Source organism: Nonomuraea basaltis, assembly GCF_005893125.1.
GTDB classification, from domain to species: domain Bacteria; phylum Actinomycetota; class Actinomycetes; order Streptosporangiales; family Streptosporangiaceae; genus Nonomuraea; species Nonomuraea basaltis.
Genome location: NZ_VCJS01000020.1, coordinates 55,625 through 104,395 on the forward strand (window position 1 = coordinate 55,625; position 48,771 = coordinate 104,395).

Here is a 48,771-nt window from a genome sequence, read left to right on the forward strand (position 1 = left end):
CGCTTGTCCCAGTACGGCACGGCCGGGTCGGCGTGGTGCGTCACCAGATCCTGGAAGAACCGCAGCGACCGGCCCGCCGAGGCCAGGTCCAGCTCCGCCACGGGACGGCCCGACAGGACCGCCCTGCGGGTGAGCCGGGGCGCGGTCAGCACCGACGCGCCGCCGAACCGGCGCGACATGCCGTCGGTGAGCGTGGTCCAGCTCAGCGCCGACTCCAGCGCGAACGCGCCGCCCACGTACGCGGCGTCCCTGAACTGGGACGCGGTGATCTGCGTGGCCATGGCCTTCAGGTCGGGCCCGGCGTAGGGCGCGATCGCCCACTGCGTGTAGCCGAGGTAGGAGGGGCCGAACATCGCGAACGAGCCGCCGTACCAGGGCTGCTCGCGCAGCCAGGCGACGGTGGCCAGGCCGTCGTCGTGCTCGTCGCCGAGCGGGTCGAGCAGACCGCCCGAGCCGAAGCCGCCCCGGCAGCTCTGGATCACGACGTGGAAGCCCTGCCGGGCGAAGCCTCGTCCGGAGAACAGGCCGAACAGGCCGCGCCGGCCGTAGGGGGAGCGCATCAGGATGACGGGGGCCGGCCCGCCTCCGGCCGGAGCGTAATGGTCGGCCAGCAGCGTCACGCCGTCGGGCATCGGCACTGGAAGATCACGCTGGAGCCGTACGCGTTTCATGTACTAACCAGTAACAGATGCCGCCCGGGGTGCGGTAGCCCGGGGGCACGCGTAAAACTACCCGTCCAGCTGGACGGCGATGTCGCTCACCTGGCGGCCGGAGGGGAACGTTCCAACCAGGTCGGCCATGCCCGTCAGCGCGTTCACCGTGTAGAAGCGGTAGGCGCCTCTGACCTTGAGCGCGGCGTACGGGGTGTTGGCCACCGTCACGCCGTTGCGCAGCCGGCTGTAGACGTCGAACCCGGCGTCGGTGGCGGCGTCCACGCCGAGCTTGCCGGTGGGGGCCAGGTTGCCGGCGTTGGCGGGGGACTGCACGGACACCTGGTCGCCCGTGGTGTCCAGGTCGAACAGGGTCGTCGCGGTGGCCGCGTCCAGGTCGTTGTTGGTGTACCCGGCGGCGGTCACGCCGGTCGCGGTCGTGCCGGCCGTGGCGGGGGGCACGGGCGGGTTGGTGAGCGTGCCGTCGGCGGCGGTCGTGCCCCGGGGCGGGGCGCCGTTCGGGTCGTCCAGGTTGTGCCGCAGGTTCTGGCCGGTGTCGCTGATCACGCGCAGCCGGTTGGCGGCCGGGTTGAAGTCGACGCCGAAGGTCGCGCCCCTGAGCGCGACGCTGAGCTGCGACACCTTGGTGGCCTTCGCGCGGTTGTCCAGCGTGTAGATGCCGCCCTTGTCGCCGACGGCGTACAGCTTGCGGTTCTGCACCCGGTAGTCGATGCCGACGACCTTCCTGTCGCCCTTGAGGCCGCTGATCCTGCCGGCCCGGTCGACGTTGCCTGGGGTGTCCGCCCGGAAGGCCACCAGATCGCCGGCGGTCGTCAGGCCGGCCACGAGCGGGCCGGCGTTGCGGGACTGTGCCTGCGCGGGCGAGGCCAGGACCGCGCCCGCGCCGAGCACGACGACGGCGAGCGCCAGTTGCTTACGCATGGAGAACTCCTTATGTGGGTGTTGCTCTTGCCCCTTTCTTCGCTGATCGGGCCCTTTCGGATGAGGGCCCGCCCCGCGCGGCGGCGGGGCGGGCCGGAGAATGGGTTACGGGGCCGTCCGGTCGGGGCGCTCCGAGATGCGGACGGCGTTGACGATCGTCGAGCCCTCACGGGTGGCGAAGCGCACGTTGAGCTGGCCGTCGGTGACCTTCACCGTGTACTGCCTGGTGACGGCCGTGTACGTGCCCGCCTCCAGCGCCAGGTCGAGCGCCGGGATCGCGAGCTGCCCCTCCACCAGCACGTCGAACACGCGCTTGCCCATCTGCGTGTTCCTGATCTCGGCGAAGTCCAGCTCGACGGTGTACGTCCCGGCCGGCACGCCGTCGAAGCGGTACTCCAGCATGCCCTCGCGGGCGGTCCTGAACAGGGCCTGGTCCTCGGTCCCCGCGATGGTCCTGGACGTGCTCTGCGTCCTCTGCTGGGTGGCGACGTAGCCGTGGGAGCCCTGGACGTACTTCCGGTCGGCCGTCCAGGTGTCCCCGGAGCTGTCGGTCAGGCTCTTGGAGCCGCCGGCGTCGATCGCCACCTGGTGCTTGGGCACCACGACCGTCACCTTGATCTCAATGTCCGGCTGCCGGCCGCTGGCCGACTCGACGAGCAGCCTGCCCTCGCGCACCGTGCCCGGCGCGAGGCCGGCGCTGGACACCGTGACCCGCAGCGTCACCGCCTGCCCCTTGGCCAGCTCGCCCGCAGCCGGCGTCACGCCCGCCCAGGTCTCCCCGGCCACCGTGTACGGGGTCGGCGAGCCGAGGTTCGTCAGCTCCAGCGTCCGCGTGCGCGTGGACTCGCCGGGCATCACCACGGTCAGCTCCCCGGCAGAGGCGCTCACCCGGCCGGTGACCAGCGCCGTGCCGATCCTCGTCACCGTGCCCGGCGCGAGGGTGACGGCCTGCGTGAACGTGCCGTAGTGCGCCTTGGACACCACGACCTCGTAGTCGCCCGCCAGCACCTGCCCGTAGAACGCGCCGTCAGCGCCGGTCGTGAACGTCGCCACGTCCCCGACCTTGACCGTCGCGCCCGCCAGCGGCTCGCCGTCGTTGGCGTCGGTCACCACGCCGGTGACCAGGCCGTGCCGGCCGGCCGTGAAGGTCACGCCCTGCCCGGTGGACAGCGCCGCCTCCTCGTACGAGTACAGCAGCGCGTCGGTGCCGCCCGCGTTCTCGATGCCGACCGTGGCGCTGGTGCCCTGGTCGCGCTCGCTCTCGATGTCCTTGTACCGGAACCCGATCGAGCCGTCCTCGCCCAGCAGCGCCGAGAACGAGATCCGCTGCGAGGTGTCGCTGTAGAAGTTGACGTTGCGCCACTCCACGACGAACACCCGGTGCGGCGCCGTGCCCGTCACCGCGGTGTAGACCCCGCCCTGGGCGTCCACGGTGAGATCGTCCCAGTACGGGTAGACCGCGTTGTTCGGCGTGGTCGTGGTGGGCAGCCGGCCGTTGCTCGCGGTGACGATCCGGTCGGCGGCGAACGTGAGGAACCCGTTCGTGCCGATCCACGCCTTGGCCTGGCCCGCGCCGTAGAACGGGATCGGGAACGGCAGCGTCACTTGGACGGCCTCGTCGTCGCCGGTCAGCGCCAGCTTCTCGGTGCCGGCCACGTACGCCTGCGCGCCGCTCCGGCAGGTGTAGCCGAAGCCGTCGCCGCGCAGCGGCAGCTCGACGTCCTTGACCACGTCGCCGGCCACCGTCACGGCCGAGGTCGCGCCGCTGGAGCAGCGTGACACCGGCGTGATCTTCAGGTCGTAGTTCCCCTGCGGCAGCGTCATGCTGTAGCGGCCGTCCGCGCCGGTGACCGCGCTGACCGGCGTGCCGGCGGCCTCCACCGTCGCGCCGGGCTCGGGCGCGCCCGCCGTGGTGACCGTGCCGGACACCACGCCCGCCGGCTGCTTCGTCATCGGCACGTCCGCGGTCGCGGCCTGCCCGGCGGTGATCGTCACGGCGACGGTGGCCCGGTCGTAGCCGAACCTCGCCGCCGTGATCTCGTAGTCGCCGGCCATCAGGCGCGAGATCGCGTACGTGCCGTCCTCGCCCATGGTGACCGTGCGGCTCATCGGCCCCGACACCGTGACCGTGACTCCCGCGACGGGCGCGCCGGCCGCGGTGACCGTGCCGCTCAGGTCGCCGACCTCCCCTTCCGGCGCGGCGCTGACGGCGGCGTACGCGTCGAGCCGGCCCTCGCCCCAGACGTTGTTGTCGGCCGCGGCGCCGCCGCAGCTGGTGTCGGAGACGTCGGTGGCGGTGCTGTCGAGCAGCGGCCGGGTGGCCGCCACGTCGCCCTGCAGCGCGGGCGCCGCCGACCAGATCAGCGCCACCGCGGCCGCCACGTGCGGCGAGGCCATGGAGGTGCCGCTGAAGCTGCTGTAGGCGTTGCCGGGCGTCGAGGAGCGCACGTTGACGCCGGGCGCGGCGATGTTCGGCTTGATCTCGCCGCCCTCGCCCGCGCCCTTGCTCGACCTGGCGTACAGCGCGTTGTTGACGTCGAAGCCGCCCGCGCTGTAGCTGGTCGTGTACTGGCCGGGCGAGCCGGAGGTGTTGCAGGCCGGGCCCTCGTTGCCGTTGGCGAACGCGGGGAAGATCCCGGCGGCGATCCACGCCTCGACCGTCTCCTTGTACCAGGGGTCGAACCCCTCGCCGCCCCAGGAGTTGTTGACGATGTCCGGCGCCAGGTCCGGGCGCGGGTTCTGCCCCGCCAGGTCGGTGGGCGCCAGGATCCACTGGCCGGCCGCCAGCAGCGACGCGTCGGTGCAGGTGTTGACCTCGCAGCCCTTGGCGGCGATCCACCGGGCGCCCGGCGCGACGCCGATGCCGTTCGCGCCGACCATGGTGCCCATGACATGCGTGCCGTGGCCGTTGTTGTCGCACGGCGCGGACGTCGGGCAGACCCGGGCCGGGTCGAACCAGTTGTAGTCGTGCGTGACCGAGCCGTCCGGGCTCCTGCCCCGGTAGCTCGCGGCCAGCTCGGGATGGTCGAACTGGGCGCCGGTGTCGATGTGGGCGATCACGATGCCCTCGCCCCGGTTGCCGGTCTCGCTCCATACGCGCGGGGCGTTGACGCGGTCGATGTTCCACTCGACGGCGACTTCCGATGTCTCCGAGTCCGCGACGACGACCTTCGCCTCGGCCTCGCCGGGCACCGGCTTGGGCAGCGCGACGGTGCGGACCGGGTCGATGCGCTCGACCTCGGGCAGCTTGGCGATCTCGCCGGCCAGCTTCTCGTCGGCGGTGACCCGCACGGCGTTGACGATCCAGTAGGGGGTGTAGTCGGCCTCGCGGGCGTCGAGCAGCCTGCGCAGGCTCTCCTGCGAGCTTCTGGCGCGCCCGGTCTTGGCCTCGAAGACCAGCTCGGCCTTGGCCTCCTTGGTGGCGGCCCGGCGGGCGCCGCTGAGGTCGGCGGCCCCCTTCATCCGGACCCAGAAGGTGGCCTTGCCGTCCTGGGCTAATCGCGCCCGGACGGTCGTGTCGATCTTGTCGGGATCTGGTGCGGCGTGGGCCGCGGTCTGCGGGACGAGGAGACCGGCGATGACGATGATCCCGGCCAGGATCGCACGCCAGCGGAGGGTGATGGGCACGCGCTCTCCTTCACGACATTGGGGTAGAGGTGATCTTTACGCCTCTGTCGAGAAGGGTGAAGCGATCTTGTCGGGAAAGCAAGAGGTGTCGTAAACCGTAACGTTACGAGCTGAAATGCAATCTGGTCAGCTGAAATGTCGCCACATGGGCCAGGTCGCCGACCAGGGCCGATCCAGGCCCCGGCACAGGTAGACCGGCAGGCCCTGCTCCTCGTTCTCGATGTCCACGCCGTTGTCGATCCTGGCCCGCTCTTCGCAGGAGCCGAAGAGGTCGCGGCCGCGCGGGCCGATGTTCACCAGGATCGCGGTGGTGCCGGTCTCGGGCGGCGGTCCATAGTCCCAGAGCTGGTTGTGTCCCGAGTACACGCGCGGCACCCCGGCCTGGTCCAGCGCGCCGTGCTCGCCGTAGCTGCCCGTCAGGATCACCGTCCTGGCCTGCTCCTCGGGCGGGAGCGACCGCCTGACCCCGTCCACCGCCGCCGTGAATCGCGGCCAGCCGACCGACTCGCGCGCCACCTCGTTGATCGCCGGCACCGGCGTCTCGGCCAGCTCGGCCACCGGGATGAGCGGCAGCCCGATCACGGCCGAGACCGCCGCGCTGAACGCCAGCGCCCAGGCCGCCGGCCGCGCCCGGGCGGCGGCGACCGCCGCCACGCAGCCCGCGGCGAACAGCAGCAGGATCAGCCCCGCCGCGTAGTCGAAGCGCCCGCCGCTGATCAGCGTCAGCGCCGCCGCCACCGGATAGGCCACGGCCAGTGCCCGCACCCGCCGGTCCCGCCACAGCCGCACGAACCCGAACACCGCGATCACCGACACGACCGGCCCGAACAACGTCAGCTGCATCGGCACGAAGAGGACGCGCATCTCGGCGCCGTCGTTCTCGCTGAGTGCCGCCGCCATCGCCAGTTGCGGCCAGTCGTTGGCCACCTGGTAGATGAGGTTCGGCACGGCGATCACCACCGCGAGCAGCGCTCCCGCCCACAGCCACGGGCTCGCCAGCGTCCGCCGCGGCCCCGCGGCCAGCAACCCGGCGGCCAGCCCCAGCACCAGCAGCGCGATCAGGTGCTTGTTGTAGGTGGCCAGCCCGATCACCGCCCCCGCGGCGAGCCACCAGCGCGGCTGCTGCTCGCGCAGCAGCGCCTTCAGGATGAACAAGATGGCCGCCGCCCACAGCGGCAGGTCGAAGCTGAGCGTCAGCATCGAGTGCCCCGCGATCAACGTGAACGCGCCCGTCGCCGTGCCCGCCGCGGCCAGCGTCTGCGCCGCCTTGCCGCCGTCCAGCTCCCGCGCGATCAGCGCCACGAGCACGACCAGGATCGCGACGGCCAGCGCCGGCAGCACCCTGATCCCGGTGACCGTGTCGCCGAACAGCGCTATCCCGGCCCTGGCCAGCATCGGCGTCAGCAGCGGCTGGTCCACGTAGCCCCAGGCGGGCAGCTCTGACAGCACCCGGAAGTACAGCTCGTCACGGTGGTAGCCGTAGCCGGGGCTCAGCGCCAGGAGCACGCCGAACAGCAGGACCGCGATCGCCGTCACCGATCGCCACGCTAAAGGCCGCTCCATGCCCGCCAACCTAGATCGCCGGGCGCTCCTTTGTCACCGCTGTCCGATGGCCGACCTGCTTCATGATCGCCATGAAGTACGCCTTGATGTCGCCTTCGCTCTCGTCGTCGGGATGGGCGCCGAGGTGGTAGACCACGGCGGCGGTCAGCAGCTCCTGCACCACGTCCAGGTCGATGTCGCGCGGGCGGGTCTCGCGGGCAGGTCGCGTTGCGCGATCTTGAAAGGCCGGATAGCCTGTCGGCATGCGAAATCGCGCTGAGCTCCTGTGGTGGCGCCGCTCATAGGCGGCGCGAGTTTCGCATTCCTCATCGGACGGCCGCCCCGGATGGCGGCCTTTCTCGTGTCCGCCCCGGGGTTCGATCATTTGACGTGATAAGGGGCAGCAAGTGGAGACGAGCGGATATACCACCGCCGGGGGCATCGCAGTCGAGCGCGAGGCCCGCGAGACCGACGAGGCGGCGCTCGAAGAGATCGTGACGGCCCTCGGCGAACGGCGCGGCGGCGCCTTCTCCTCGGGCATGGACTACCCCGGGCGCTACAGCCGATGGGCGTTCGGCTACGTCGACCCGTGCCTGGAGCTGGTCGCCAAGGGCCGCACCATCTCGGCGACGGCGCTCAACGAGCGCGGCAGGGTCGTGCTGCCCGCCGTCGCCTCCTGCCTGCTGGCCGCGGGCAAGCCGGTCACCGAGCCCACGGCCGACCGGGTGGAGGTGCACGTACCCGAGTCGGAGGACTTGCTGCCCGAGGAGATGCGCAGCCGCCGGCCCACCGTGTTCACCGCGATCCGCGAGGTCATCGCCGCCTTCCGCGGCGACGACCCGCACCTGGGGCTCTACGGCGCCTTCGGCTACGACCTGGCCTTCCAGTTCGAGCCCATCAGGCAGGAGCTCGTACGCCCCGACGACCAGCGCGACCTCGTGCTCCACCTGCCCGACCGGCTGGTCGTGATCGACCGGCAGCGCGAGACGTGTGTCGAATACCGCTACGAGTTCACCGTGGACGGGGCCACCACCCGCGGCCTGGAGCGGACCGGCGCGAGCACGCCCATCGAGGCCCCCGGCGAGCTGCCGGAGAACCCGGAGAAGGGCGAATACGCCAAGGTCGTGGCCGCCGCCAAGGAGAAGTTCAAGCGCGGCGACCTGTTCGAGGTCGTGCCCGGCCAGGTCTTCCACGCCGCCTGCGCCGACCCCGCGGGCTTCTACCGCGGCCTGCGCCACAGCAACCCGGCGCCGTACGAGTTCATCATCAGCCTCGGCGAGGGCGAGCACCTGGTCGGCGCCTCGCCCGAGATGTACGTCCGGGTGAGCGGCGACCGCGTCGAGACCTGCCCCATCTCCGGCACGATCGCCCGCGGCAGCAACCCGGTCGAGGACGCCGAGGCCATCCGCACCCTCCTGTCGAGCGTCAAGGAGGAGTCGGAGCTCACCATGTGCACCGACGTCGACCGCAACGACAAGTCGCGCATCTGCGTGCCCGGCTCGGTGAAGGTCATCGGACGCCGCCAGATCGAGCTCTACTCCCGCCTGATCCACACCGTGGACCACATCGAGGGCCGCCTGCGCCCCGAGTTCGACGCCCTCGACGCCTTCCTCACTCACATGTGGGCCGTCACGGTCACCGGCGCGCCCAAGACCTGGGCCATGCAGTTCATCGAGGACCACGAGGCCACCACCCGCAGGTGGTACGGCGGCGCCATCGGCTTCATCGGCTTCGACGGCTCCATGAACACCGGCCTCACCCTGCGCACCGCCCAGATCAAGAACGGCGTGGCGATCGTCAGGGCCGGAGCCACACTGCTGTTCGACTCCGACCCCGAGTCCGAGGAGCGCGAGACCGAGCTTAAGGCCAGCGCTCTGCTCGGCGCCCTGGCCTCGGTCAACGAGCCCGGCGCCGTCCCGGTCCCCGAGCCCAGGCCGCAGCCGGGCCTGGGCATGAAGGTGCTGCTCGTCGACCACGAGGACTCCTTCGTCAACACGCTGGCCGACTACTTCCGCCAGGAGGGCGCCGCCGTGGTGACGCTGCGCCACGGCTTCCCCTCGCACATGATCGACGAGATCGGGCCCGACCTCGTGGTGCTCTCACCCGGCCCCGGGTGGCCCACCGACTTCGGCATGTCCGCGCTGCTCGACCAGATCTACACCCGCGACCTGCCGGTCTTCGGCGTCTGCCTGGGCCTGCAGGCCATGGTCGAGCAGGCCGGCGGCACGCTGGAGCTGCTCGACTACCCCGAGCACGGCAAGCGCGGCCAGGTCTCCAGGCTGGGCGACAGCGCGCTGCTCGAGGGGCTGCCCGAGGAGTTCACCGCGGCCCGCTACCATTCGCTGCACGCCAAGAGGCCCGGCGTGGTCGGCTTCACCCCGACCGCACTCACGCCCGATGGCAATGTCATGGCCATCGAGGACGTCGAGCGGCGTCGCTTCGCCGTGCAGTTCCACCCCGAGTCGATCCTGACCCAGGAGGGTGGCGCGGGCGCGAAGGTCATCGCGAACGTCCTCCGCCTCTGCCGCCGGCAGGCCTGATCGACGGCAGGCCGTAGAGAGGCTACTGAACGACGCCGGGCGGGTCGTGCGAACGGTGCGGACGCCGGCAGGCCGTGCGGAGGTCGTGAAGCGCCCGCCGGCTCGTACCGGGGTCGTAACGTCAGGCGGGCCGTGCGGAGGTCGTAAAACGTCGGCGGGGGCATGTGAGGCTCCCCTAGAGTCTCCGCATGCTCTCCGTAGATCTGCCGGGCACGGTGCGTGACGCGCTGCTCTCCCCGCTCGTCGACCACCACTGTCACGGTGTACGGCGAGACGACCTGACGAGGGCGCAGTTCGAGCTGCTCATCAACGAGGGCGGCAGCGCGGCGCCGCCGGGCACCACCCACTTCGACACGCCGCTCGGCCTGGCGCTGCGCCGCTGGTGCGCGCCCCTGCTCGACCTGGAGCCGCACGCCCCGCCCGCCGTCTACCTCGCCCGCCGGGCCGAGCTGGGCGCCGCCGAGGTCAACCGGCGGCTGCTGGCCGCGGCCGGGATGGTGGCGTTCCTGGTCGACACCGCTCCAGCGGACACCTCCTCAGGGGACCTGCTGTCGGCCGCCGAGATGGGCCGCCACGGCAGCGCGGCGGCCGACGAGCTGGTCAGGATCGAGCAGATCGAGCGGAACGTGGCCGAGCTGGCCCAGGTCGCCGTCGACTACCTGGACGGCCTCGGCGAGGAGCTGACCGCCCGGGCCGCGAGGGCTGTCGGGATCAAGACCGTCATGGCCACCCAGTGCGGCCTCGACTTCGACCCGTCCCGGCCGAGCCGGGGCGCGGTGATCGCGGCCGTCAACCGCCGGCTGGACGCGCCGAAGGAGCCGCTGACCGACCCGATCCTGCTGCGTTACCTGCTCTGGAGTGCGATCGACGTGGCCAGGGAGCGCGGGCTGCCCGTGCAGTTCCACACCGGGTTCGGCGGCGGCCCGGGACTCGAGCTGCAGCGTACCGACCCGGCCAGGCTGAGCGCGTTCGCCGGGGTGCTGCAGGCCGCCGGCGTGCCGGTGATCCTGCTGCACTGCTACCCGTTCCACCGTCAGGCCGCGTACCTGGCCGGTCTTTACCCGCACGTCTACGTGGACGTCGGCCTCGCGCTGCCGCACACCGCCGCCGCCTCGGCCAGGGTGATGGACGAGCTGCTGGAGCTGGCGCCGTTCCACAAGCAGCTGTTCAGCTCCGGCTGCCGCGGCGTGGCCGAGAGCTGCCTGCTGGGCGCGCTCTACTACCGGCAGGCGCTGGGCGCGGCGCTCGCGGCCAGGGTCGGCGCGGGGGAGTGGAGCGCGGCGGACGCGGCCCGGGTCGCCCACATGATCGGCTCAGGGAACGCCCGCCGGATCTACCGGTTGTGAATTCCTCCTCACGGAGGAGGTGTGACCTGCGCGTGCTCTGCACGGCCGCGCGCCTGCCTCGGGCGACCTAGACAGGTAGGATCGCCGTCGCGAGGGGCCCGCACACCGCTGCTGACCTGCTCAGGCACCCGCTGCCTGGCCGCCGGGCAGGCGGGGGCGCCGACTCGCGCCGAGCCGCGCGAGCTGGTTTGCTTGGGCCGTCACAACAAACCCAACCCGAGCGGGGGCTCCCTATGGGCACTGTCGAACCCGAGATCAAGTTTCGTAGCGACATGGACGTGGAGCTGGTCAAGTCCGCCGCATCAGATGCCGATGTGCTGTGGGCCGCGCGAGTCTCCACGAAGGGCGAGAGCTCTCTGGCCGAGATCGAAGCCGACCCCCAGGGCTCCAAGGGCCTCATCAACTTCCTGATGCGCGACAGGCACGGCACGCCGTTCGAGCATTCGTCCATGACGTTCTTCATCAGCGCGCCGATCTTCGTCTTCCGCGAATTCATGCGACACCGGACGTTCTCCTACAACGAGGAATCCGGTAGGTATCGCCAGCTGGTTCCGGTTTTCTACGTCCCAGGCCCCGATCGCAAGCTGGTGCAAGAGGGCAAGCCGGGCAAATATGTGTTCAAGGACGGCACCGCTGAGCAGCACAAGCTGGTGACCGAAGCGACTCAGGAGAGCTACCGGCATTCCTACCGCGCTTATCTGGAAATGCTCGAGGCCGGGGTCGCTCGCGAGGTGGCCCGGACCGTGCTTCCGGTCGGCCTTTACTCATCGATGTATGCCACTTGCAACGCCCGCGCCTTGATGAACTTCCTGTCGCTTCGTGTCAAACGCGAGGACTCCACGTTCCCGTCGTTCCCTCAGCGGGAAATCGAGATGGTCGCCGAGAAGATGGAGGCGCTGTGGGCGGGGCTCATGCCGCTGACCCATGCGGCGTTCGAGGCCAATGGGCGCGTCTGTCCTTGACCCGCCTGTCCAACGGTCGCCGCGGTGGGTCTGCGGCGACCGTTGGCGAAAGCAGGGCGTTCAGGCGAGCGCGGGCAGCACGTAGACCTCGGCGCCCGGCGGCAGGGCGCAGTCGAGGCCGCCGAGGCCCCGGGCGTTCTCCCCGCACACGATCATGCTGATGTGCCGGCGGATGCGGCCGTAGTCGTCGCGCAGCCGCTCCTCCAGCAGCGGATGCGTGCGCCGGAGCCTGTCGAGGGCCGAGCCCAGCGTGGGCGGGGAGTCGTGGTCGGCGCCGACGGCGAAGACCTTGACCTCCGTGCGCCCGCTCACCCACCGCCGCAGCGTGCTGGGCAGCACGAACACGACCATCGTCACGGGTTTGGTCGTCAACTAGAGCACCGCCGCGCGCACGGTGAGCACGTCGGGCAGGTGCCGGCCGACCAGCGACCACGTCTCGCCGTCGTCACGCGAGCAGTAGACCTCGCCGTCGCGCGTGCCGAAGAACAGCCCTGCCTCCGACATGCTCATCGCGTCCCGCAGCACCGTCGCGTGCACCGGCTCCTCGGGCAGGCCCTGATCGAACGGCTGCCACGTCGCGCCCGCGTCGTCGCTGCGGTAGACGCGGTAGCGGTGGCCGACGGGCGTGCGGTCCATGTCTGCCGTCAGCGGCAGCACGTAGACCGTGTCGGGCCGGGACGGGTGCACCACGATCGGGAAGCCGAAGTCCGACGGCAGCGAGGAGCCGATGTCGTGCCAGGTGCCGCCGAAGTCGTCGCTGCGGTAGACGCCGAAGTGGTGCTGCAGATAGAGCCGGTCGGGCCGGGTCGGGTGCATGGCGACCTTGTGCACGCACTGCCCGAACTCCGGATATTGCTGTCCCTCGGGCATGAAGGGGGCGCGAATGTTCTGGTTGGACGCCTCCCATGACAGGCCGCCGTCGGCCGAGCGGTAGAAGCCGCCCGTGGAGATCGCGACGCCCATGATCTTGGGGTCTGCCGGGTGGTTGATGATCGTGTGCAGGCACAGGCCGCCGCCGCCCGGCTGCCACTGCGGGCGATGCGGGTGCTCCCAGAGCCCCTCGATGAGCCGGTAGGTGACGCCGCGGTCCTCCGAGCGGAACAGCGCCCCCGGCTCGACGCCCGCCCACACCACGTCGGGCTCGGACGGGGAGGGCACGAGCTGCCACACCCTGGTGAGGGTCGCCTCCGTCTTCTCGGGGAAGGCGATGGGCGGCTGCTCCGCCTCTCCCCAGGTCCGGCCGAGGTCATCCGAATACATGACGGATGGACCGAAATGGCCGTATTCGATGCCCGCCAGGAGCCGGGGTGTGGTGCCGCGGGTGTCGATCGACACCGAGGGCACCGCGACCGTGGAGAACTGGATCGGCTCGATCTCGAACGGGCCGCCGTCCGCCGAGCGGGCGAGGAACAGGCCCTTGCGGGTGCCGATCGCGAGCACTGCGTCACTCATGGCATCCTCCCATGTTCGCTTCCCCGCCAATGGTGCCACGCGGTACCGACAACTTCCGAGGACTGGGAGATTCGCCCCAGGAGGTCCGTCAGGGTCACCGCCGGCCGCCGTCCCGGTCGGTCGCCGTCCCGGCCGGTCGGCGTCCGGGTCGTCACCGTCGCGGTCGGTCGGCGTCCCGGGTCGTGGTCGTCCCGGTCGGTCGCCGTCCGGGTGGTGGTCGTCCTGGCCGGCCGGCGTTCAGGTCGTTCGCGACCGGCATTACCCGAGGGGTAATCGTGACACTTCCCCGCGGCCGATAGGTTGCCGGGCATGGGAGCGCTTGCCGTACGTGAAGAGTCCTTTGGCGAGTTGCTGCGCTCGTGGCGTCAGCGGCGCCGGGTGAGCCAGCTCGACCTGGCCATCGAGGCCGAGGTTTCGGCCCGCCATATCAGCTTTCTGGAGACCGGGCGCTCCCGGCCGAGCCGTGAGATGGTGATGAAGTTGGCCGAGGAGCTCGGGGTGCCGCTGCGGCACCGCAACAGGCTGCTGGTGTCGGCGGGGTTCGCGCCGGTCTATCCCGAACGCGAGGTACGCGCCCCCGAGATGGAGGTCGTCCGCCAGGCGCTGGAAAAGATCCTGGCCGGGCACGAGCCGTACCCGGCGGTCGTGGTGGACGCGGCGTGGAACCTGGTGGCGGCCAACTCGGCGGCCGCCATGTTCATGGACGGCGTCCCGGCCGAGCTGCTGAAGGAGCCGATCAACGTGATGCGGCTGTCGCTGCACCCGCAGGCCATGGGCGGCCGGCTGCTCAACCTGGCCGAGGTACGCGCCCACCTGCTGCACCAGTTGCGCAGGCAGGCCGAGATGTCCGCCGACGGGCGGCTGGCCGAGCTGCACGACGAGCTGGCGTCGTACACATATCCGGGCGTGGACCTGAACGTGGCGCACGTGCCGGGCCCGGCCGACATCCTGGTGCCGCTGCGGATCGCGGCGGGTGACCGGGTGCTGTCGATGTTCACGACGATCGCGACGTTCGGCACGCCGGTGGACGTGACGGTGTCCGAGCTGGCCATCGAGACGTTCTGGCCCAACGACGAGGAGACCGCCGCCGCCTTCCGAGAGCCGGCGCCCGATGGTCAACGCGCTGTGGCGGGCAGGCCGGGCGCCTCCTCGCCGGCCCCGATGGGCGCCTCGATGGAGGCCGCGGCGGGGCCGCCGCCCTTGATCGGGAGGCCTCCCGAGACGGTGTAGGTGCGCATGCTCAACGCGCCGCCCGCGGGCGCCGCCGCGACCGTGAAGGCGGGAAAGGCGTTGCCGCCCGGGACGATCGAGGTGGAGATGTAGTCGCCGGTCATGCGGCCCTGGGCGGTGTTGGCCAGCCACTCCAGCGCCATCGGCCCGTGCAGCTCGGCGGGCGCGGACCAGCTGCGGCCGCCGTTGGCGGAGGAGGTGTAGCCGACCGTGAGCCGGCAGGTGGCAGGGGTGCAGGCGGGGTCGGGGTAGCGGTAGTAGGCGAGCGCGAGCCTGGCCGAGCCGCCCGAGGTGGCGCGGTCGACGCCGAGGCCGGGGATGAAGTGGTCGCCGCCGTCGCTCGTCACCCGCGTGACGTGGCCCCATGCGCTCCCGTCGGCCGACTTGGCCAGCACGATGTCGTTGCCGGCGCAGTAGAGCTGGAAGCGGCAGTCGTGCCAGACGACGTACACGGCGCCGGACGCGTCCGTCTCGGCCGACGGCAGCGGGGAGGCGCGCAGGCCGCCCGCGACCGTGTGCCGCTGCACGGTGGAGACGAGCTCACCGTCGCTCCAGGTGGCGCCGCCGTCGCGGGAGCGGAAGGCGCGGATCTGGTGCTCGTTGCTCAGGTACGGCACCACCACCGCGCCGTCCGGCCGCACCACCGGCTGCCCGCCGAGCCCGGTCGCCGGCGTGCCGGTCACGGCCCAGGTCAGGCCGCCGTCGGACGAGCGGGCCATCTTGATCGCGTTGCCCGTGGCGTGGTCGTCGAACGCGACGTGGCAGCGGCCGTAGAAGGGACTGTCCGGCGCGTTGTCGCAGACGATCCAGCTCTTGTCCAGGTTGCCGCCGCCCGCGACGGCGACCGTCACCGGGGCGTCCCAGGTCCGGCCGCCGTCGGCGGAGCGGCTGGTGAGCACGGCCGCCCCGGCGATCCCGCCCGTGTCGGTGATGCCTAAGGACGAGACGAGCCAGACGTCGTGCCGGGCGTCGTAGGCCACCGACGGGTCGCTGACCCGCTGGTACGGGCCGTCGCCGAACCCGGTGATCCCCGGCAGGGCGCCCTTGGCCCAGGTGGCGCCGTTGTCGGAGGAGGTGGCGAACGCGATGCCGGACGCCCCGCCGTCGAAGAACCTGCCCGCCTGCTGGGCGGTGACGATCGTCGTGCCCCACTGGAAGGTGTCGGGGCCCGCCTGCGTGCCGTGCTGGCTGGTGGCGTTGGCGTACGCGTCGGCCCCGATCTCCGTCAGCGGGACGTCCGCCGCCGCCGGAAGCGGAGTGAGAAGCAGCGACGCGACGACGACGGACGGTACGGTCACGAGCGCGCCGATTCCTCGGCGACTGGCGGGGGATGGCACAGTCGACCTCCACATGGCGTGTCAACTTCCACCTCGCACTGTCCAACCCCCGCTGTCAACCTCCGGATCAGAAGACGGGCCGACGGGCCGTGAAGATCTCCTGCTCGTTGGCCGGGTCGGCGTGCTGCATGGGCGCCGTGCACGCCTTGGGCGGGACGCCCGGCTGCCCGGTGCCCGGGCAGAGGAACAGCGCGGGCTCGCGAGTGTCGGACCAGAGCGGGTACGCGCTGGTCGCGGTGGCCGACACCTGGATGTAGTCGCCGAAGAACAGCCCGCCGAACTGGGTGGGCGGCGGCATGCTCGACGAGGTCACGCGCTGCGTCACGTACCCGGAGCCGGTGCGCGTGGACAACGAGATGTCGGAGAAGCCGGTCGTGGCGGCGTCGCCGTACTGGCGGTCGTAGTACGTGACCACGTACCGGCCGGTCGGGGTGTAGTCGGAGCCGTGCCAGAACTGGTCGGTGGTGCGCTGCCCGGGCCGGTCGGTGGCCGACGGCAGGGTGCGCACGTCGGCGGAGGTGCCGGCGAAGCTCGCGCCGCCGTCGGTGGACTCGGAGACCACGATGTCGTTGTTGCAGGCGCCCTTCACCCCGGTGTAGAGCGGGTTGCCCAGCGGCCCGGTGAAGCCGGCCGGGGTGCAACCGCCGGACTCGCGGGAGTTGCGGCTGATGAACGACCCGTAGGCCACCGTCACCTGCGCCGGGTTCTTCGGGTTGACGTTGACGTAGGGGTAGTTGGCGGCCCGGAAGACCGAGTTGAACGTGGGGCCCTTCTCCGGCACGCAGGAGCGTCCCGGGTCCTGGCCGTTCTGGTAGGTGGCGCAGTCGGGCAGCTCGAAGAAGTCGCCGGCCTTCACCGGCGCCGAGTAGGTGGCGCCGCCGTCGGTGGACTTGGCCAGCAGCATCTGCAGGTGGTTGTCGCCCGCGCCGGCCGGCGTGGTGTTGTGGTTGGCCCACACGACGTAGAGCGCGCCGTCGGGGCCGACCGACGGATGGGAGAACTGGTTGACGTTGCACGAGCCGCGCGGCGTGGGGATGCCGAAGGTGCTGGAGCACAGCGCCGAGTCGCCGCTGACCAGCACCGGGTCGCTGAACGTCTCGCCGTAGTCGGCGGAGTAGGCGCCGAAGATGTACGCCGTCCCATCGGAGTCGAACGTCGTCCACGTCACGTACACGCGGTCCCTGAACGGGCTCGAGACGTAGTGGTCGACGGCCATGAGCTGCTTGTCCAGCAGGAAGTCCCCGGCGCCCGCGAGGTCCGTGTGCTCGGCCACCGGCCGCCCCGGGAAATTGAACGAGGCGCCGCCCGTGCCCGTGGAGCGGAAGACGTACATGGCGCTGGACTGGTCGGGGTCGGTGGTCACGGTGGCGCCGCGCTTGAAGGCCAGGCATGACAGGTACGCGTTGCCGCGGCTGTCCCAGTCCAGCGACGGGTCGCCGCCGGCCTGCCAGTACTGGCGGGGGACGCCGCCGAACGCGGTGCCCCTGGTGAAGCCGTTCGGCACGGTGGAGTCGGCCCAGCTGGCGCCGCCGTCGGCCGAGTACGACACGCCGCAGGTGCCGTCGCCGCGCCGGTAGTCGTTGTAGCCGGCCACGATCTGCTTGGGATTGTTCGGGTTGGCCGCGATCCAGGTCTCGTTCTGGGCCTGCGAGCGCCCGTGCATGTCGGGGTCGGTGATGTTGGCGCAGTTGACGTTGACCTTGACGTTGTCGCCGCGGCGGTCGTCACAGTCGGGTGTGACGGCGGGCTTGAAGCCGGTGAGCCCGCGCCGCGCGGCGCCGGACCGCTCGGCCAGGGCGTCGACGAGCGCGCCCGAGGCCAGGCGCTGCTGCCAGGGCTTGAGGTCCTGGAAGCCGAACCCCTCGGCGGTGGCCGCGGGTCCCGATAACGAGATCGCGGCGAGCACGAGCGTGTTCGCGGCGACCAGGCTGAGGGCATGCCGGAATCGCATCCTGCCTCCAAAGAGACGGTCGGAACCGAAGCCGGGTTCTCCCCGATCGGTCACCTCACCCTTGGGGGAAGGACCCGAGAACTGGACGGTAAGCCCGGCTCGCCGGTGCGCCAAGCCCTAGCCGTGACCTTATGTGGACATTTCTGTAAGGATCATCGTTCGCCCTGGATGATGTCCCGGTGGATGCGCGACAGGGGCACGCCGTCGATCTGGAGGCGGCGGACGGTCTCGTTGACCATGGCGGATGGGCCGCACACGTACACGTCGTGCTCGGCCCAGGAATGGAAGCGCTGCGTCACCTCGGGCAGGTGGCCGCGCATCCCGTCGAACGACGGCTGGTCGGAGACCACGGGCAGCACCCGCAGCCAGGGGAACGACGACGCCATCCTGATCAGGTCGGGCAGGTCGTACAGCTCCTCGGCGGTGCGGGCGCCGTACAGCAGGTGGATGTTGGGCCGGCGGCCCGAGTTGATGATCGACTCGATGATGGCCTTCAGCGGCGCCAGGCCGGTGCCCCCCGCCACGCACAGCACGTCGCGCATGCTGCTCTCGCGCGGCATCATCGTGCCCATCGGCGGCCCCAGCAGGAGCTGGTCGCCGATGCGGGTGTGCCTGATCAGCGTGGTGGACACCCAGCCGCCCGGGATCGAGCGCACGTGCAGCCTGATCGTGTTGTCCGGGCGCGGAGCGTTCGCGATGGAGAACGTCCGCCACACGCGCGGCCAGCGTGCGGTCTGCACGTTGACGTACTGGCCCGGCTGGTACGGCAGCCGCTGCGTGGGCCGCAGCGTGATGACCGCGATGTCGCGATAGCGCTGCTCGTGGTCGATCACCTCGGCCAGCCACCACGCGGGAGATACCCCCGAGTCGGACTCCGCCGATTCGATCATGAGATTGGCCGCGGCCGTGTAGGCCGCCACCCAGGCCGCCTCGATCTCGTGGTTCCAGATGTCGGACGCGAAGCGGCGGATCGTGGCGAGCAGGGCGCTGCCGACGGCCGTGTAGTGCTCGGCGATCACGCCGTACTTTCGGTGGTCCCTGCCGAGATGGCCCAGGAAGGCTGCGAGGCTGTCCGGGCTGTCCAGGCTCCACACGATCCGGGTCAGCGCGCCGAACAGCCGGTCGCGCTGGACGTCCATGGCGGGCGGGAACATGGCGCGCAACTGCGGATTCTCGGCGAACAGCCGGCCGTAGAAATAGGCCGTGGCCTTGTCGGCATGCGGTTCGACGACGGAGAAACTCTCCTTCACCAGACGCGGATTCAACGACATGTATCGCAACCCCACTTATTGACCGGAAACGCATTCCGGTCTTGTCGTTCCACCTCCCTGACGGCTCCGGGTCGGGAGCGCGCGGCGGGCCCCGGCACATCCGACGCGCTCAAAAATGAGTCTTACACCCACCATGACGCGCCACAACCGTTTCCCCCTAATACGGTGCGAAGCAGAACTATCAGTTGTGGGCTCGTGATTGTCCGGGCTCAGCGTTTCCGTTTTTCGGACAGCGAATGCGAATGTAAGTCATATTCGCATTCAGTGGTCTAGTTCGGAGGGAAGGCCGAAACAGCGGAACACGCCCGGGTCGAGGAATCCGGCGATCTCCGTGATGCGGCCGCCGCGCAGGCTGAGCACGTTGACCGCGCCCAGCCGCCAGCGGTCCTCACGCCGCTGATAGCACGCGAACGCGAGCTGGCCGTTGGCCTGGATCGGCACCAGCCGCCAGCCGGTGGCGAACACGCGGCGGCGCAGGAACCGCTCCACGGCGTCCCGGCCGTCGAACCACGCCGGCAGCGGCGGCATCGTGAACCTGGCGTCCCGCGCCAGCAGCTCCAGCAGGGCGGGCACGTCCGCCCGCTCCCAGGCCGCCACGAAGGCGCCCACCAGCTCGCGGCGGCCCTCGTCGCCGAGGGCGTCCAGCTCATCCTGCTGCGTCACCGGCGGCACCCGCTCCTCGATCGCCTTCCTGGCGCGCTGCAGCGCGCTGTTGACCGAGGCGGGCGTGGTGTCCAGGGCGCGGGCCGTCTCGGCGGCGGAGAACTCCAGCACCTCGCGCAGGATCAGCACGGCCCGCTGCGTGGCGGGCAGGTGCTGCAGGGCCGCGACGAACGCCAGCTCCACGCTCTCGCGCCGGGTGTAGTGGTCGGCCGGGTCGTCGGGCCAGGGCTCCAGCCAGACCCGCCCCGGCACGATCTCGCCCAGGTTGTCGACGTCGTCCAGCGGCGGGCCGTACTCCATGGAGACCATCCGGCGCGGCCGGCGCTCCAGCATCCGCAGGCAGGCGTTGGTGCCGATGCGGTAGAGCCACGCGCGCAGCGAGCTGCGCCCCTCGAACCCGGCCAGCCCGCGCCACGCTCCGAGCAGCGTCTCCTGCAGCGCGTCCTCGGCGTCCTGGACCGAGCCGAGCATCCGGTAGCAGTGCGCGTAGAGCTCGCGGCGGTGGCCCCCGACCAGCCGCTCGAACGACTCCGCGTCGCCCGCGCGGGCCGCGGCGAGGGTCTCGGGATCAACTGCGGCGGTCATGCTGCGCTCCTGGGCGGCCATGATGTCCTGTGCACGGGCGATCCACTCGGCCGGCCCGCACAAATACGACACCCGTTCGCGGCCGAGCGGCGTGAGGGAGTATGCCACCTCCGGCGGCATCTGCGCCGACACCGACCGCCGCATGGCGCTGCTCACGGAGCCGGCCGCCAAGGAGGGCCTCACTGGTCCTGCCGACCCGGTGCCGAAACGTTCCGGTTCCGGCCATGGCAGTCCTCCATCCCAGGCGGGTGGCGTGGGGAAGGCGCTCGGATCTTCGTCTTCGCCGCGAGCGCGGACGCCTACTGGTGGCTCAGCGACAGGGTCGGGCACTACCTCGGTCTCATGTACCAGCTCCAGCTTCCCGACACGAAAGGCGAGAAGCGTGACGAAAGCCGAAAAGTCCGGTGGTGTGGGAGGCAAGTGGTAGTCGAGGATCTTTGGGAGAGGCGACATATGGGAAAGACTGTGCGTCATGATGGGGCCAGTGGCCGTCACCTGACACCGGGCGGCGGCGGCACGAACTCCACCATGCTCCGGGAGATCGCATGTCCCGACCGCTGATCGGTATCACCGCCTACTTCGAGGCCGCCCGCTGGGGCGACTGGGTGCGGGAGGCCGTCCTGTCCCCGCACGCCTACGCCAAGGCGGTGACGCGGGCAGGGGGCGCGCCGGTGGTGCTGCCACCGCTCAGCCCGCACGCCGCCGAGGACTACGCACGCGGTCTCAACGGCGTGGTGCTGGCCGGCGGCGTCGAGCTGGCGGCCGCCGCCTACGACGACGAGCAGGACGCGCGGGTCCCCGAGCCGCAGGCGCACCGGGACCGCTTCGAGCTGGCGCTGGCCAGGGCGGCCGTGCGCGCCGACATCCCGATCCTGGCCATCGCCAGGGGCATGCACGTGCTCAACGTCGCCCAGGGCGGCACGCTGATCCCGTGGCTGCCCCAGGTGCTCGACAACGACCGGCACGGCGAGCCCGGCGCGGCCCACGCGATCCAGGTCAGCGTCTCCAGCAAGCTCGGCAAGGCCATCGGCGACCACATCGAGGTCGTCGCCCCGCACCACCAGTCCGTGCGCCGGCTCGGCGGCGGCCTGCTGGCCGTGGCCTGGGCCGACGACCAGATCGTCGAGGGCATCGAGCTGCAAGGGCACAGGTTCGGCGTGGGCGTGCAGTGGCATCCGGAGCGAGGCGATGACAACCGGCTCTTCGATGCGTTCATGGAGGCGGCCCGCTAGGCTGCGATCATGCCGCTGCACCCCCAGGCGCGGGACTACCTCGCCTCCATGGCGTCGGACGAGGAAACCGACTTCGACTCGCTCACGCTGGAGGACATCCAGCGGACGCGGGCGGCGAACGACGACGCCGCGATCCATCGCGGCCCGCTCACGAAGCTGCCCTTCGTCCGCGACGAGGTGGCCGAGGGCGTGCCCATCCGGATCTACCGCGCCGATCCCGGCGACGGCCTGCTGCCGGTCGTGGTCTACTTCCACGGCGGCGGCTGGGTCTACGGCAGCATCAGGCGGGCCGACGCGGTCGCGCGCTACCTGGCGATCCACGCCGGGGCGGTGGTGGTGTCGGCCGGCTACCGGCTCGCCCCCGAGCACCCGTTCCCCGCCGCCGCCGACGACGCGTGGACCGTCGTGCGCGACATCTTCGCCCGGCCCGCCTTCTACCAGAACAACGGCAGCGTGGCGGTGGCCGGCGAGAGCGCGGGCGGCAACCTGGCCGCCGTCGCCGCCTGGCAGGCCCGCGACGCCGGGCTGCGCCTGGCGCACCAGGCCCTGGTCTGCCCGGTGCTGGACGCGGCCATGGACACGCCCAGCCACCGGGACTACGCCAAGGGATACGCGCTCCCCGGCGCGGAGATCGCGTGGTTCCTGCGGCAGTACGCGGACGGAGCCGACCCCGCCGATCCGCGCCTGTCCCCGCTGCGGCTGCCCGACGTCGCGGGCCTCGCGCCGGCGACCGTGGTGACGGCCGAATACGACGTACTGAGAGACGAGGGCGAGGCGTACGCCCGGCGCCTGGCACAGGCGGGCGTGCCCGCCGAGAGCCGCAGGTACGACGGCGCCGTGCACGGCTTCTTCGCCCTGCCCGGCCTGTTCGACCAGGCCCTCGAGGCCCGCGCGTACGTGGCGGAACGGCTGCGGGAATCCCTGTGAACTACGACAACTACGACAAGCTAAAGATCGACACCCCGGCCGACGGCGTGCTGAGGGTCACGATCAGCGAGCCGGGCAGGCTCAACGCCGTCGACATGACTGCGCACCGCGAGCTGGGCGAGATCTGGCGCGACGCCGACCGCGACGTGAGCGTGCGGGCCATCGTGGTCAGGGGAGAGGGCACGGCGTTCTCCGCGGGCGGCGACCTGTCGATGATCGAGGAGATGACGCGCGACCACGCCACCAGGCTGCGCATCTTCGCCGAGGCTCGCGACATCGTCTACAACGTGCTCAACTGCGCCAAGCCGATCGTCTCCGCCGTCCAGGGCCCCGCCGTCGGAGCCGGGCTCGCGGTCGCGCTGCTGGCCGACATCTCCGTCGCCGGCCGCACCGCGCGGATCATCGACGGGCACACCAGGCTCGGCGTCGCGGCCGGCGACCACGCCGCGATCGTGTGGCCCCTGCTGTGCGGGCTGGCCAAGGCCAAATACCACCTGCTGCTGTGCGAGCCGGTGACCGGGGCGGAGGCCGAGCGGATGGGGCTGGTCAGCCTGTGTGTCGACGACGACCAGGTGCACGACAAGGCCATGGAGATCGCCGTCAGGCTCGCCGCCGGCGCGCAGGAGGCGATCAGGCTGACCAAATACTCGCTCAACAACTGGCTGCGGCTGGCCGGGCCGACCTTCGACGCCTCGCTGGCCATGGAGTTCCTCGGCTTCAGCGGGCCGGACGTGGCCGAGGGCGTGCGCGCTTTGCGGGAGAAGCGGCCCCCGTCGTTCGGCTGAGCACGGGCGTGTGCTTCCCCGGACCTCGGGTAGGCGCAGCTCAAGGAGAAACAACGACACGGCGGGCCCGCCGTTGCGAGTAGAGGGAAGGCGAGTCCTCCGGGGCCGAGAACGCCGCCCCGGAGGACCAAGCAGAGGCCTTCCAGCGACCGATCACGAGACGACAAGGTGGGAAACCGGGCTGAACGGCGGCTAGAAGCTGCGGGGCAGCCCGAGCACCTGGGTCGCGAGGTAGTTGAGCAGGAGCTCCTCCGTCACGGGTGCCACCTTCCCGATCCTGGCGTCGGCGAGCAGCCTCGCCACCGGATACTCCAGCGAGTACGCCATCCCGCCGTGCGTCTGGAACGCCGCGTCGGCCGCCTCCCAGGCGGCCTGCGAGGCGGTCAGCTTGGCGATGTTGGCCTCGGTGCCGCACGGCAGCCGCCGGTCGAAGGACCAGGCCGCCTTGTAGATCATCAGCCTGGCCAGCTCGATCTTGGCCTTGACCTGCGCCAGCGGGAAGGCGATGGCCTGGTTGGCGCCGATCGGCCGGCCGAAGACCTCGCGCTGCTTCGCGTAGTCGACGGCGACTCGCAGAGCCACCTCGGCTCCGCCCAGCGCGGAGGCGGCCAGCAGGATCCGCTCCGGGTTGAGGATGTCCCACAGCACGACCGCGCCCTGGTCCACCTCGCCGACCACGTTCGAGGCGGGCACCCGCAGGTCGTCGAGAAACACCATGTTCGACGGCGTCGTGTTCGCGCCGAGCTTGGGGATCGGCCGGTAGGAGAGCCGCCCGGCGGCGACCGCCTCGGGGACGTTCACCAGGAACACCGTCAGCCCGTTCGCGCGCGGCCGCGCCTCGGCGGCCGGGATGGTCCTGGCCACCAGCAGCATCCAGGTGGCCCGCTGCACGCCGGTGATCCAGATCTTCTGCCCATTGATCACGTACTCGCCGCCGTCGCGCCGGGCCGACGTGGTGATCGCCAGCGAGTTGGAGCCGGCGTCGGGCTCGGTCAGCGCGAAGCACGTCTCGATCTCACCCGTGGCCAGCCGGGGCAGCAGGTCCGCCCGCTGCTCGGGCGTGCCGTGCCGGGCGATCGTGAGCGCGCCGAAGCCGGGCGTCAGCACGTACGTGAACGCCGAGCCGCCCGCCGCGCCCGAGGCCGCCAGCGTCTCGGTGGCGACCGCCAGCTCCAGCAGCCCCTGGCCGCCGCCGCCGTGCTCCTCGGGCACCGCCAGGCCGAGCCAGCCGCCCTTGGCCAGCTCCTGCCAGACCTCCTCCGGCCACCGCTTGTCGCTCTCGCACCGCTGCCAATAGTCAAGGTCGTAACGGGAGCAGATGCCGGCGATGCCGGCCTGGACGGCCAGGGCGGTGTCCGGAAGGGTGAAATCCATCACGCCATCGTAGAATCATGTTCGGTTCAAGGTCGAGGCCACGCGCCGGACGCCTTCAGCGCCGCGGGCGGCGCGCGTGGAACACGAAGGCCGGGGGAGGGTTGCGCCACACCGTACGCCCCGGCACGACCTCCTCGAACCGCTCGGCCAGCAGCGCGCGGAAGCGCCGCGCCGAGCCGAGCGGGATGGCGTGAATGTAGGAGAACGTCGTGAACGCCGCGCCCAGGCCCATCGCCGCCGTCACCGCCTCCAGCAGATCACGCTGCGACTCCTCAGGAAAGGCCGCCCACGGCAGCCCGCTCACCACCACGTCCGCCTGCCGCAACCCCCGCTCCCGCAGCAGCTCGCCCAGCCGCGCCGCATCGGCGTGCACCACGTCCACGGCCGGGAAACGTCCGGCCAGCAGCCCCGCCATGGTCTCGTTGACCTCCACGGCCAGGTGGTGGCCGCGCCCGGCCAGCCGCTGCTGGATCTCCGCGGTGAACGGCCCGGTGCCGGGGCCGAGCTCCACCACCGTCGGTTCGCCACGCTCCGGGATCGGTGCGCAGACGGCGGAGGCCAGCCGCCGCGAGCTGGGCGCGACCGCCCCGATCACGGCGGGAGCGCGCAGGAACTGGCCGAGGAAAAGTGCGGTGTCGTTCGACATGGCTCGAACCTAGGGGCAAGATCGCGCCCGATCGCTCCGCCGTCAGGGCGGAGCTGCGGCCAGTAGGAGGAGGCGCGGTCCTCCGCCCGGAGGATTAGCCGTTCACGATGGACGGATACCGTGAGCGCATGCGTTGGCGCGGTGTGCCGCTGGATGTCCTCCTGGCGGGTTCGGGTGTGGCCCTGGACCTGTTGACCACGTCCCATGCCGGCGACACGAAATACCTGCCCGCGGAGACGAACGTCCCGATGGCGCTGCTGGCGGGCCTGCCCATGGGGCTGGTCCGGCGCTGGCCGGTGCCCGTCACCCTCTACCTGGGCGTGCTCCTGGTCGTCACCGACCAGCTGGGGTCGTTCACGTCCAACACTGCGCAGATCCTCGTCTGCGTCGCGCTCGGCGTGGTCGGAAACCAGTCGAGCTGGCGGGCCAGCGCGGTGGCCGTGGCCGCGACGATCGTCGCGACCGCGATCAACATCGCCGACCCCGGCATCGCGCTCACCGCCGGCAGTTGGATGTACTCGTTCCTGCTGCCCGTCTTCCCCGCCGCGCTGGGCGCCTATCTGCGCAATTCGGCCGGGCGGCTGGAGGAGCGCGACGTCACCCCCGACGCGCTGCTCGCCGCCGGCGGCGTGGCGATCACCGTGCTCAGCACCTGGACCTCCTGGCACTCGGGCACCCAGCCCGTCTGGGTCGTCGGGCTGCTGGCCGTGGTGGGCGGCCTGTCGCTGGGCATCGCCAGGCGGATGCCCGGGCTGGTCTTCCTGGTGCAGGGCGTGCTGCTCCTCTCGGCCGACACCTACCTGAACGACGCCGTCAACACCTGCGTGATCCTCACGCTGATCGCGATCGGCGTGTTCGCCATGCGCGTGGCCTCCTGGGCGTGGACGGCGGCGGCGTACTTCGCCGGCTCCCTGCTGACCGCGATCGCCGTCGTCGGCGACGACACGCACGTCACTCCGTTCCGCGTCGGCGTGCTGATGACGCTGGTCGCCACGCCGATCGCGATCGGCCGCTACCTCGGCATGCGGCAGGCCGCCGTGGCCGCCGAGCGGCTGGGCGCCGAGGAGTCCGCCCGGGCGGCGGTGGCCCAGGTGCGGGCCGACCAGCTCGCCGAGCGCGAGCGCATCGCCCGCGACGTGCACGACGTCGTCGCCCACCACGTCGGCGCCATGGTGCTGCGGGCCGGCGCCGCCCGCTACACCGCCCCCGACGGCCCCGTCGCCGACGCGCTCACCGACATCCGCGAGACCGGCCACCAGGTGCTGCAGGACCTGCGCGACCTGCTCGACCTGCTGCGCGAGCCGGAGCGCCAGCCCCACCTGCTGGCCAACCCCGCCGACGTCGTACGCGAGTCGGCCGAGCGCATGGCCGCCGCGGGGCTCGTGGTCGACCTCGACCTCGACCCGGCCACCGACCAGGCCCCGCTCATCGCCCGCACCTCTGCCGCCCGCATCGTCCAGGAAGGACTCACCAACGTGCTCAAGCACGCAGGCCCCGGCACCCGGGTCCGCGTCACGGTCGCTCCGGCAGGGGAGGGACTGTCGGTGGAGATCCGCAACGGCCCCCCGCCCACCACCCTCGAACGCCTGCCCTCGTCCGGCCGTGGCCTGGCCGGCATGCGCGAGCGCGTCCGGGCCCTCGGCGGCACCCTCAGCGCCGGCCCCGACGGAGAGGGCGGCTGGCTCCTGGCCGCCAGCCTGCCCGCGAGGAGCGCCGTATGATCCGCGTGCTGGTGGCCGACGACCAGGCGCTCGTCCGCGCGGGCGTGCGCATGCTGCTGCAGGCCGCGGGCGACATGGAGGTCGTGGGCGAGGCCGAGGACGGCGCCGAGGCGGTGCGCCTGGCCGAGCGCCATCTGCCCGACGTCATCCTCATGGACCTGCGCATGCCCAGGGTCGACGGCCTGGAGGCGATCAAACGCGTGCTCGCAGCCCGGCCGGGGGCCAGGATCGTGGTGCTGACCACGTTCGCCGAGGACGCCAACGTCTACGCCTCCCTGCGCGCCGGGGCGGTCGGCTTCCTGGTCAAGGACGACGAGCCGGAACGCATGGTGGACGCCGTACGCCGGGCGGCGGGCGGCGAGCAGCTGCTCGCGCCGTCGGTGCTGCGCAGAGTCGTGGAGCGCTTCCTGGCGGCCGAGGAGCAGGCCGCGACGCCCCCGCCCACCGGGCTGACCGAGCGCGAGCTGGAGGTGCTCGCCCTGGTCGGCACCGGCCTGTCCAACGCCGAGATCGCCGAGAAGCTGCACATCGGCGTCACCACGGTCAAGACCCACATCGCCGCCTCCATGGACAAGCTGGGCCTGCGCAACCGGATCCAGGCCGCGGTCGTCGCCCACCGCACGGGGCTCGTGGACGCGTCCTTCCGCCCGGTACGCCGCGGGCGCTGAGGTCCGTCACCCGGCGGACCGGCGATCATCCGCCAGGCGGACGACGCCCCGCCGCCCGTCGCCGGCGGTCTCCAGCACGTCACCTGGCTGTGGCTGGGCGCCCACCTGCCCAACGGGGTGCTCCTGTTCGGCCTCATCGCCGCGATGCTGATCTATGTCTGGTCACCGGCGGCCGCCCGCCGCCGCTAGGGTCTGAAGTGTGTACGTCAAGATCTGCGGGTTGAGCGAGCCCGAGCACGTGGCCACCGCCGTCGAGGCGGGCGCCGACGCCGTCGGGTTCGTCATGACCCGGAGCCCCCGCCGGATCGCGCCCGAGCGCGCGGCGGAGCTGGCCGCGCTGGTCCCCGCCCACGTGCTCACCGTCGGCGTGTTCCGCGGCGAGGACCCCGAGACGGTGCGGGCGGCGGCGCTGGCGTCCGGGGTGCGGGGCGTCCAGCTCCACGGCCGGCACCCGCACGGGGACTTCACCGCGCTCAAGGACCTCGGCGGCGTCCTGGTCAGAGCCGTCGACGCCGAGGCCGATCTGCGGTGCGGCGCCTACGACGAGGACCTCCTCCTCGTCGATGCCCCGCACGCGGGCTCCGGCCAGCCGTGGGACTGGGCAGCGGTCCGCGGCCGCCCGACGGGCCGGTGGATGCTGGCCGGCGGCCTCGACCCGGCGAACGTGACCGAGGCGATCGCCGCCGCCGGCCCGTGGGGGGTCGACGTGTCCAGCGGCGTGGAGATCTCGCCCGGGGTGAAGGACTCGGCCCTCATCAGGGCGTTCGTGAAGGCGGTGCGGGGTGCCCGCTGACCTGGCCCGCGCCCTCGACTTCATGCGCGCTTTCGCCCGCCGCAAGGCGCCACGGGAGATCGCGGTCCCGGGCGGGTTCGCGGTCCTCGACGACCGCTATCCGAGCTCGTACGACGACAACAAGCTGATCGTCTGGACCTGCGACGACCTCGGCGCGACGCTGGAATCGTCGGACAAGGCCCGGGAAGCGGCCGGACGGCTGCTGCGGGCGGCCGACGAGGTGCTCGCGGAGAGGGCCCACCGGCTGGTGTCCGTGGACGACGACCGGCTGGGCACGGCGTTCGCGGACGCGTTCGCGGCCGCCGGCTACGGGCACGAGACGAATATGATCATGGCCTTCCGCGGCGAGATCCCGCACGACCCGCCCCCCGCCGAACGGCTCGGCCTCGCGGACCTGCTGCCCGCGCTGCGCCGCGACTGGCGCCGTTCGCTGCCGCAGGCGCCGGATGACGTGGTCGACCTGCTCGCCAGGCGAGTGGAGGCCCGCCTGCGGGGCGCCGACGTGGTCGCCTTCCGCGGGGTCCGCGCCCCGGACGGCGAGCTCGCCGCCAGGGCCGACCTCTACGCACACGGCGGGGTGGCCCAGATCGAGGACGTCTTCACCGGCGAGGAGCACCGGGGCAAGGGATACTCCCGCGCCCTGATGACCGCGCTGCTCGCGGAGGCGGCGGGGGCCGCGCTCATCTTCCTGGTGGCCGACGCGGGGGACTGGCCGAAGGACTTCTACGGCAGGCTCGGCTTCGAGGAACTGGGCCGCACCCACTCCTTCCTGCACACCTGACCCCCAGCCACACCTGACCCCGCGCGTCGCCGCGCGCCGAGCCGGGCGAGCGGTCGGAGCGGTCACCGGCGCCGTTCGCGACGTCAGTCCCACAGATGGCCGTGCGATGTCGCGACGCGCCCGGCGCTCTGCCCCGGCTACCCGAGCGCTTGGGCCTGAGCCGGGGTGGGGTGGTGGAAAGTGTCCGAAACCGGACACGCGGGTGCGGGCGGCGGGGAGGGCTGAGCCGGGCGCGGCGCGGTGGGGGAGACGGGACCCTGGCTGGGTGGATGCCGTGGTGAGGTGCGTTTCAGTCCGGCCCAGGCGGGGCCGCTGTGTTGGAGTTCCACGCAGTAGGGTCTGCTGCGTGAGCGAAACTTCCGCCGAGGACCGAATCTGGACGATTCCCAACCTGCTGAGCTTCCTGCGCCTCCTTGGCGTGCCCGTGTTCCTCTGGCTGGTTCTCGGGCCCAAGGCGGACGGCTGGGCCATTGGGGTCCTCGCGGTGGCCGGGTTCACCGACTGGCTCGACGGAAAGATCGCCCGGGCGTTCAACCAGACCAGCAGGCTCGGCCGGATCATCGATCCGGCCGCCGACAAGCTCTACGTGTTCGCCACGATCCTGGCGCTGCTGCTGCGCGACGTCATCCCCTGGTGGCTGGTCGTCGTCATCCTGGGCCGGGAACTCTTCGTCGCGTGTTTCATCCCCGTACTCCGCAAACATGGCTATAGGGCACTCCAGGTGCATTTCCTGGGCAAGGCCGCCATGTTCAACCTCATGTACGCCTTCCCTCTCCTCTTCCTTGCCTCCCACACTGGGTGGTATGCCGATATAGCCCGAATTGCCGGGTGGGCGTTCGCGATCTGGGGAACGGGCCTGTATTGGTGGTCGGGGGTGCTGTATGTGGTACAGGTGCGCCAGCTCGTAACCTCGGCCAAAAAGGAGTGATCGGGTGAAGGCGGTCGTGATGGCAGGCGGGGAGGGCACTCGCCTGCGTCCCATGACCGCCAACCAGCCGAAACCCTTGCTCCCCGTGGTCAACCGGCCGATCATGGAGCACGTGCTCCGCCTGCTCAAGCGGCACGGCGTCACCGAGACGGTGGTCACGCTCCAGTTCCTGGCGGCCCTGGTGCGCAACTATTTCGGCGACGGCGACGAGCTCGGCATGAGCCTCCAGTACGCCACCGAAGACGTGCCCCTCGGCACCGCGGGCAGCGTCAAGAACGCCGCCGACCGGCTCCGGGACGACAGATTCCTGGTGATCTCTGGGGACGCCCTGACAGATATAGATTTATCCGACATGGTCCGATTTCACCGGGAAAATTCGGCGCTCGTGACAATCGGCCTGAAACGCGTACCGAATCCGCTCGAGTTCGGGATCATCATCGTCGACGAGGAGGGCCGCGTACAGCGCTTCCTCGAGAAGCCGACCTGGGGGCAGGTCTTCTCCGACACCGTCAACACCGGCATCTACGTCATGGAGCCCGAGATCCTCGACGCCGTGGCGCCCGGCGAGCCGGTCGACTGGTCCTCGGACATCTTCCCGGCCCTCCTCGAGCGCGGCGCCGCCATCTACGGGTACGTGGCCGACGGCTACTGGGAGGACGTCGGCACCCACGAGAGCTACCTCAAGGCCCAGGCCGACGCGCTGTCCGGCAAGGTCGCCCTGGACATCGCCGGCTTCGAGCTCTCGCCCGGCGTGTGGGTCGCCGAATCGGCCTCGGTGGACCCCGACGCCGTGCTCAAGGGCCCGCTGCTCATCGGCGAGTACGCCAAGGTCGAGGCGGGCGCCGAGCTGCGGGAGTTCACCGTGCTGGGCAACAACGCCGTCGTCCGCGAGGGCGCCTTCCTGCACCGCGCCATCGTCCACGACAACGTCTACCTCGGCCCCGGCGCCCACCTGCGCGGCTGCGTGATCGGCAAGAGCACCGACGTGATGGCCGGCGCCCGCATCGAGGAGAACGCCGTCATCGGCGACGAGTGCGTCATCGAGGCCGAGGCGTACGTCTCCAGCGGCGTCCGGGTCTACCCGTTCAAGACCGTCGAGGCCGGCGCGGTCGTCAACACCAGCGTCATCTGGGAGTCGCGCGGCCAGCGCAACCTGTTCGGTCCCAGAGGCATCAGCGGCCTGGTCAACGTCGAGATCACCGCCGAGCTGTGCGTGCGCCTGGCCAGCGCGTACGCCACCACCATGAAGAAGGGCGAGTACGTCGTCACCTCCCGCGACTGCTCGCTGGCCGCCAGGGCGCTCAAGCGGGCCGTCATCGGCGCGCTCACGGCGGGCGCCATCAACGTGCTCGACCTGGAGGCCGCCCCGCTGCCGGTGGCCCGCTTCCACACCAGCAGGGAGTCGGCCGCCGGCGGCATCGCGCTGCGCACCACGCCCGGCGACCCGCAGAGCGTGGACATCGTCATCATGGACGGCCGCGGCGCGGACCTCGCTCCGGGCGCGCAGCGCAAGCTGGAGCGGGTCTTCTCCCGTCAGGAGTTCCGCCGCGCCTTCCCCGGCGAGATCGCCGAGCTCACCTACCCGGCCAGGGCGGTCGAGGACTACGCCCACGAGCTGCTGCGCCACGTCGGCGTGGGCGACGTCAGGAACATGAAGGTCGTCGTCGACTGCGCGGGCGGCACCTCCTCGCTGGTCCTGCCCACGCTGCTCGGCCGCGTCGGCGTGGACGTGCTGACCGTGAACGCCCGCCTGGACGACGTCTCGCCCACCGAGACGCTCGCCGAGCGCCGCCGTGACCTGCAACGCCTGTCCGAGCTGGTCAGCTCCTCCCGGGCGGCGTTCGGCGTCCGGTTCGACCCCGTCGGCGAGCGGATCGCCTTGGTGGACGAGATGGGCCAGCTCATCAACGAGGAACGCGCCCTGCTCGTCGTGCTCGACCTCGTCGCCGCCGAGCGCAGGGGCGGCCAGGTGGCGCTGCCGGTCACCACGACCAGGGTCGCCGAGCAGGTCTGCCGCTTCCACGGCGTGCAGGTGCAGTGGACCTCCACCGCGCTCGACGCCCTCACCTCGGCCGCCGCCGGGCCTGACATGATCTTCGCGGCGGACGGGCGCGGCGGGTTCGTGGTGCCCGAGTTCAGCCCCGCCATCGACGGGCTGGCCGCGTTCATGCGCCTGCTGGGGCTGGTCGCCCGCACCCGCCTGTCGCTCAGCCAGATCGACGCCAGGATCCCCGAGATCAAGCTGCTCAAGCGCACCGTGCCGACGCCGTGGGCGGCCAAGGGCGCGGTCATGCGCTCGGTCATCGAGGCCGCCGAGGCCGAGCCCGAGGACCACCGCGTCGACACCACCGACGGCGTGCGCGTGGCCCGCGACGACGGAAGCTGGGTGCTCGTCCTGCCCGCCGCCACCGAGCCCGTCACCGACCTGTGGGCCGAGGCGCCCGACATGGACGGCGCCCAGGCCCTCCTCGAACGCTGGGCGCGCATCGTCGAGCAGGCCGCCACCTGACCGTTGATCACAGAGCGTGACAGAACGGATGAATAACGGCTTTTGCCGATGACGTGCCCAAGGAGTGCCGCAAGATCGTAATGTAGAAACGCGCGGCGGCATGGACCACGGGGCGGAAGCGGCGGTAACTTTGTCTGCGTCCAAACCACCGTCCAGCGCCCCGAGTTGACCTTTGCCGCTGATCAGCGTAAGTTGCGGCATTCGCAAACTTGAAAAAAGCGAAGCGAGGCGCGCCCGGAAGCACCGTCGCCGCGTCTTCGCGGTAGGAGGCCGAGCCGATCGATGCCGAGCGTCTACTGCACGCAGTGCGGGCACGCCAACCCCGAGGATGCCCGTTTCTGTTCCCGTTGTGGGTCACCGCTGACCAGACCCGAGGTCTCCGGGGATACCACGTCGACGATCTCCGTCGCGGGAATCGAGGCATACGAGGCTGAGACAGGCGACATGCTCCTGGCCGAGCGGGCGATCGTCGAGCAGCTGCCGCCCGGGACGGCGTTGCTCACGGTGACCAGGGGTCCCAACCAGGGCAGTCGTTTCCGGCTCGACAAAGAGCTGACCACGACCGGGCGCCATCCGGAGAGCGACATCTTCCTCGACGACATCACGGTCTCCCGCCGCCACGTGGAGTTCTACCGCCACCGCGGCGGCCAGTTCTCCGTGCGGGACGTGGGCAGCCTCAATGGCACCTACGTCAACCGGGAGCGGATCGAGGAAGTCCCCCTGCACTCCGGAGACGAGGTGCAGATCGGCAAGTTCCGCCTCGTCTTCCTGATGCGAGGCAACTCCGGGGCATGACTTCTCAGGCGGCACGCTCGCACATGAGCATCGGGGAGGTGCTCGCGCTCCTGCAGGGCGAGTTCCCCGATGTCACGATCTCCAAGATCAGGTTCTTGGAGGGCGAAGGGCTGATCGAGCCCGAGCGCAGCCCCTCCGGTTACCGCAAGTTCACCCACCTGCACGTCGAGCAGTTGCGCTTCATCCTCACCGAGCAGCGCGACCACTACCTGCCGCTGCGGGTGATCAAGGACAGGATGGCCGAGAGCTTCGGCCGCCCGCGCGCGGTGCAGGACAAGCAGGAGATCAGGCTCAGCCGGGCCGAGCTGCTCGATGCCGCCCGGATCGACGAGGAGACGCTCGCCGAGCTCGAGGACTACGGCCTGCTCGCCCCCGTGGCCAGGCGCTACGACGAGGAGGCGCTCAACGTGGCGCGCGCCGTCGGTGCCCTGGCCCGCTTCGGTCTGCACGCCAGGCACCTGCGCGCGGTCAAGGCCGCGGCCGAGCGCGAGTGCGGCCTGGTCGAGCAGACCGTGGCGCCCATACTGAAACGGCGCGCCCCGGGGGCGATCGGCGAGGCCGACGAGGCCGCCAGGGAACTGTCCAACCTCCTGCTCGAGCTGCACGCATCCCTTGTCCGCACGGGCGTGCGGTCGGTTCTGGGGCGTTGAGACCCAAGCGAGCCGGGAGGCGAGGGCACATTCCAGGCCCCTCGGGTGTTACGTTGAATTGAAGTAGCCAGTCAGCAGAAGCGACGAGCAAATAGCTGTGCCGGGTGACCGGTCAGGAATACGGAGCAGCCCGTGTTGCAGATGGAGGTCGTGGGCGTACGAGTTGAAATGCCCACAAATCAGCCGATCGTCTTGCTGAAGGAGGCACACGGGGAGCGGTTCCTTCCTATATGGATTGGCATGACCGAAGCCACGGCCATCGCCCTGGCCCAGGCGGAGGAGCCTCCGCCGCGGCCGCTCACCCATGACCTCTTCCGAGACGTGCTGAGCGCCCTGGGTGTCGGCCTGCGGGCGGTCAACATCGTCGCCCTGCGCGATGGCATCTTCTTCGCCGACCTGGTGTTCTCCAACGGCGTGGAGGTGAGCGCGCGGCCCTCGGACTCGATCGCGCTGGCGCTGCGCACCGGAGCACGCATCTTCGCCAGCGAGGAGGTGGTCCAGGAGGCCGGCGTGGTCATCCCGGACGACCAGGAGGACGAGGTGGAGAAGTTCAGGGAGTTCCTTGACACGATCACGCCCGAAGACTTCGGCAGGGCGGGGTAGGTATTTCGGTGCATTTACGCTTCACGACGCGCCGAGCCGGATCGTTGACTGGGCATGGTCACGGTCCTACGGTGCAAGTGAAACCCGTGGCCGCCCTTTACGAACCCCCAGATCAGGCCGCGGGATGAGAGAAAGCCGGAGGTCCGCGTGGCGGTCAGCAGCGGCGAGGGAAAGACGGCCGGCCAGGAAGATCCGGTGCGGCGTGAGGACGCGCGGCAGCGTGCCGGGGAGCAGGGCCTGCTCTTCGACGAGCAGCCGGCGGCGTTGCCGGGCGACATCGGATACCGCGGGCCGACGGCCTGCTCGGCGGCCGGCATCACCTACAGGCAGCTCGACTACTGGGCGCGTACCGGCCTGGTGGAGCCCACGATAAGAGCCGCGCACGGCTCGGGCTCCCAGCGGCTCTACAGCTTCCGCGACATCCTGGTGCTCAAAGTCGTCAAGCGGCTCCTCGACACCGGGGTGTCGTTGCAGCAGATCCGCACGGCCGTGCAGCACCTGCGTGATCGCGGGGTCGCCGACCTCGCGCAGATCACGCTCATGAGCGACGGCGTCAGCGTCTACGAGTGCACCTCGGCCGACGAGGTGATCGATCTGCTCCAGGGCGGCCAGGGCGTGTTCGGCATCGCGCTCGGCCGGGTCTGGCGCGAGGTCGAGGGATCCCTCGCGGAGCTGCCGGGGGAAAGAGCGGCGGTCGAGGACACCGTCCCGGCCGACCACCCCGCTGACGAACTCGCCCGTCGCCGACGCGCCCGACGCATAGGGTGAGCGCAGACCACGCTACTCATGGCGCCCCGCTGGACGCGGCACACCGTAGGCGCATGAACCGCAGCCTGCGGTGCACCGTTGAACCCGGCACACCATGAGTGCGGTCGTCGCTACATACGGTGCACGGCTGAAACGCCGCGCAACCGATGTAATTCGCGCGTAACGCTTAAGGTAGTAATCTGGACAGGCAAGGCTGACGACCCCGTGCGGGAGAGTCCCCGGGCCATTGGGTGCCGGGGCGCCGAAGGAGCAACCCTCCCCGGAATCTCTCAGGCATCCTGTACCGCTCGGGCGAGGCAACTCTGGAAAGCAGGTGCGCCCGCCAGGCGTACCTCACCGACGGTGCAAGCCCTGTCCGGGGTGAAGCTCTCAGGTCGCGGCTATGTCGCGCTGACAGAGGGGGAGATCCGGCACTCGCCCGCGCCCTGGCGCCGGTCTCCATCGCCTCGGGAGGCAATCTCCATGATCGACCTGTCAGCTCCGCCGTTCTCATCCAGGCACATCGGCCCCTCGGAATCCGAGCAGCAGCGCATGCTGGAGGCCGTCGGCTTCGAATCCGTGGCGGATCTGGTGGCCGTGGCCGTTCCCGAGGCCATCAGGGCCAAGGACCGGCTCAAGCTGCCCGCCGCCGCCAGCGAGACCGAGGCGATCGCCGAGCTGCGCGCCCTGGCCGACGGTAACCGGGTGCTCACCTCGATGATCGGCCTGGGCTACCACGACACGATCACGCCCGCGGTCATCCGGCGCAACCTGCTGGAGAACCCGGGCTGGTACACCGCGTACACGCCGTACCAGCCGGAGATCTCGCAGGGACGCCTCGAGGCGCTGCTGAACTTTCAGACGGTCGTCGCCGACCTCACCGGCCTGCCCGTCGCCGGCGCCTCCCTCCTCGACGAGGCCACGGCCGCGGCCGAGGCCATGACGCTGGCCAGGCGGGCCGGCAAGTCCAAGAGCGACGTGTTCGTGATCGACGCCGACGCGCTGCCCCAGACCAAGGCCGTGCTCGCCACCAGGGCCGAGCCGCTCGGCATCACGCTCGTGGAGGACTCGCTCGACGGCGCGCTGCCCGAGTGCTTCGGCGTGCTCGTCCAGTACCCGGGAGCCACCGGGCGGCTGCGCGACTTCCGCGCCGTGGCCGCGGCCGCGCACGAGGCGGGCGCGCTCGTCGTGGCCGCCGCCGACCTGCTGGCCCTCACGCTCGTGGCCGCGCCGGGCGAGCTGGGCGCCGACATCGCGGTCGGCTCCTCGCAGCGCTTCGGGGTGCCGTTCGGGTTCGGCGGGCCGCACGCCGCGTACATGTCCGTACGCGAGGGGCTGCAGCGGCAGCTGCCGGGGCGTCTCGTGGGCGTGTCCGTGGACGCCGACGGCGCCCCCGCCTACCGGCTGGCCTTGCAGACCCGCGAGCAGCACATCCGCCGCGAGAAGGCCACCAGTAACATCTGCACCGCGCAGGTCCTGCTCGCCGTCATCGCCGGCATGTACGCCGTCTACCACGGCCCCGACGGGCTGCGCCGCATCGCGCACCGGGTGCACCGGCACGCCGTCGCCCTCGCCGAGGGGCTGCGCCGGGCGGGCCTGGAGGTCGTGCACCGCGAGTTCTTCGACACCGTCCTCGTCCGCGTGCCCGGCCGGGCCGCCGAGGCGGTCTCCGCGGCCGCCGAGCGGGGCGTCAACCTCTGGCAGGCCGACACCGACCACGTCTCCATCGCCTGCGACGAGAAGACCGGCGCCGCCGAGGTGGCCGCGGTGTGGGCGGCGTTCGGCCTCGCGGACACGGACGTGGACATCGAGGGCTGCTCCGACGGGCTGCCGGCCGAGCTGCTGCGCGAGTCGGCCTACCTGACCCACCCGGTCTTCCACAGCCACCACTCCGAGACCGCGATGCTGCGTTACCTGCGCAGGCTGCAGGACAAGGACATCGCGCTCGACCGCTCGATGATCCCGCTCGGCTCCTGCACGATGAAGCTGAACGCGAGCACCGAGATGGAGCCGATCACCTGGCCCGAGTTCGCCGCGATCCACCCGTACGCGCCCGAGGCGCAGGCCGGGGGCTACCTCGAGCTGATCGGCACGCTGGAGCGCTGGCTGGCCGAGATCACCGGCTACGACGCCGTCTCCATCCAGCCGAACGCCGGCTCGCAGGGCGAGTTCGCCGGGCTGCTGGCCATCCGCGCCTACCACCGGGCCAACGGGGCGACCGGGCGCGACGTCTGCCTCATCCCGTCCTCCGCCCACGGCACCAACGCGGCGAGCGCCGTGATGGCCGGCATGCGCGTCGTGGTCGTGGCCTGCGACTCCGACGGCAACGTGGACATGGGCGACCTCGACGCCAAGATCGCCAAGCATCGCGACGCGCTGGCCGCGATCATGGTGACGTACCCGTCGACGCACGGCGTGTACGAGGAGACCATCACCGAGGTGTGCGCCAAGGTGCACGAGGCCGGCGGCCAGGTGTACGTCGACGGTGCCAACCTCAACGCGCTGGTCGGGCTGGCCAAGCCGGGCGAGTTCGGGGCCGACGTGTCCCACCTCAACCTGCACAAGACGTTCTGCATTCCGCACGGCGGCGGCGGCCCCGGCGTGGGGCCCGTCGCGGTCCGCGGCCACCTGGCGGCCTACCTGCCCGGCCACCCGCTGCGCGACGGCACGGCGGTGGGGCCCGTCTCGGCGGCCCCGTACGGGTCGGCGGGGATCCTGCCGATCTCGTGGGCGTACATCAGGATGATGGGCTCGGACGGCCTCACGGCTGCGACCGAGCAGGCCATCCTGTCGGCGAACTACCTGGCGCGGCGCCTGACCCCCCACTACCCGGTGCTGTACACGGGGCGGGGCGGGCTGGTGGCGCACGAGTGCATCATCGACCTGCGGCAGATCACCAAGGAGACCGGCGTCACCGTGGACGACGTGGCCAAGCGGCTCATCGACTACGGCTTCCACGCGCCCACCATGTCGTTCCCCGTGGCTGGGACGCTGATGATCGAGCCGACCGAGAGCGAGGACCTCGCCGAGCTGGACCGGTTCGCGGACGCGATGATCGCCATCCGGGGGGAGATCTCCAAGGTGGCGTCCGGCGACTACGACAAGGCCGACAACCCGCTGCGCAACGCGCCGCACACGGCCGCGTCGGTCACCGCCGACGAGTGGGAGCACCCTTACCCGCGCAGTGAGGCGGCCTACCCGGTGCCGTCGCTGCGTGACGGCAAGTACTGGGTGCCGGTGCGGCGGATCGACCAGGCGTACGGCGACCGCAACCTGGTCTGCTCCTGCCCGCCGCTGGAGGCATACGAGGACTGAGGGCCCTGCGGGCGTGGGACCCTCGTCGCTTCGCGTACGAGGACTGAGAGCCCTGCGGGCGTGCACGGGTTCACAGGGCGTTCGGGGCGGCGTCGCTCAAGCCGGCACGGGCCAGTCCTTCAGCGTCAACTGAGCAGACATGATCGCGAGAAGTCGTTAGGGTATGGACTGTCGCTGGCGCTCGCTATACGAACCTGTGGTTACCGGTGGAACTGTGGCCCGATTTCTCTCGGCCGATCCGATCGGGCTGCGACGTAGGGTAATCGATCGATAATGTTCAGTCACAGCCGGGTGCCTGACTGGCGCCCGGTCCCCGCCCCCATCGGTGTCCGCACCAACGGGACAGCGTCCGGCGGGGCGGTGGCCCAAGAGCCGCACTCCATCCAGGAATGCGGAGTCAGGCCCCGATAACGCGGTTCTCAGCCACGGTCCGCCCGGCTCGCCGGGCGGACGCGGCGTCGGCTTCCACCGGATCGCATCCCGTCCTCGGTCGGCAGGCGACGAGGCTACGCCGGTGTCCGTTTTACTGATGTAAGCACAGAGAACCGAAGACGCTTCGGCGCGACGTCGCCAGAAGGAGCTCTCTTGACATCCTCAGAGCTGGAGACCCCGCCTCTCGATACCGCCCGCCGCCTCGCCGAGGACGGCGACCTCGATGGCGCCGCGGCCATTCTGGGCCGGCTGGTCGCCGACCCGCAGGGTCCCGACCGGGCCCAGGCCGCCGTCGGGCTCGCCGTGGTGCTGGAGGAGCGCGGCGACGTCGAGGCCGCCAGGGCCGCGGCCAGGACGGCGCTGGCCACCGGGCATCCCGAGTACGCAGCGCAGGCCGCCTGCCATCTGGCGCAGGGGTTCGAGCGCGAGGGGCGCGACGAGCAGGCCAGGGCCGCCTGGCAGGCCGTGCTGGGGGTCGGGACGGCCGCGTACGTGCCGCTGGCCCATCTCGCGCTGGCCCGCCTGGCCGGTGACCTCGCCGAGGCGGAGAAGGAGCTGCGGGCCGCCATGGCGGCGGGAGACGCCCAGGTCGGGGCGCACGCGGCGCGGCAGCTGGCCGACCTGCTGCTGGAGCACGGCGAGCCGGGGATGGCGGCCGACGTCCTCCTGGACGCGCTGGAGGCGGCTCCGGAGGAGGAGGTGCCGGGGCTGCGGGTGCAGCTCGGGATCGCGCATCTGGAGCTGGCCTGCGCCGAGTTCGCCGAGGCCGTGGAGGGCGGGGCCGACGCCCAGACCAGCGCCCTGGCCATCGAGCTGCTGGCCCGCATCCTGCCGCTGCGGGGGCGGGGTGAGGACGCGGACCGGGTCTGGTCGTACGGGCTGAAGCACGAGGACGAGACCCTGGCCGCAGAGGTCCGGCTCCGCTACCACCGCGACTCCTGACCGGCGCGCCTGGACCACCGCCCGCATCCACCGGGGGGCGGCCTCCGGCCCGCCCCGCCCTGGTGAATTCAACGGGGAATGACGTCCGAGAGGCCTTGGCCGCGCTGGCCCGCGGCCTGCCCGCGCGCGTGCCAAAACTGCTGCGGGCGCCGGTGCTGAGGATGTCCTGCCTGACTCGCGTCCCCTGGCGCACCGGCGTTCCGCCCCTCCGCCGTGAGGAGAGCCTCAGCCGCGGCGCATGATGGCAGCGGCGGCGGCCACGTTGATGATCACGATCGCCAGCCAGGTGATCGTCAGCCCCACCATCCCCGCGTTGCCCGCCGCGATCGCCGTCAGCGGGATGCCGAGGCCCATCGAGCCCAGCGCGATCGGGATCATCGCGGCGCCGTGGTTCTCGGACTTGCGCTTCTTGACCTTGTGCGGCTCCGGGCCGTAGTGGTCCAACTCCGCCCGCACGCGGGCGGCGATCGTCTCGTCGAGGCGTTCCACGAACGACTCCACAAGCGCGGATTCGTAGTCTGGTCCGAGATCACGGCGGGCGTCGAGCGTGGCCTGCAGGTCATCCCGGAGGGGGCGCTTGTCTGGCATAGGGTCATCATCCACTGCGAACGGCACGCCGTCATCAGACCTGAGGGCTAAGACGAGATCCTCCCCAGGTACGGTTCTGCCATGGAGGTCATGACCCCGCGCGGGCCCGCGCGGGTCCAGGTGGACGAGGCGGCGCGGCCTCGGCTGCTGCTCGTGCTGACCCACGGGTCGGCCGGGGGAGTGGACGCTCCGGACCTGGTGGCCGTACGCGATGCCGCGCTCGGCGTGGGGGCCAGCGTGGCCAGGGTGTCGCAGGCGTTCAGGGTGGCGGGGGCGCGGGCGCCCGGCTCGCCGGTCAAGCAGGACGAGGCGTGGGAGACCGTCCTGGGGGAGCTTCGTGCGCGATGGCCCGGCCTGCCCGTCGTGCAGGGCGGGCGGAGCAACGGGGCGCGGGTCGCCTGCCGTACGGCCAAGGCGGTCGGCGCTGCGGCGGTGGTGGCGCTGGCGTTCCCGCTGCATCCGCCGGGGAAGCCCGAGCGTTCCAGGGCCGAGGAGCTACGCGGCGCCGGGGTGGATGTGCTGGTCGTCAACGGAGACCGCGATCCCTTCGGGGTCCCCGACGCCGCGGATGCGGCGCGCTTGGTGGTGCTGCCGGGGGAGGGCCACGACCTGAAGCGGGACCCCGCCCGGGTGGGCGAGGTCGTGGCGGAGTGGATCACCCGCTACGCGTGAATCAGGCTGCGCCGACCACCGGCCGGTGCGGGGCGATGGCAGTGCCGCTGGGCAGGAGCTCCCCGGTGTCCTCGAACAGTACGACGCCGTTGCAGAGCAGGCTCCATCCCTGCTCGGGGTGGCAGGCGACGGCGCGTGCCGCCTCGCGGTCGGGCGCCTCGGCATCCGGACAGGCCGGGTCGTGCGGGCACATCGGCGTGCCTCCGATATCTCGTGGGATGCTCCCGTTGAGGGGCGGGAGCGGCTCGGGTTGTTGTCCTGGCAAGTGTGCGGTGTACGTCACATGTTCCGACATAGTCCGTTCGGACTGTTACAGGAGGGTCGCCGAACCGTGTGACCTTCGACACAGCGTGCCTTATGCAGGATAACGGGCCAAGCGTGACACGCGCATCACGTTTGCAAACCCTTGAGAAGAGCATCGAGTCCGCGCTCGAAGTCCACATCGGCTCTTTCATCCCGTCTTACCCACTCGTCGACCTCAGGATCGGCCCAGCCGGACTGCTGCACCTCGACGGCCACGCTGCCGAACACGAACGCCCGCAGCGCGCGTACGGACTCCGCCGCGCTGCCCAGCCCGCCGTCGGCGAGCTGCTCGGTCTGCTCCCTGATGGCGAGGGCCGTGGCGCCCTTGGGCGGTTTCGTGAGCGCCAGAGCCAGGACGCCCGGGTGCTCGCGCAGCAGCTCCCGCTCCGCCCGGCACCACGCCTTGGCCGTCTCCTGCCAGGTCGGGCCCTGCTCCACGTGGACGGTGGTGACGTGCTCGGCCAGGGCGTCCATCAGCGCCTCCTTGCCCCGGGGCAGGTGGTGGTAGATGGCCATGGCCTCCACCTGCAGCGCGTCGCCCAGGCGGCGCATGGTGAGCCGGCGCAGGCCCTGGCTGTCGGCGATGTGGAGAGCGGCCTCGATGATGCGCTCGCGGGACAAGGGGACGGGTGGTCTCTTGGCGGGCATGATGATCATCTTACTATGTAAAGGGCGCCGCGCCGGGCTGATTTCGGATCGTGTCGCGAGACGGCGTACCCTTGGCGATTGAACGACTACCGGCTTGTGAAGGGGCAGATTCGATGGCGTTTTTCCGTCCGCGGGTGAGCCGGGAGGCCGAGGTTCGCTACCACGCGGACCAGGAGATCTCCAAGAGTTACCCCGAGCTGCTCGAGAAGGCCCGGCAGGCCGAGCAGACGCTGAGGGAGCTGCGGGCCGCGGCGGCCGACGAGATCGAGCTGCTGGCCGCGGGGCGGGCGTTCGACAAGGCGCTGACCGACGCGCTGCGGGCGGCCGAGGCCGGCCAGCGGGCCATGTTCGGGGTGAAGGCGTACGACGATCGGATCGCGCGTCGCAAGGCCAAGGCCACGCCGGCCGGGAAGATGTGGACGGCTGAGGTGGACCGGCTGCGGACGTTGCGCGAGGAGAACCGGATGTGGGGCATTCCGAGCGTCCCCCGTCCGCTGCCCGCGACCCGCTGACCTGTCTGCGGATTCACCGGCCGGCTTAAGACCCGTCGGCCGTCGTCGTCGCTGCTCGTGAGCGGCCGTTCGCCCTGAGCGGGTCGGCCGCCGTGCGTGTTGCGCCGGGCTTCGCCGTGCCAGATCTCGCTGACCCGGCGGTCTGAGGGCACGCGTGGGGGTGGCAAATGGAAGAAGCCCCGGTCACGTGATGTGCCGGGGCTCCGGGGTCAGCTGGCCCAGTCGAGCAGCGGGCGGGTGTTGCTCGGGTGGCGCAGCTTGGAGAGCGACTCCTTCTCGAGCTGCCGGATCCGCTCCCGGGTCAGCCCCAGGTGCTTGCCGATCTCGTCCAAGGTGTGCGGCTTGCCGTCCACCAGGCCGAAGCGCAGAGCCATGATCTTCGCCTCCCGGGGGGAGAGGTTTTCGAGCACGCCGCGCAGCTGGTCGCCCAGCAGCTGGCGGTCGACGATCTCCGAGGCCTCCGGTGAGTCGACGTCCTCGATGAGGTCGCCGATCGTGGTCTCCCCGTCCTCGCCGATCGTCGCGTTCAGCGAGATCGGCTGGCGGCTGGTGCGCAGCAGCTCCTCGATCTGGTCGGGAGTCTTGTCCAGCTCGACCGCCAGTTCCTCGGGCGTGGGCTCGCGCCCCAGGCGCTGGTGCATGTCACGCTCGATCCGCGACAGCTTGGAGAGCATCTCCAGCACGTGTACGGGCAGCCGGATCGTCCGGGCCGAGTCGGCGAAGCCGCGCTGGATGGCCTGCCTGATCCACCACATGGCGTACGTGGAGAACTTGAAGCCCTTGGTGTAGTCGAACTTCTCCACGGCTCTGATCAGCCCCAGGTTGCCCTCCTGGACGACGTCCAGCAGGGACATGCCGCGGTCGGTGTACTTCTTGGCGACCGAGACCACCAGGCGGAGGTTGGCCTCCAGCATGTGGTCCTTTGCCCGCCTGCCGTCCTCGACGACCATCCGCAGGTCATCCTGGGCGGCGGGGGACAGCTCGGGGTGGGTCTCCAGCTTGTACTCGGCGTACAGGCCGGCCTCGATCCGCCGGGCAAGCTCGACCTCCTGCGCCGCGGTGAGCAGCGTGCGGCGGCCGATGGACTTGAGGTAGGTGTGCACCGAGTCGCCCATGACCGACTGCGTGTCGTCCAGGTCGACCTGCTCGGTCTCGATCTCGGTGTCGGCGGTGATGACCAGGTCGTCGGGCAGGTCCTCCACGTGCTCCGGCTTGGGCTCGGGCGGGGTGACGCCCTGAGCCGCGTCCGGCGTGGCGTTTTTTGCCTCGGCGGCCGTGCGGCCGGTAGCCTTGGCTCGCGAAGTCGAAGGCTTCTTCGAAGCGGCTGACGCCTGCTCCGCGGCGGACTTCTGCTGAGTGCTCTTCCTGGTTGTGGTCTTCTTGGGGGCGGACTTGCTGAGAGACGGCTCGTTCTCGGCGGCCAGGCTCACGCCGGCCTCCGACAGTTCGCGCAGTATCGTGCGGCCCTCCGAGGGGCTGATCCCGGCATCGGCGAACGCGTCACGCAGCTCCGCCAGAGAAAGGTGACCCTGGGCTCGCCCTCGTTCAAGCAGTTGGTCGAGAGTCGCGGGTGGGGTCGCCACGGCGGTTCTGGGCATGAGGACACCTCCTCCGTACGGAGTAGAACGATCAGGCAGGTTGTGGCAGGGCGCGGCGTCAATGTCCGCACGGCGCACCAGTATCAATAACGCCATTCGCCGTCATTTGTTCCCGCGCGGACGAAAAGCCCGGAAAAGGGGCGGATCGCCCACCGGCGAGCCGCCCGCACGCGGACTCTTACTCGGTCACGTCGATCTCTCCGACCGGGACCTCAGGCATGGGCATGGGCTCGGCGCCTTCCATGCGCTCGTCCGTCCAGTATTCGAGGACCTTGCCGGGGTCGGGGTTGACCTCCTCGGAGACCACGATGTCGTCGTCAGTGGTCTCGGGGGCCGGCTGGTCCGGCTGGCTGGACGGTGACGCCTTCTCCACCACGGCTCTGGTCTCCTTGCTGACCTGATCGAGCTTGCCCGCCGAGGCAGCTGCCGCGACCGAGGCGCCTCCGACGACGATGACGCCGACGACGGCCGCGGATGCCCACATCTTGCGGGTCTGGTTCATGAAGGCTCCCTCCTTCTCCTCACTATGACGCAGCCGCAACTCGTCAGGTTCCTGCCCTAAGTCGTACCAGATCGGTCTTGCCGTTGGGCAGCAGAGGCAGGGCGGCGACGAGGCGCAAGTCGCGCGGGGCGGCATGGGCGGGAAGCCTATCGCGGGAGTATGCCCGCAGTTGGGCAAGCGTTGGGGGTGTGTCGGGGTTGGCGGGCACCACGACGGCCGTGACGAGCTCGCCCCATTCGGGATCGGGCACACCGATCACGGTCACGTCGGCGACCTCGGGATGGGTGCCGAGCACGGCGGTCACGGCGGTGGCCACGACCTTCTCGCCGCCGGTGTTGATGACGTCGTCGGCCCGGCCCAGCACCCGCAGCCGCCCGCCGGTCAGCTCCCCCAGGTCGGAGGTGACGAACCAGCCGCCGTCGAACGGCGCGGGGCCGCCGAAGCGGTAGCCGGAGAACAGCACGGGGCCGGCGATCCTGATCAGGCCGTCGTCACCGACTTTGAGATCTACATTGTAAAGGGGCTGGCCGTCGTACACGCAGCCGCCGCACGTTTCGCTCATCCCGTACGTCGTCACCACCCTCGCGCCGAGGTCCCGGGCCTGCTCCAGCAGGTCGGGCCGGGGCGCGGCGCCGCCGAGCAGGATCGTGCGGAACACCGACAGGTCGGACCCCAGCTCCACGAGCCGGTGCAGCTGGGTGGGCACAAGCGAGACGTGGTCGGCGCCGGAATCCAGGACGGCGCGCGGGTCGAACCGGGCATGGATGATCGGCTCGCTGTCCGACAGCAGGGCACGCACCAGGACCTGGAGGCCGGAGACGTGGGAGACGGGCAGGCAGCACAGCCAGCGCTCGCCCTTGGACGCCTCGACGCGCCGCAGGGAGGCCGCCGCGGAGGCGCGCAGCGCGGTGGCCGGCAGCATCACGCCCTTGGGCGCGCCGGTGCTGCCGCTGGTGGCGATCACGATCGCCACGTCGGCGGGCACGCCCGCGCCGTCGTCCCTGATCGCCCCGTCGACGTGGGTGGGGCGCAGCGCGGCGAGGGCGGCGCCGGCGGCGTGGCCGGGAGGGAGGGGCAGGACGGCGGGGCCGTCGCCGTCGAGCGCGGCCCGGATCGCCGTGAACAGCGCGGGTCCCGGAGGCTGCACAATGGCATGCAGCGGACGGTCCGGATGCGACGGGTTCCTCCACATGCTCGTAAGGTTAATGGCGACACGTCGGACTGCGGCGCAGGGAAAGCGGGGAGGGTCGTGACGCGTTCTCCCGGGGCTCCCGTGGTCTTCCGGATCCCGATGCGCACGCGTTTCCGGGGGCAGACCGTCAGGGAAGGGGTGCTGCTGCCCGGCCCGGCGGGGTGGGGCGAGTTCTCCCCGTTCCCTGAATACGGCCCGCGCGAGTGCGCCCGCTGGCTGGCGTGCGCCCGCGAGGCGGCGTTCGAGGGCTGGCCGGAGCCGGTGCGCGACAGCGTCCCGGTCAACGCGACCGTGCCCGCCGTGGACGCCGAGCAGGCGCATGAGCTGGTGCGGCGCTCGGGCTGCGGCACGGCGAAGGTCAAGGTGGCCGAGCCCGGGCAGACCTTCGACGACGACGTGGCCAGGGTGGAGGCCGTGCGCGACGCGCTGGGCCCCTCGGGTCGGCTGCGGATCGACGTCAACGGCGCGTGGAGCGTCGAGGAGGCCGTGCCGCGGCTGAAGCGGCTCGACCGGTTCGACCTGGAGTACGCCGAGCAGCCGTGCGCCACCCTGGAGGAGCTGGCGGCGGTGCGGCGGGCCTGCGACGTGCCGATCGCGGCCGACGAGTCGATCCGGCGGGCGGACGACCCGCTGCGGGTCAGGGCCGCCGAGGCGGCCGACATCGCGGTGGTCAAGGTGCAGCCCCTGGGCGGGGTGCGCAACGCGCTGCGCGTGGTGGAGGCGTGCGGGCTGCCCGCCGTGGTCTCCAGCGCGGTGGAGACGTCCGTGGGGCTGGCGGCGGGGCTGGCGCTGGCCGCCGCGCTGCCGTCGTTGCCGTACGCGTGCGGGCTCGGCACGATGTCGCTGCTGTCGGGCGACGTGGTGGACGACTCGCTGGTGCCTGTGGACGGATGGCTGGCGGTACGCCGCCCAACAGTGAATCTTCAGCTTTTGTCGGCATTTGAGATTGAATCCCCCCAGTGGCTTCGCCGGATGCAGGAGGCGTCACGTTGAACCCCGCCACCGCGCTGGCCACGGTGCTGGTCGACGAGCTGGTGCGCTGCGGCCTGACCGACGTGGTGCTGGCCCCCGGCTCGCGCTCCGCCCCCCTGGCGCTGGCGCTGCACGCCGAGTCGCGGGTGCGCCTGCACGTGCGCATCGACGAGCGCTCGGCGTCATATCTGGCGCTCGGGCTGGCCAAGCGCGCCGAGCGGCCGGTCGCGCTGATCTGCTCCTCCGGCACCGCCACCGCGAACTTCCACCCGGCCGTGATCGAGGCCGGCGAGTCGGGCGTGCCGCTGCTGGTGCTCACCGCCGACCGCCCGCCCGAGCTGCGCGGCACCGGCGCCAACCAGACGATCGACCAGATCAAGATGTACGGCGCCGCGACCCGCTGGTTCGCCGAGGTCGGCGTGCCGGAGGACCGCCCGGGGCAGGTGGCGTACTGGCGCTCGCTGGCCTGCCGCGCCTACCAGCGCGCCGCGGGCCCGGCCGGCCCCGGCCCGGTGCACCTCAACCTGGCCTTCAGGGAGCCGCTGATCCCCGACGGCGACACCACCTGGTGCGAGCCGCTCGACGGCGGCGCGAACGGCCCCTGGGTGCGGGCCAGGGTCGCGCCCCCGCCGATCGCCCTGCACATCCCGCCGACCCGGCGCGGCGTGCTGGTCGTCGGCGACGGCGCCGCGAACGTGCGCCGCTACGTGGCCGCCGCCGGCATGGCGGGCTGGCCGGTGCTGTCGGAGCCGAACGGCGGCGCCCGCTACGGCGACCACGCCATCTCGACCTACCACTACCTGCTGGGCACCCCCGAGTTCGCCGACACCCACCGGCCCGACGTGGTGGTCACGCTCGGCCGCCCCGGGCTGTCGCGGCCGCTGCTGTCGTGGCTGAAGCGGGCCGAGGAGCACATCGTGGTGGCGCCCGACCTGGACCGCTGGCCCGACCCGACCAGGTCGGCCACGCAGGTGGCGCAGGCGGTGGAGATCCCCGTCGCCTCCGGCGACGACAGCTGGCTGCACGCCTGGCGGCAGGCCGACCAGGCGGCCAGGGCGGCCGTGGACGAGGTGCTCGACACCTCGGGCACCAGCGAGCCGCGCCTGGCCAGGGACCTGGTGGACGCGCTGCCCAACGGGGCGCTGCTGTTCTGCGGGTCATCGATGCCGATCCGCGACCTGGACCAGGCGATGCGGCCGCGGCGCGGCATCAGGCTGATGGCCAACCGGGGCGCCTCCGGCATCGACGGGCTGGTGTCGGCCGCGATGGGGGCGGCGCTCGCGCACAACGGGCCCGCCTTCGCGCTGCTCGGCGACCTGACGTTCCTGCACGACCAGAACGGGCTGATCCTGGGGCCCCGCGAGCCCCGGCCGGACCTGTGCTTCGTGGTCGTGAACAACGACGGCGGCGGCATCTTCTCGCTCCTGCCCCAGGCGGCGGTGCGCGACCCGTTCGAGCGGGTCTTCGGCACGCCGCACGGGGTCGACCTCGGGTACACCGCGGCCGCGACGGGGACGCCGTACACGCTGGTGTCGGACATCGCCGACCTGCAGAAGGCGCTGCGCGGCGAGGGGCCGCGCGTGGTCGAGGTGCGCACTGACCGCGAGGAGAACGTCCTCGTGCACGCCCGCCTGCGCGACGCGGCGCAGGAGGCCGTCCGCGCCGGCCTGGGTCACTAGCCGCCGAGCGTGTCGAGCAGGCGGTTGAGCGGGCTGTCCAGGCCGTAGCGGTCGGCCAGGCGCACGAGCGCCTCGGGGTCGCGCGGCTTGGCCGGCAGGGCCAGGTCGGCGGCCGGGAGCGGGGCGTCGGGGGCCACCTCGACGCTGTCTCTTATACAC

At 71.3% G+C, this 48,771-nt stretch carries 42 protein-coding genes and 2 riboswitches (1 of these 44 running past the window's edge); of the genes, 23 read left to right on the forward strand and 19 right to left on the reverse strand.

Annotated features, from left to right (window positions below; all coding sequences use genetic code 11):
- The 5 genes from EJK15_RS12320 to EJK15_RS12340 form a co-directional block, all read right to left on the reverse strand.
- On the reverse strand, positions 1–671 hold the start of the coding sequence (locus EJK15_RS12320; RefSeq protein ID WP_206060806.1) for a CocE/NonD family hydrolase. It extends 907 nt beyond the left edge of the window; the window shows 671 of its 1,578 coding nt (coding positions 1–671); its start codon is at positions 669–671; the stop codon falls past the left edge of the window.
- A 57-nt stretch (positions 672–728) separates the two neighbouring features.
- Positions 729–1,592, reverse strand: a complete 864-nt coding sequence (locus EJK15_RS12325) for a DUF4394 domain-containing protein (protein ID WP_138710522.1) — start codon at positions 1,590–1,592, stop codon at positions 729–731.
- 105 nt (positions 1,593–1,697) lie between these two features.
- Complete coding sequence (locus EJK15_RS12330; RefSeq protein WP_138710523.1) at positions 1,698–5,219, reverse strand: S8 family serine peptidase; 3,522 nt, start codon at positions 5,217–5,219, stop codon at positions 1,698–1,700.
- A gap of 126 nt (positions 5,220–5,345) precedes the next feature.
- Positions 5,346–6,755: a glycosyltransferase family 39 protein gene (locus EJK15_RS12335; RefSeq protein WP_206060807.1), complete on the reverse strand. Its 1,410-nt coding sequence runs from the start codon at positions 6,753–6,755 to the stop codon at positions 5,346–5,348.
- Between the two features lie 37 nt (positions 6,756–6,792).
- On the reverse strand, positions 6,793–7,026 hold the full coding sequence (locus tag EJK15_RS12340) for a hypothetical protein (protein WP_138710525.1): 234 nt from the start codon (positions 7,024–7,026) through the stop codon (positions 6,793–6,795).
- 142 nt (positions 7,027–7,168) lie between these two features.
- On the opposite strand from EJK15_RS12340, the gene EJK15_RS12345 reads away from it, so the two are divergent.
- From EJK15_RS12345 to thyX, 3 genes are all read left to right on the forward strand, one after another.
- The gene (locus tag EJK15_RS12345; protein WP_138710526.1) at positions 7,169–9,301 is read left to right on the forward strand and encodes an anthranilate synthase component I; all 2,133 of its coding nucleotides are present in this window, start codon (positions 7,169–7,171) and stop codon (positions 9,299–9,301) included.
- A 188-nt stretch (positions 9,302–9,489) separates the two neighbouring features.
- Positions 9,490–10,647 carry an amidohydrolase family protein gene (locus tag EJK15_RS12350; RefSeq protein ID WP_138710527.1) on the forward strand — a complete coding sequence of 386 codons (1,158 nt, stop codon included), beginning with the start codon at positions 9,490–9,492 and terminating at the stop codon, positions 10,645–10,647.
- Positions 10,648–10,919: 272 nt separating this feature from the next.
- Positions 10,920–11,609, forward strand: coding sequence for an FAD-dependent thymidylate synthase (thyX, locus tag EJK15_RS12355; RefSeq protein WP_206060808.1), 690 nt, complete (start codon positions 10,920–10,922; stop codon positions 11,607–11,609).
- A gap of 60 nt (positions 11,610–11,669) precedes the next feature.
- Here the strand turns inward: thyX and EJK15_RS12360 are convergent, their stop codons facing one another.
- The gene (locus EJK15_RS12360; protein ID WP_206060809.1) at positions 11,670–11,981 is read right to left on the reverse strand and encodes a ubiquitin family protein; all 312 of its coding nucleotides are present in this window, start codon (positions 11,979–11,981) and stop codon (positions 11,670–11,672) included.
- Positions 11,982–13,061, reverse strand: a complete 1,080-nt coding sequence (locus EJK15_RS12365; RefSeq protein WP_138710529.1) for a WD40/YVTN/BNR-like repeat-containing protein — start codon at positions 13,059–13,061, stop codon at positions 11,982–11,984.
- A 309-nt stretch (positions 13,062–13,370) separates the two neighbouring features.
- On the opposite strand from EJK15_RS12365, the gene EJK15_RS12370 reads away from it, so the two are divergent.
- Positions 13,371–14,291, forward strand: coding sequence for a helix-turn-helix domain-containing protein (locus EJK15_RS12370; RefSeq protein ID WP_138710530.1), 921 nt, complete (start codon positions 13,371–13,373; stop codon positions 14,289–14,291).
- Here EJK15_RS12370 and EJK15_RS12375 read toward each other — a convergent pair.
- From EJK15_RS12375 to EJK15_RS12390, 4 genes are all read right to left on the reverse strand, one after another.
- Positions 14,177–15,589: a sialidase family protein gene (locus tag EJK15_RS12375; RefSeq protein WP_171074256.1), complete on the reverse strand. Its 1,413-nt coding sequence runs from the start codon at positions 15,587–15,589 to the stop codon at positions 14,177–14,179. The two genes, EJK15_RS12370 and EJK15_RS12375, sit on opposite strands and share 115 nt — an antisense overlap.
- Positions 15,590–15,695: 106 nt before the next feature.
- Positions 15,696–17,579, reverse strand: coding sequence for a sialidase family protein (locus EJK15_RS12380; protein WP_138710532.1), 1,884 nt, complete (start codon positions 17,577–17,579; stop codon positions 15,696–15,698).
- A 152-nt stretch (positions 17,580–17,731) separates the two neighbouring features.
- Positions 17,732–18,850: a globin domain-containing protein gene (locus tag EJK15_RS12385; protein WP_138710533.1), complete on the reverse strand. Its 1,119-nt coding sequence runs from the start codon at positions 18,848–18,850 to the stop codon at positions 17,732–17,734.
- A 261-nt stretch (positions 18,851–19,111) separates the two neighbouring features.
- On the reverse strand, positions 19,112–20,269 hold the full coding sequence (locus tag EJK15_RS12390) for a sigma-70 family RNA polymerase sigma factor (protein ID WP_240776926.1): 1,158 nt from the start codon (positions 20,267–20,269) through the stop codon (positions 19,112–19,114).
- Between the two features lie 374 nt (positions 20,270–20,643).
- Between EJK15_RS12390 and EJK15_RS12395 the strand changes: the two genes are divergently transcribed.
- From EJK15_RS12395 to EJK15_RS12405, 3 genes are read left to right on the forward strand one after another with little or no spacing between them, the layout of a single operon-like run.
- Positions 20,644–21,330 carry a gamma-glutamyl-gamma-aminobutyrate hydrolase family protein gene (locus EJK15_RS12395; protein WP_138710534.1) on the forward strand — a complete coding sequence of 229 codons (687 nt, stop codon included), beginning with the start codon at positions 20,644–20,646 and terminating at the stop codon, positions 21,328–21,330.
- A 9-nt stretch (positions 21,331–21,339) separates the two neighbouring features.
- The gene (locus EJK15_RS12400) at positions 21,340–22,257 is read left to right on the forward strand and encodes an alpha/beta hydrolase (protein ID WP_138710535.1); all 918 of its coding nucleotides are present in this window, start codon (positions 21,340–21,342) and stop codon (positions 22,255–22,257) included.
- Entirely contained in the window at positions 22,254–23,042 is a 789-nt protein-coding gene (locus EJK15_RS12405) for an enoyl-CoA hydratase/isomerase family protein (RefSeq protein ID WP_138710536.1), read from the forward strand. Before EJK15_RS12400 ends, EJK15_RS12405 begins: the two co-directional genes overlap by 4 nt.
- 192 nt (positions 23,043–23,234) lie before the next feature.
- Here EJK15_RS12405 and EJK15_RS12410 read toward each other — a convergent pair whose 3' ends face one another.
- Entirely contained in the window at positions 23,235–24,416 is a 1,182-nt protein-coding gene (locus EJK15_RS12410; RefSeq protein ID WP_138710537.1) for an acyl-CoA dehydrogenase family protein, read from the reverse strand.
- Positions 24,417–24,471: 55 nt separating this feature from the next.
- Positions 24,472–25,062, reverse strand: a complete 591-nt coding sequence (locus tag EJK15_RS12415) for a class I SAM-dependent methyltransferase (protein ID WP_138710538.1) — start codon at positions 25,060–25,062, stop codon at positions 24,472–24,474.
- A gap of 128 nt (positions 25,063–25,190) precedes the next feature.
- On the opposite strand from EJK15_RS12415, the gene EJK15_RS12420 reads away from it, so the two are divergent.
- The 12 genes from EJK15_RS12420 to EJK15_RS12475 all read left to right on the forward strand — a co-directional run bounded on the left by EJK15_RS12420 (position 25,191) and on the right by EJK15_RS12475 (position 39,946).
- Positions 25,191–26,783: a sensor histidine kinase gene (locus EJK15_RS12420; protein ID WP_240776927.1), complete on the forward strand. Its 1,593-nt coding sequence runs from the start codon at positions 25,191–25,193 to the stop codon at positions 26,781–26,783.
- The gene (locus tag EJK15_RS12425) at positions 26,780–27,451 is read left to right on the forward strand and encodes a response regulator (RefSeq protein WP_138710539.1); all 672 of its coding nucleotides are present in this window, start codon (positions 26,780–26,782) and stop codon (positions 27,449–27,451) included. The genes EJK15_RS12420 and EJK15_RS12425 overlap by 4 nt, the downstream gene beginning before the upstream one ends.
- 199 nt (positions 27,452–27,650) lie before the next feature.
- Complete coding sequence (locus EJK15_RS12430; protein ID WP_138710540.1) at positions 27,651–28,244, forward strand: phosphoribosylanthranilate isomerase; 594 nt, start codon at positions 27,651–27,653, stop codon at positions 28,242–28,244.
- Positions 28,234–29,025 carry a GNAT family N-acetyltransferase gene (locus EJK15_RS12435; protein ID WP_206060810.1) on the forward strand — a complete coding sequence of 264 codons (792 nt, stop codon included), beginning with the start codon at positions 28,234–28,236 and terminating at the stop codon, positions 29,023–29,025. Before EJK15_RS12430 ends, EJK15_RS12435 begins: the two co-directional genes overlap by 11 nt.
- A gap of 346 nt (positions 29,026–29,371) precedes the next feature.
- Complete coding sequence (gene clsA, locus EJK15_RS12440; RefSeq protein ID WP_138710541.1) at positions 29,372–29,953, forward strand: cardiolipin synthase ClsA; 582 nt, start codon at positions 29,372–29,374, stop codon at positions 29,951–29,953.
- 4 nt (positions 29,954–29,957) lie between these two features.
- A complete protein-coding gene (locus EJK15_RS12445) occupies positions 29,958–32,462 on the forward strand; it encodes a mannose-1-phosphate guanyltransferase (RefSeq protein WP_138710542.1) in 2,505 nt (834 codons plus the stop codon).
- Between the two features lie 282 nt (positions 32,463–32,744).
- Complete coding sequence (locus EJK15_RS12450) at positions 32,745–33,257, forward strand: FHA domain-containing protein (RefSeq protein ID WP_138710543.1); 513 nt, start codon at positions 32,745–32,747, stop codon at positions 33,255–33,257.
- A gap of 23 nt (positions 33,258–33,280) precedes the next feature.
- Positions 33,281–33,907 (forward strand): transcriptional regulator FtsR, encoded by a 627-nt coding sequence (gene ftsR / locus EJK15_RS12455; RefSeq protein WP_240776928.1) that lies wholly within the window; start codon positions 33,281–33,283, stop codon positions 33,905–33,907.
- Between the two features lie 132 nt (positions 33,908–34,039).
- Entirely contained in the window at positions 34,040–34,510 is a 471-nt protein-coding gene (locus EJK15_RS12460) for a bifunctional nuclease family protein (protein WP_020539830.1), read from the forward strand.
- 147 nt (positions 34,511–34,657) lie between these two features.
- Positions 34,658–35,278: a MerR family transcriptional regulator gene (locus tag EJK15_RS12465; protein ID WP_138710545.1), complete on the forward strand. Its 621-nt coding sequence runs from the start codon at positions 34,658–34,660 to the stop codon at positions 35,276–35,278.
- Between the two features lie 197 nt (positions 35,279–35,475).
- A riboswitch (glycine riboswitch) is annotated at positions 35,476–35,574 on the forward strand.
- Positions 35,575–35,685, forward strand: a riboswitch (glycine riboswitch).
- Positions 35,686–35,740: 55 nt separating this feature from the next.
- Positions 35,741–38,572, forward strand: coding sequence for an aminomethyl-transferring glycine dehydrogenase (gene gcvP, locus EJK15_RS12470; protein WP_138710546.1), 2,832 nt, complete (start codon positions 35,741–35,743; stop codon positions 38,570–38,572).
- Positions 38,573–39,157: 585 nt separating this feature from the next.
- Complete coding sequence (locus EJK15_RS12475) at positions 39,158–39,946, forward strand: tetratricopeptide repeat protein (RefSeq protein WP_138710547.1); 789 nt, start codon at positions 39,158–39,160, stop codon at positions 39,944–39,946.
- Positions 39,947–40,171: 225 nt separating this feature from the next.
- On the opposite strand, the gene EJK15_RS12480 is transcribed toward EJK15_RS12475, so the two are convergent.
- Positions 40,172–40,534: a hypothetical protein gene (locus EJK15_RS12480; protein ID WP_138710548.1), complete on the reverse strand. Its 363-nt coding sequence runs from the start codon at positions 40,532–40,534 to the stop codon at positions 40,172–40,174.
- Positions 40,535–40,615: 81 nt separating this feature from the next.
- Here EJK15_RS12480 and EJK15_RS12485 point away from each other — a divergent pair, with 81 nt between their 5' ends.
- Positions 40,616–41,206 (forward strand): alpha/beta hydrolase family protein, encoded by a 591-nt coding sequence (locus EJK15_RS12485; protein WP_138710549.1) that lies wholly within the window; start codon positions 40,616–40,618, stop codon positions 41,204–41,206.
- Position 41,207: 1 nt separating this feature from the next.
- Here EJK15_RS12485 and EJK15_RS12490 read toward each other — a convergent pair whose 3' ends face one another.
- Both EJK15_RS12490 and EJK15_RS12495 read right to left on the reverse strand, forming a co-directional pair.
- Entirely contained in the window at positions 41,208–41,399 is a 192-nt protein-coding gene (locus tag EJK15_RS12490; RefSeq protein WP_138710550.1) for a DUF5999 family protein, read from the reverse strand.
- A gap of 197 nt (positions 41,400–41,596) precedes the next feature.
- Positions 41,597–42,157, reverse strand: coding sequence for a TetR/AcrR family transcriptional regulator (locus tag EJK15_RS12495; RefSeq protein WP_171074257.1), 561 nt, complete (start codon positions 42,155–42,157; stop codon positions 41,597–41,599).
- Between the two features lie 113 nt (positions 42,158–42,270).
- On the opposite strand from EJK15_RS12495, the gene EJK15_RS12500 reads away from it, so the two are divergent.
- Complete coding sequence (locus EJK15_RS12500; protein WP_171074258.1) at positions 42,271–42,669, forward strand: hypothetical protein; 399 nt, start codon at positions 42,271–42,273, stop codon at positions 42,667–42,669.
- Between the two features lie 209 nt (positions 42,670–42,878).
- Here the strand turns inward: EJK15_RS12500 and EJK15_RS12505 are convergent, their stop codons facing one another.
- The 3 genes from EJK15_RS12505 to EJK15_RS12515 form a co-directional block, all read right to left on the reverse strand.
- The gene (locus EJK15_RS12505; protein WP_138710552.1) at positions 42,879–44,267 is read right to left on the reverse strand and encodes an RNA polymerase sigma factor; all 1,389 of its coding nucleotides are present in this window, start codon (positions 44,265–44,267) and stop codon (positions 42,879–42,881) included.
- A 178-nt stretch (positions 44,268–44,445) separates the two neighbouring features.
- Positions 44,446–44,769 (reverse strand): hypothetical protein, encoded by a 324-nt coding sequence (locus tag EJK15_RS12510; protein WP_138710553.1) that lies wholly within the window; start codon positions 44,767–44,769, stop codon positions 44,446–44,448.
- Between the two features lie 43 nt (positions 44,770–44,812).
- Positions 44,813–45,961, reverse strand: coding sequence for an AMP-binding protein (locus tag EJK15_RS12515; RefSeq protein WP_138710554.1), 1,149 nt, complete (start codon positions 45,959–45,961; stop codon positions 44,813–44,815).
- Between the two features lie 99 nt (positions 45,962–46,060).
- Here EJK15_RS12515 and EJK15_RS12520 point away from each other — a divergent pair, with 99 nt between their 5' ends.
- Both EJK15_RS12520 and menD read left to right on the forward strand, forming a co-directional pair.
- A complete protein-coding gene (locus EJK15_RS12520) occupies positions 46,061–46,954 on the forward strand; it encodes an o-succinylbenzoate synthase (RefSeq protein WP_240776930.1) in 894 nt (297 codons plus the stop codon).
- On the forward strand, positions 46,951–48,612 hold the full coding sequence (menD, locus tag EJK15_RS12525) for a 2-succinyl-5-enolpyruvyl-6-hydroxy-3-cyclohexene-1-carboxylic-acid synthase (RefSeq protein ID WP_138710555.1): 1,662 nt from the start codon (positions 46,951–46,953) through the stop codon (positions 48,610–48,612). Before EJK15_RS12520 ends, menD begins: the two co-directional genes overlap by 4 nt.
- The last annotated feature ends 159 nt before the right edge of the window (positions 48,613–48,771 follow it).

What these genes read in the sequence shown, in the direction of transcription:
- EJK15_RS12505 (WP_138710552.1), bottom strand. Translation starts at nt 44,267, where the DNA reads ATGCCCAGAACCGCCGTGGCGACCCCACCCGCGACTCTCGACCAACTG.
- EJK15_RS12490 (WP_138710550.1), bottom strand. Translation starts at nt 41,399, where the DNA reads ATGTGCCCGCACGACCCGGCCTGTCCGGATGCCGAGGCGCCCGACCGC.
- EJK15_RS12410 (WP_138710537.1), bottom strand. Translation starts at nt 24,416, where the DNA reads ATGGATTTCACCCTTCCGGACACCGCCCTGGCCGTCCAGGCCGGCATC.
- EJK15_RS12420 (WP_240776927.1), top strand. Translation starts at nt 25,191, where the DNA reads ATGCGTTGGCGCGGTGTGCCGCTGGATGTCCTCCTGGCGGGTTCGGGT.
- EJK15_RS12425 (WP_138710539.1), top strand. Translation starts at nt 26,780, where the DNA reads ATGATCCGCGTGCTGGTGGCCGACGACCAGGCGCTCGTCCGCGCGGGC.
- EJK15_RS12340 (WP_138710525.1), bottom strand. Translation starts at nt 7,026, where the DNA reads ATGCCGACAGGCTATCCGGCCTTTCAAGATCGCGCAACGCGACCTGCC.
- EJK15_RS12370 (WP_138710530.1), top strand. Translation starts at nt 13,371, where the DNA reads ATGGGAGCGCTTGCCGTACGTGAAGAGTCCTTTGGCGAGTTGCTGCGC.
- EJK15_RS12520 (WP_240776930.1), top strand. Translation starts at nt 46,061, where the DNA reads ATGCGCACGCGTTTCCGGGGGCAGACCGTCAGGGAAGGGGTGCTGCTG.
- EJK15_RS12325 (WP_138710522.1), bottom strand. Translation starts at nt 1,592, where the DNA reads ATGCGTAAGCAACTGGCGCTCGCCGTCGTCGTGCTCGGCGCGGGCGCG.
- EJK15_RS12480 (WP_138710548.1), bottom strand. Translation starts at nt 40,534, where the DNA reads ATGCCAGACAAGCGCCCCCTCCGGGATGACCTGCAGGCCACGCTCGAC.
- EJK15_RS12485 (WP_138710549.1), top strand. Translation starts at nt 40,616, where the DNA reads ATGGAGGTCATGACCCCGCGCGGGCCCGCGCGGGTCCAGGTGGACGAG.
- thyX (WP_206060808.1), top strand. Translation starts at nt 10,920, where the DNA reads ATGGACGTGGAGCTGGTCAAGTCCGCCGCATCAGATGCCGATGTGCTG.
- EJK15_RS12350 (WP_138710527.1), top strand. Translation starts at nt 9,490, where the DNA reads ATGCTCTCCGTAGATCTGCCGGGCACGGTGCGTGACGCGCTGCTCTCC.
- EJK15_RS12365 (WP_138710529.1), bottom strand. Translation starts at nt 13,061, where the DNA reads ATGAGTGACGCAGTGCTCGCGATCGGCACCCGCAAGGGCCTGTTCCTC.
- EJK15_RS12500 (WP_171074258.1), top strand. Translation starts at nt 42,271, where the DNA reads ATGGCGTTTTTCCGTCCGCGGGTGAGCCGGGAGGCCGAGGTTCGCTAC.
- EJK15_RS12495 (WP_171074257.1), bottom strand. Translation starts at nt 42,157, where the DNA reads ATGCCCGCCAAGAGACCACCCGTCCCCTTGTCCCGCGAGCGCATCATC.
- EJK15_RS12515 (WP_138710554.1), bottom strand. Translation starts at nt 45,961, where the DNA reads ATGTGGAGGAACCCGTCGCATCCGGACCGTCCGCTGCATGCCATTGTG.
- EJK15_RS12385 (WP_138710533.1), bottom strand. Translation starts at nt 18,850, where the DNA reads ATGTCGTTGAATCCGCGTCTGGTGAAGGAGAGTTTCTCCGTCGTCGAA.
- EJK15_RS12415 (WP_138710538.1), bottom strand. Translation starts at nt 25,062, where the DNA reads ATGTCGAACGACACCGCACTTTTCCTCGGCCAGTTCCTGCGCGCTCCC.
- EJK15_RS12395 (WP_138710534.1), top strand. Translation starts at nt 20,644, where the DNA reads ATGTCCCGACCGCTGATCGGTATCACCGCCTACTTCGAGGCCGCCCGC.
- EJK15_RS12450 (WP_138710543.1), top strand. Translation starts at nt 32,745, where the DNA reads ATGCCGAGCGTCTACTGCACGCAGTGCGGGCACGCCAACCCCGAGGAT.
- EJK15_RS12510 (WP_138710553.1), bottom strand. Translation starts at nt 44,769, where the DNA reads ATGAACCAGACCCGCAAGATGTGGGCATCCGCGGCCGTCGTCGGCGTC.
- EJK15_RS12380 (WP_138710532.1), bottom strand. Translation starts at nt 17,579, where the DNA reads ATGCGATTCCGGCATGCCCTCAGCCTGGTCGCCGCGAACACGCTCGTG.
- gcvP (WP_138710546.1), top strand. Translation starts at nt 35,741, where the DNA reads ATGATCGACCTGTCAGCTCCGCCGTTCTCATCCAGGCACATCGGCCCC.
- EJK15_RS12400 (WP_138710535.1), top strand. Translation starts at nt 21,340, where the DNA reads ATGCCGCTGCACCCCCAGGCGCGGGACTACCTCGCCTCCATGGCGTCG.
- ftsR (WP_240776928.1), top strand. Translation starts at nt 33,281, where the DNA reads ATGAGCATCGGGGAGGTGCTCGCGCTCCTGCAGGGCGAGTTCCCCGAT.